The sequence below is a fragment of the Trichococcus flocculiformis genome (assembly GCF_963662535.1).
GTDB classification, from domain to species: Bacteria; Bacillota; Bacilli; order Lactobacillales; family Aerococcaceae; genus Trichococcus; species Trichococcus flocculiformis.
Genome location: NZ_OY759718.1, coordinates 2,960,732 through 3,018,402 on the forward strand (window position 1 = coordinate 2,960,732; position 57,671 = coordinate 3,018,402).

The window sequence follows — 57,671 nt, forward strand, 5'->3', positions numbered from 1 at the left end:
CGCCAATTCATGCACGTCCTTACCGGCAAGCCGGATGACGGACATCGGCCATTTGACGATGCCAGCCTGAACCGAAGCGAATCGATCCATTTCAAATGGCTGTTCAACCGGCGCTTCCGCCATCGCGAAGGTGTGCCGTCCGCCCTGATAATGATCGTGCGATAGAATCGATCCACCGACGATCGGCAGGTCCGCATTCGATCCGACGAAATAGTGCGGGAATTGCGTGATGATCCCAAGCAACTTCTCGAAAGTATGCTTATCCAATTTCATCGGCTTGTGCTCCTCGGCCAAAAAGATGCAGTGCTCCTCATAGTAAGCATAGGGCGAATACTGCAGCCCCCACTTTTCACCGTTCAACGGCATGCGGACGATGCGGTGGTTGGCGCGGGCCGGATGGTCGATGCGCCCGGCATAGCCTTCGTTTTCCATGCAGAGTTGGCAAGCCGGATAAGCTGATGCGGGTACGTTTTTCGCCAAAGCGATCTGCTTGGGATCCTTCTCCGGTTTGGACAAGTTTATCGTAATCTCCAGCTCCCCGTAATCAGTACGGTGCTGAAACGCGATATTTTTGGCGATGCTGCGGGTTTTGATGTAATCATTGTTTTGGCTGAGCTCGTAAAAATAGTCAGTTGCCGCTTCCGGATTTTCTGCATAGACTGCCCAGAAATGCTTATTGATGACGGAAGGCATCGGCGTGATCAAAGACATGATCTGCGCCTCCAGCGTCTCCCTCGCGTATTGGTAGTCCGCGATTTTACCGTTTGCGACCGCCCAATCCACCAAGCGATCCAGCAGATCCAAGCGCTCCGGCAAAATTTGCGATGGCTCCAATTTTGTGTCCAAATCTTCCTTGCCGATCATGGCCAACAGCAGATTGCGCTGCGCAATCCTGTCCATCGCTTCCGTTTCGCCGTTTGCGATGCCCGTTTCCACGAAATCGACAACAGCTTGATCGATCATGTACGCTGTCTCATTTATCGTCATACCAACCGCTCCTTATAACCGTTTTGCGCCGTCGCTGATTTCGGCGATGTAGAATTCTGCCGGATAACCGATCGCTGCTTCATAGGTTTTACCGACATTTTCGATAAAGGTCGGAATCGCATCTTTTTCGACGATGGCGATTGCGCAGCCACCGAATCCCGCTCCGGTCATGCGCGCTCCCAAGACACCCGGTTGATCCCATGCAGCTTGAACCAAGGTATCCAGTTCGATGCCGGTCACTTCATAATCATCCCGTAAAGAAATATGCGACTGGTTCATCAATTGGCCGAATGCCTCCAATTCGCCTGCCTGCAAGGCCGATTTGGCTTTCAAGGTGCGTTGGTTTTCTGTTACCGCATGACGTGCACGGCGGTACAAAACATCGCTCTCCAGAACTGCTTTCGCATTTTCGAAGGTTTCTTCATCGAGTTCGCCCAAGCTGCCGACCGAGACGACTGTCTGCAGCTTCGCCAAGGCTTCTTCGCATTCGCTGCGGCGTTCGTTGTACTTGGAGTCGACCAATTCGCGACGTTTTTTCGTGTTCATGATGACGATTGCGTGATTGCCCAATTCTACAGGAACCATTTCATATTCAAGCGTATTGCAGTCCAGCAAAATTGCTTTGTTTTCCTCGCCCATGCCGACAGCGAACTGATCCATGATGCCGCTGTTCACACCGATGAACTCGTTCTCCACGCGTTTGCCGGTTTTGATGAGGTCCAAACGATCCACGTTCAAATCGAACAGGTTATCCAGAACGACACCCATCAATAGCTCGAGGGATGCAGATGAAGACAGACCCGAGCCGTTCGGGATATTTCCGAAGATGACCATATCCATGCCTTCCGGGATGGCGTGACCGGCTTCCTTCAGGTAGCGCAGCATGCCTTTCGGGTAGTTTGCCCAGCTATCAGCTTTTTTGTGATCAAGATCGGCCAAATCGAAGCTGATGACGCCGGCTTCCGGGAAATTTTCTGAGTAAAGACGGACCTGCTTCAGATCATTTTTTGCCGCAATCGCGTAAGTTCCCAGTGTGATTGCGCAAGGAAAGACATTCCCGCCATTGTAATCCGTATGCTCACCGATCAGATTGATCCGTCCCGGTGCGAAAAATGCTGTGTAATCCTTTTTGCCGAATAATTCCTCAAATTTTTGCTTCAACCCTGTCAATTCCATCTTCATCCGCTCCTTCTTGTTTTTGATAAATTTTTACTTGTTATTTTTACTAAATATTAACTAAATGAATTATAACCCCACAACAAAGAAGTGTCAAGCGATTTTGGAGCGCTTTCATTTTTAGGCGCTCGATCTTAAAGAGATGTTGCGAATCTGTTCAGGAGCACATTGGCTACGTCGAATTTAAGAAACCATGAATAACTACCGGTTATCCATGATTTTGGCATCGCGGCACACCAAAAAGATGGATATAAAATTTTTATTCATCTTTTGGACTCCCGCACGGACCCTAAACATGAATATCGAATCTTTATCCATCATTTCCACATTAACAAACCCAACGCCAAAAATTAAAGCCGCCTCGCAATGGAGACGGCCAATTTTTCTTATCGCAAACCCATATATGTGTTGTAAAAACTCACGAACAACAGCAATAGAACCAGCACCTGGAAAATAACAGAGACCGTTTTATTCGACAATTTCTGATTCAGAGCGGTCCCAACATATCCGCCAGCCACTGACGCGACTCCAGCGACGATCATGAAAGTCACGGAATAGTTCCCCAGTTCACCCGCCAGCACGACGCTTCCCAGTTTCGAAATCTGCGAAAAGAAAACAGTCGCAATCGAATAGCTGATCGCTTCCTTGATCGTGAAGGAGAACAGCAATACCATCAATGTCACATTCAGCGGGCCCCCGCCGATGCCGAGAAAGACAGAGAACCCACCCAAAAACAAGCCGACAGCAAAAATCAGCAAGGGTTGTTTCACCTGGTAATGCCGGATTTTATCCTTCCTTCTTTCGTAATACAGGATCAATATGAGCGTGATTGCCAATAAAACTGCTTGGATAGCCTTCACGTAGCCTTCTTTGGTGCTGTTGATCAGCGTCATGAAAGCCGTTTGACCCAAATATCCCCCCACAAGCGATCCGATGGAGACGAGCGAAACGATTTTGATGTCGAACGGGAAGCCATTGCGGTAAAGTTTTCCGATTGTCACGATACCCATGATGAAGATGGCTACCGATGCGTAGAAGCCGATTTCGACCGCGTTGTGGTAGCCGATGACATCCAGCAATTGTTTGATGATCACGCCCCCGCCCAACCCGGCCAATGCTCCCGTCACTGAAGCGATAAACATAACCACCGCATATAATAAATAGATCATTTTTCCACACTCCTCATTAAAGATAGAGGCTGGAGCATCCGCCCCAACCTCTTAAGTCTTTATGCTTCTTTCCAATCCAAGTCTTCGCCATTGGTCGCAATCACTTGCTTGTACCATACGAAGGAATCTTTTTTGATGCGTTGCTTAGTACCGTTTCCTTCATCATCCAGATCCACATAAATGAAGCCGTAACGCTTGCTCATCTCCCCGGTGCTGGCCGAAATCAGATCTATCGGTCCCCAGGAAGTGTAGCCTAAGACTGGCACCCCATCCAGATCGATAGCTTTCTTCATTTCGCTTATGTGCTGGTGTAGATAATCGATGCGGTAATGATCATGGACTTTCCCGTCAACGATCGTATCGGCGGCGCCCAGTCCGTTCTCGACGATCATAAGCGGCAGCTGGTAACGGTCGTACAAGTAGTTCAAGGCGTAGCGCAAGCCTTTCGGATCGATACCCCAGCCCCATGCAGAGCGTTCGATATGCGGATTTTTGTAGCCCGTCTCCACACCGTTTAAGCCCCTCAGGATACCGGTTGTATTCTTACCGCAGACATGCGTCATATAATAGCTGAAGGAAACGAAGTCAACTGTGCCTTCCTTGAGAATTTCTGCATCTCCCTGAAGCACCGGCAGTGTGATGTTCTGGCGCTCCAGCTCCTTCAGCTTGTAGTTCGGATAATAACCCCGGCACTGCACATCCGGATAGAACATCATCTTGTGCATGAAATCCTCGTTCCCTTGGATATCATCCGGATGACAGCTGTTCGGGTAAGAAAAATGGCCGGCATACATCATGCCGATTTTATTTTTCGGGTCGATGGCACGGCCTGCTTTCACGGCCAAAGCACTGGCGATGAACTGGTGATAGGCCGCTGTCATTTTGACCGCTTCGTCCGCTGAACTGATTCCGCCGGCGTTCCAAGGCATCGTCGACATCACATTGATTTCATTGAAGGTCAGCCAATAGGTGACCCTGCCTTTGAAGTGTTCGAACACCGTTTCGGCATAGCGCAGGTAAAAATCGACCACCTTGCGGTTTTCCCAAGAACCGTATTTCTGCAGGCCCATCGGATTCTCAAAATGGGAAATAGTCACTAACGGCTCGATGCCGTTCTCCAGGCAAAGATCGATGAGCTTATCGTAAAAAGCCAAGCCCTTCGCATTCGGTTCCGTTTCGTCCCCTTGCGGGAAGATGCGGGACCAGGCGATTGAGAAGCGATAGCACTTGAAACCCATTTCGGCGAAAAGCGCGATGTCCTCTTCGAAACGGTGGTAATGGTCGATGGCTTCATGCGTCGGATAGTAACGATCCGGTTCGATCACCGCAGTGATATCCCGCTTCAGGGTCGGGCTTCCCGCCGTCATCATATCGGCTGTACTCAAGCCCTTGCCGTCCTCCAAGTACGCTCCTTCGATCTGGTTGGCGGCTGTTGCGCCGCCCCATAAAAAATTATCTGGAAATCCCATTTTTTTGCACTCCATTCTTATTTTTTCAGTGTGAGAAACGCTGCTCCTGCAGTAACCGTTGCATCGTCTTCCTGAACAAATTCAGGATATTCCGCTGCGTTCGTCACGACGATCGGCGTGGTGGTGTCATAGCCTGCCGCTTTTATCTCTTCCGTATCGAAGCTAAGCAGCAATGTTCCTTTCGTTACATGTTGATCTTTTGCTACATGGGCTTCGAAGTGTTTTCCTCCCAACTCCACAGTGTCCATCCCGACGTGGATGAGGATTTCTGCCCCAGCATCCGTGCGGAGTCCGATAGCATGTTTCGTATCCAGCAGCACCGTCACGGTTGCGTCAGCCGGTGCGTACACCTTGCCTTCGCTCGGGATGATTGCGGCTCCTGAACCCATCATACCGGAAGCGAACACTTCATCGGCAACATCGGACAACTTGATTACGGTACCGGACAGCGGCGCTGTGATCGTTTCATCACCCGAAAGTGCAGGCTCGATTCCTGTTTCAACAGCCGGTACGTCTTCCTCGAGTCCCCAGACGTATTGGACAAGGAAGGACACAACAAAAGCAATCACACATCCTATTACTGCATAGTAGAAATTTGCCAGGCCTTCCGGTCCGATGAAGGCCGGTAATGCCAACAGACCTGGTGCGACTTGAGCAAATCTGCGTACTCCGAAAATACCGATGAACAGACCGGCTGCACCGCCACCGATCATTGCAGAAATCAGAGGACGTTTGTAGCGTAGGTTGATCCCGTACAAAGCTGGCTCCGTGATGCCGAGCACGGCCGTCAGCCACACAGAGGAAGCCAAACGCTTGACATCGGCATCCTTCGTTTTGAAAGCTACAGCCAGAGAGGCGCCGCCCTGAGCGATATTCGACACAGTCATCCCTGGTCCGGCAACGGTATCATATCCGGAAGATGCCAACATATTGATCCCGATTGGAATCAATCCGTAGTGCATGCCCGTCATGACCATCAATGGTGTGAAGGCTCCAACCAGCATTGGAACAAGCCAGCTTGCATAGGTGTCCAAGTATGCGATCAGGATACCGACGCCTTCGCCCAGATAATTCCCCAACGGCCCCAGCACAACCAACGTAGCCAGTCCTACGATCAGCATCGTGAACAACGGCGCCAACACCAATCGCAGACTCCTCGGAATCACCCGATCCACAAAAGGTTCTACATAGGACATAAACCAGATTGCTAGGATGATCGGCACGACCGAGTTCCCGTAAGTACTCAATCTGACGGGCATTCCGAATACAGCAATGCTGGTTCCGGCTTCCCTGGCGCCAGCCACCATTCCAGTGAAATTCGGATGCAACAAAATCCCACCAATGGCCATGGCTAGATATGGAGTGACATTGAATTTGCGCGCAGCCGATGCCGCCAGAATAATCGGCAAGAAGTAGAAACCGGCATCGCCCATAAAGTTAAGGATTACATACGTCTGCGAGTCTGGAGCCACCATCCCTGCCAACACAAGGATTGAAAGCAAAGCCTTCAGCATCCCCGCTCCTGCCAGCACTGGAACAATCGGCACAAAAATACCCGAAATCGTATCCAGTACCTTAGCGATTACGCTGCGGTTTTCTTCACCTGCCGATGCTGGCTGTACTCCGTCAAAGTCCAGCTTTTCATTTTTCATGACTGCTTGATAGATGAACTTGACATCATTACCGACGACAACCTGATATTGCCCGCCTTTTTGGATAACGCCGATGACCCCTTCCATCTTCTTCAATCTCTCAGTATCTGCTTTTGCCTCATCCGCCAGATTGAAACGCAGTCTTGTCACACAGTGCGTCAACCCAGTGATGTTATCTTTTCCGCCCACTTTTTCCACGATTGCTTTTGCCAATTGTGAATAATCCATTTTCGTTCCTCCTCCTGAATCTTCTTTACGGCAATATCGTAACGCTTTCAATACCTTGGAACAATCATCAGAGATCGTTTATGCACAGTGTTCCGGAAACAGCTGATTTAAGCCCTTTCTTTTTGGAATGGTGTTCCAAGAAGAAAGGGCCCGACACAAAAACACCTCCAATTTCCGGTGACTTTCCTGGAAATTGGAGGTGTTTCGGTTAGTTGGAATCCTTATTCTTCTCTCCGCCCGAAAGCAGCGGATTATAGGACTTTCTTCGTTTTTCGTACTCTTTGGTGTATTTGATTTTGTCCGCCAGATGCTTTTCATAATTCCGGCTGAAGACATTTGCGTAGAGGACATCCAGAAGGAACAGGACGGATGGGTACAAGGAGAAGTTGCCGATATTATGCACAAGGCTCTCATGGGTGGAAAGGTATAAGGTCACCGTCGCTAGCTCGCTCAAACTGTTACCGCCGTAGGATGTCAGTGCAATCGACTGCAGCTTACGTTCCTTAAGCTTATGGGCAATCCGGATCAGCGTCTCGGTTTCACCGGAATAGGAGATGAAGAGGAAGACACTGTTCGGCTTGGCATAGCAGGCTTGATAGAACATCACGTCCATGCGCGAGTCGATGAGCACATTTTTTCCGATTTTGACCATCTTTTCCTGGAAAGCCCGCGCTAAATCGGATGGTGCCCCCGCTGAACAGATGTAGATGTCATCAGCCTTCACCAATAAGACTTCCGCCAGCGCAAGCGCATCGTGGCCCAGCAATGAAAAAGTATCTTCGATCGTTTCGATGTACAGATTTTTCAGTTTGCCGCTGATTTTCGTGTTCCGGTCCTTCATGTCGAACGGATAGTTGATGTCGATTTTCCCGAAGGCGGAGGAGAGGTAGTCCAATTCATGCAGATAGGCGGTCCTGAAATCAAGGAATCCCTCAAATCCGATTTTTTGGCAGAGGCGAACAACCGAGGAAGGTGAAACGAAAAGCAGTTGCGCGATTTGGCGCAGACTCTTTTCAACCCACTCGCTGTCCTCATCGAGAAAATAATCGGCGATGATGGTATCCACTTTGGAAAAATCATTCTGCTCTTTCAGACGTTCTGTGATCAGCATAAACATTGGCCCCCCATTCGGTACAGATTTTGCCGCTTCATTAGCTTCGGCTTCTCTCCGATTATACATCAAATTGGAGCCGCTGCCTTGCAAGATTATATGGATTTCAAAGAAGTCTGTTGCTTGATTTCTTGAATGGATAAATGAATGCTGTAATTTCCGTATTTGAGGAGGTCATTAAGAAAAAGGTTCAGTTGATTTTGGGATTTCACTTTAATTTTTAAATGGTAGCAACCTTCCCCGGACACTCGGTGGACTTCCCGGACTTCATTTTGCTCCTGAACAAAATGTATAAATTCTTTATGATTCGCTGTTTTCATATATATAATGACAAAAGCAGTAAAGGAAAATCCTAATTTCAACTCATCTATCACTAAAGAATACGACTGAATCACGCCATTATCTTCGAGTTTTTTGATGCGATTTCCCACCGCTTGTCCGGTCATATGGATCTGATTGCCCAAGTCTTTCCACTGAATGCGGGCATTTTCGGACAGCAATTGCAGGATTTGATAATCAATGTGATCAAGTTCCATAGTACATTCCTTTCATCATGAAATCGTTTGGACAGGAAGTCTTTCGTCGAAGCATCGAAAGATTTCAGGATATTGGGTATCATCATACTAGTAAGAAAAAATACTTTCACGGGGTGAATAGAATGAGTACAGCTTTAATTATCGTAGATATCCAGAATGATTATTTCCCAAATGGCAAAATGGAGCTAAGCAAGCCGGAGTTAGCCGCTGCCAACGCTGCGAAGGTCCTGGATTGGTTCAGAAAAAATACCACAGATTCCATTTTTCACGTGCAGCATATCGCAAGCGATCCAGCTTTGGGGTTCTTTCTGCCTGATACAACAGGGGCTGAAATACACGAAACGGTCTTGCCCTTGGAGAACGAAACTGTCGTCATCAAGAGTTTTGCCAACAGCTTTTTGAAAACCGATTTGGAAAGCAAGCTAAGAGAAAACGGCGTAACAAAGGTAGTTGTTGTAGGCATGATGACCCATATGTGCATTGATGCGACCGCCAGAGCTGCCGTTGACCTAGGTTTTGAAGCTGTTTTGATTGAAGATGCCTGCGCGACCAGAGATCTATCCTATGGAAACAAAACTGTGCCTGCGGAACAAGTTCACTACGCCTTTGTCAGCGCACTGAACGGCATGTATGCCAATGTCACCTCAACCGATGCCTTCCTGCAAAAAAACAATTAATCAGCCCATTATTAAGAGGAGATTGTGCAAATTACAATCTCCTCTTAATTTTTGTGTGCTGTATCTATTCCATGGTGACTTTTCCTACTTTCAGCAAGTGCACGTCATTCTCCATACAGTAGAGCCTGATCAAAGTGGTTGCAAAAAAACAGCTGTATAACGCCATTTGACTTCCGGCTAAGCGAAACACGATAATGTACAGGATGGCCCCAAGGATGGACGCCATCGCATACACCTCTTTGCGGAATATATAAGGAATCTCCCGAGCGAACACATCCCTGATAAGTCCGCCACCGGTTCCGGTCAATACCGCCAACGTCACCACCACGTACCACTGTTGAAAGCCCAGCCGCACAGCTACCTCCGCTCCGATAGCAGTAAATGCCCCAAGACCGATCGCATCAAAAAATTGCAGTTTCTTCGCCAATTTGTTGATGTGCGTATAGAAAAGAATGACAAAGCCGGCGGAAAGCAAGCTGATGAGTGCATAGAGCGGGTTTTCCAATGATGCCGGCAAAGGGCGATCAATCAGCAGATCCCTGACGATCCCGCCGCCTACCGAAGTCGTGATCGCAAATATCCCGATCCCGTAATAATCAAGATCCTTCTCGATCGCGGTCAATGCCCCTGACATCGCAAAGGCGATCGTTCCGATTATTTCAACTATAGAAATGAATTCCATTCAATGTGTCCCCCCTGATGATAGTTCTCTGAAAATATTAGGTTTTGCAAAAAGTATAACGCAAAAGAATGCAAAGTCGCCATAAACTTTGCATTCTTTTTCATTCTTTTTTAGCCTGTTTGCACAAACCTATTTATTCTGTAGCTTCCATATACCCTTGCGCCCAAAAATATTGAACATCAGAGAACTAATTTTTCATCAGATTGTGCTGGTGTCGATCACGAAACGGTATCTGACGTCGGAAGCCAAGACGCGTTCATAAGCCTCGTCGATCTGGTCGGCTGAAATGACTTCGATATTCGGAACGATGCTGTGTTCGGCGCAGAAGTCCAGCATTTCCTGGGTTTCGCGGATGCCGCCGATCATGGAACCTGCAAAGGAACGGCGATGTCCGATCAAGGACATCACATTCACTGACAGCGGTTCTCCTGGAGCCCCGACGTTCACCAGCGTGCCGTCGAGTTTCAACAAGCCCAGGTAAGCGTCCAGATTGATCACGGCACTCACCGTATTGATGATCAAATCAAAGCTGCCGGCCAATTCCTTGAATGTTTCCGGATCCTTGGTGGCGTAATAATGCTGCGCCCCGAACTTCAGTCCGTCTTCTTTTTTGCTCAACGTTTGCGAAAGGACGGTGACTTCAGCCCCCATCGCATGCGCGATTTTGACGCCCATGTGCCCCAATCCGCCCAGTCCGATCACGGCGACTTTCTTGCCGGGGCCGGCCTGCCAACGGTTCAATGGTGAGTAGGTTGTGATGCCGGCGCACAACAGCGGCGCTGCGGCGTCCAGACCGATGTTGTCCGGAATGCGCACAACAAAATCTTCGGTCACGACGATATGCGTCGAGTAGCCGCCCTGTGTCGGTTCGCCGTATTTATCGACTCCGGCATAAGTCGGGACATTGCCTTTCAGGCAGTACTGCTCTTCCCCGCGCAAACAATTTTCGCATTCTCCGCAGGAATCAACCATGCAGCCGACACCAACGCGATCCCCAATTTTATATTTCGTTACGCCAGGACCGACTGCGGTGACCAATCCCGCGATTTCATGCCCAGGAACGAGCGGATAGTGCACATGTCCCCACTCACCATGGGCTGTATGGATATCCGAATGGCAGATACCCGCAAACTTGATTTCGATCAGAACGTCCTGTTCATCCAATTCCCGTCTCTTGATTTCAGCAAATCGGAACGGTTTGTCCGGACCGTCGACTGCTCTTGCTCTCGCTAGTACCATCTATTTTTCCTCCATTATGCTTTTTTATTCAAAAGCAGCATTCTCGCTCTTGTAGAAAGAGCATACTCCTTAAAGTTAAGGTTAAGTCAAGCGATAACGATGGAAAACCGGAATTCCTTCGATCAATTTCCTGGATTTTATCCCACGGCCTATTTTTTGTTTCTTATTGTTAACATTATTTCTATTATCAACATGACTAGGTTATACTTAATATTAAAACAATCTGGAAATGGGAGGAATCAACTTGCAAATGAAAGCCTACTTAGCTCTTCCGCTTGTATTGTTGCTTATGGCCTGTTCGAATGGCGCAGAAGAAACGCCTGAAACCGAAGTCACGCAATCATCAGTCAGCGAAAGTTCAGAAGTCATCAGCACGGAAGTGATCGACGACGAAACGGCCTTTTTGGAACAACTCGCGGATTTTGATTCGGAGCATGAACCATTCATTGTAGCCTATTATGATTCCCTCGACGACATTAAAGAAAAAGTATCCGACGAAACGAATACTTTTGTCGACCCGAAACTTTCCGAAAGGGAACTACAAATCAAATTGGTTTTCAAAGGCGATGATGATTATTACCGCGTGGTATTGGAACAAAAATAGCCAAAGTAATTTAAAGCAAGCAGCCGGCGCTAAGGAGTCGCCTGCTGCTTGCTTTGTTTTTACAAGATTCCTTTTCCGCATTCCCGGGAAGGGCTTTTTTCTTTGAACCGGCTGAAATTCGACAGCAGCAGTACAGATCCCAAAACAATCGCAATGCCCAACCATTCAAAAAGCCCGAATGAGGTGCCGAAAACCAGCACCGAAAGTACCGCCGCCAGCAACGGCTCCAATGCGGTCATGACGCTCGCCAAGGAGGCTTCTATGTATTTCACGCTTTCCAGATACGCCAGGAAGGCGACAGCCGTGCCGAAGAGGATGATCGCACCGGTCAGCAGCATGCTTTGCGCTGTCACCGCGAATCCGGGGGCCCAAAAAGGGTGGATGAACTGGAACAGCACGCCACCGATGAACATACCCCAACCCACGACCACGGGGGATCCGTATTTTTTCAGAATCAGGCGCGGTTGCAGGGTGTAAAAGGCCACGCCGATAGCAGACCCGATGCCGAGTGCCAGGCCAAGCGGCGAAACCGCGATTTGGCTGAAATCCCCTTTGGTCACGATCAGCAGCACGCCTGCAAAAGTCGCCAGAACCAATCCGCCTTCAGCCGGATTGAAGCGTTTCTCTTTCTTTACCAGCATATATAAATAGACAAAAATTGGTGCCGTAAACTGAAGAATGGCAGCCAATGATGCGCTACTCATCTCGATTGCTTTGAAAAACAAATACTGGCAGGCGACCATACCGAACACCGCGAACAACAGAAGGCGGATGATGTCCCTTTTTTGACGAAAAATCACGAAAATACCCTCCCGCTTCACGGCATGGCTATAGAAAAGGATCAGGATTCCCGCCATCAGGAGGCGCGTGCTTACCAGCCATTCGGACGAGACCGTATAGTCGGCGAACAGCAGTTGCGCCAAAATTCCGGAGATCCCCCACAGGCTGCCTCCGCCCGCCGCCAATAAAATTCCTTTTAATTTGTTGCTCATATTGCCCGCTCCCATTTCTGTGATTATCTTTTGTATGGATTCATTATAGTCGGCTGATCTGACTGGTTCTATCAATTGCCTATTTATTTTTATCAGATTCGTGTAAATTCTATTGCCGGATTTGCTAGAGGAAGATCGAAATTGTTATGATAATATCAGAAAAGCTGCAGAACCGAACGAAGAAGGAGCGATCCAGATGAACGATTTTACTGATCCCATTACAGACAACAACCGCATCGTTGCAAGCAAAGTCGATGGCAAAACGATGCCGATCCATTTCAGAAATCACTTGGAAGAGGACGTCCTTTTCCCTTCCAACGACTTCAATCTGACACTGCTTCGCCAGCATTTTCAGCATCTGCGCCACGATACGATTCCGCTGCATTGGCACAAGGAACTGCAGGCTGTCTGGGTCCATGAAGGCACGTTGGCATTCACGGTGAACGAGGAGACGTTTCCGTTATCGGACGATACACTCCTGCTCATCAACCGCGGGCAACTGCACCGATCCCGGACAATCGCAGGCGATGCAGCCGCCATCTGCATCAATTTCGAGCCGGATTTTTTCCATCCAAAAGTGCTTCAGGACTACATTCTGCCGCTGTTGGAAAAAGAGGCCTTCAGCTATCGGCTGCTGGCTTTGTCTCCGGAAATGACGGCCCGGCTGCACCGGATCCTGGCGGCAAGCGACCGATCCATCCCCTACTTTTCCATCATCAACCTGCTTTCGGACTGCCTGGAGGAAATCATGCAGTCGTCCAGTGGGTCCGGCAAAACGGCCGATTTTGAGGATCAAAATTTATTCCACAGACTGCTAGCATATGTAGAAGCACATTACCAAAGTCCGATCACCGTTGCTGATCTGGCCAACCATGCCTTAATCAACAAAAACCGCTGCACGGCACTGTTCCAGAAGTACACTCAGACATCCCCGATGAAATACGTCGCCAAGCATCGGCTCTTTCTGGCCAAAAACCTGATCATCGGCACCGACCTCTCGATCAGCGAAATCAGCGAAGCGGTCGGCTACAACCAGACCAGCTACTTCGTGGAGCAATTCCGGCGCAGCTACGGGCTGCCGCCTTTGAAATACCGGAAGCAGTTCGGGGACAGCAGTAAAGTGTGATGGGTGTTCGGCGGCGTCGGTCATTCGGCACTGTTTTTTCTTCGTAAAGCCGAGATGACGCATGTTTGTTGGCTGATTGTACTGCGCGGTTGCTCCGAAAGCCGACAGCTTGGGCTAGCGTCGACTGTTCTGCATGCCCATCCCCACTGAAACGCGAGACAAAACACTTATGTCGACTGAACGGACGCTGACGCTGCTCCGAAAGCCGACTGAGGCAGCACACCCAACCGGAAGAAGCCGCCCTTGGCCAAGGGCGGCTTCTTCCGCATTCTATAGTTGCTTATTTCCGCTGGCTTTCCACAAAATCCCGCAGCACGACGACATGATTGATCTCCGGATCCCGCGCAGCGTAGACCAGCGTGACGTCGGTCTCTGTCAGCTGTTTCAGGATCTCGGCTACAGCAGCAGCGGTCGGCGGGTTCGTCAATAGTTCCTCTTCATACCGTTCCTTGAAGGCGGCGAATTTATCGGGATCGTGGGCGAACCATTTGCGCAAATCCGGCGAAGGCGCGCTGTCCTTCAGCCATGCATCCAACTGCGCGGCCTCCTTCTTGACTCCACGCGGCCACAACCGATCAACCAAGATCCTGAAGCCATCTGTTTCCTCAGGAGATTCGTAGATACGCTTCATCTTCAGTTCCATGTCCATTCCTCCTTTTGAGTGAATCAAAAATATGTCGTTCCTTGAATCTCATTCCGAATATGCTTAGCATTTCTTCTTACTGATCAGCTTGTACCTGAAACCATTCACTTTGAAATCTGTTCCGGGCTGCGCTTTTTTCGCTTCTTGGAAAAGAACGGAATCTTTGCTGACTTGGTGTTTATCTAAGTTGCTGTTCGGTGATTGGACAACCCTGTAACTGTACGTTTCCTTATCCTCATAGTCATACACAGAAATCTTCCAGTCCAACCATTCTGATTTTTTGGGAGGCTCTTTGCTCTTTTGAGGTGCTGCTTCTTTCGGTGATTTTTCATTTTTCTTTTTGTTATTGTTCTTCTTTTTTGTTGCACCCATCCAGTTTCTTTCCACAAAGGATAGATTACTTTGGGAGGCATACTCTCTATCTAGCTGGAAATGCTTGCAATATTTCCAATAGTTATAGCCGATCTCCGGAACAAAGACAGGCTGCTTCTTGCAGGATCGATCACTCCGGTCGTAAAATGCGCAGGTACCGCAAGAAACTCTCTCTGAATGACCAATTTTTTCGATATTAGGAAAATGGGCATATTTAGCCGGTGCCCCGCGAGAAATATGATTCATCCGTTCGACTCCTCCACAAAAATGATTATAAGTTGCCAAATATGCCGAAAAGTCTGCTTGGCATATCTCCGGTCGGTCCCTCTACATTTCGTCCCCCAACAACATTAGCGTTCCAGTCATGTTTTCCAGGGTAATCCTCTCGTTCTGAAGCTGTCCTTGCAGCTTTTCGATGCTGCGTTCAAGCTGCTGCACTTCCAATAATTTTTCGAGTATGTCACTCTGGAACTGTTCCTTTCCGAGCTGTCTTGCATCCTCCAGTTGTTGTTTTTGCTGCTTGTACTGATGATAGAGCATGGCCTCGGATTGGCTTTTTGGGCCGCCTGCCGCTTCCATTCTTTCGCAGCGCCCGAATTGTTCTTTTGTCATCGTCATCATCTTTCCCTCCAGATTGTTTTTTTGAAAACAAAAAACCCTTCTTTAAACAAGAAGAGTCGGGAATGTCGCTTTGCTCTTCTTATCTCTCAGATTGCTCTGCAGGATTTAGCACCGTGCCATTGCGCTCGCGCATTGGTCGGTTGCTGAGATGTCATCGGGCCAGTCCCTCGATCTCTCTTGATAAAGAAGTTATTTAATTTTCAAATATATTATGTCATACCCTTGCGCAAAATTCAACTAATCGCGAATCCATATATTTTATTTTTTAACTACATCTGTTCTACACACTTCCTTAGTATACTGAAGAAGGATCAAGCGATCCCGCGTTGCTGATCGTTTCTTTTGTCCGATCAACAAGACTGAAACAGCCGCATAAACTATAGTCAGTATACATAGGAAGGAAGAACTTATTCATGAAGAAAAAATATTTGATGATTGGCCTGATTTCTTTTACTGCCTTGACAACCTTTGCTGTCGCAACTCCCGTAGATGCAGCGATGATGGATACGGTGACATATGAAAATCACGGTCAGTATGTACGTAGCCATGCCACTCATCTCCGTCACCACACGGAAGACGACCATCACATGAACGGCATCAGTATGCATGCAAGAAACTGGGACGGACATATCCGTTATTCCACTGGAGAACTGGATCTATCCTTAGACCAATAATTTCGGTACATGGACAACAGATTATAGTTGATGGCATCTTTTTGACCATATAGCTAAATAAGGCGGCATCAAAACCAGAAAGGATTATTCTGGTTTTGATGCCGCCCTATTTATTTATGTATGGGACTTGATTTTACGCTCAGAAATAACCCTTTAAAACAGTTATGGCGGGCATTCACGCTACCAACTCGCTCTGATTGTTCGATTCTTCCACATTATCGGACAACCGGCAAGACAATCTCACTCCGCTTGTCCGATTCCTCCGCATTATCGGACAACCAGCAAATCAAACTTACTCCACTTGTTCGATTCTTCCACATTATCGGACAACCGGCAAGACAATCTCACTCCGCTTGTCCGATTCCTCCGCATTATCGGACAACCAGCAAATCAAACTTACTCCGCTTGTCCGATTCCTCCGCATTATCGGACAACCAGCAAGACTAACTCACTACACTTGTCCGATTCTTCCACATTATCGGACAACCACCACAGATCAAGCGTACTTCAACGCAATCTCTTCCACGAATTTGGTCACGTCCTTGAAGGCGTCACAGCAATCCTCCAATGATTCATAGATTTTCCCCAGAATAACGATGCTGACGGCATCCGCATTGCTCTGATAGAGGTCGCGCATGGAGTGGATGTAGAGCAGATCGCCTTCCTTCTCACAGGCGTTGATCCGGTCGATGACTACGTGGATCTCTTTTTGTGACTTTTTGTAGGTTTTCAGTAGCCGCACCGCCGTTAGCAATTCTTCTGCGGATTTTTCGACCAGATCCAGGAATTGATTGATTTCCGGGGTGATGTTTTGTGGTTGATAAATCTCAATATGGATCATGACATCCTCAATCATGTCAATGGCATGGTCCAGACTGGTTACCAGCGCAATCACATCCTGCCTGTCGAAAGGCGGCAACAGATCGTTGTACATATAGCGCATCAGCCTGTATTTCGCGAGGTCGGCATTGTGTTCAATTTCATGTATCTCGTCTAATTTTTGGCTGAGATCAGCGACCGGATAATCCTCCAGCACCAGCTTCAGGAATTCCGCCGATTCGACGCCCCATTCGGCAAGCTTTATGAACTCATCGAAATAATCCAACTTTTCCGTCTTCTTTTTGAACATAACCGGAACCCCCTAAAATATCCGAATGAACAGTTTGGCCATCAAATAACCGACAAGCCCGCAGCCTGGAAACGTCAATACCCACGTAAAAACCATTTCCTTGACCGTCAACCAGTTTATGCTCGACAAATGCCTGCCTGCGCCCACTCCCATGATAGCCGTTGTCTTCGTGTGGGTCGTGCTCACCGGCAACCCAAACAGGGAAGCCGTCAAGAGGCTCAAGGCCCCGGCAAAATCAGCGCTGAATCCTTGATAGGTCTCCAGCTTCACCATATTGATCCCTACCGTCTTGATGATTTTCCCGCCACCAATTGCCGTTCCCAAGGCCATGACGGTGGAACACAACAGCATCAGCCAGACCGGGATAATGAAATCGGTCGCGGCATTCCCTTGCGCCAAAGCGATGCCCAACAGAAAAATCCCGATGAATTTCTGGCCGTCCTGGGCCCCATGCATGAAGGCCATCGCTGCCGCACCGGCGATTTGGCTGTTGCGGAAGAATATGGTCGTGCTTTGCCGCTCGATGTCTTTGAACAGCGCGCCGACAAGCTTCACGACCAGAAAGCCCAGAGACAACCCAAGAACGGTGGAAAGCAGCAATCCATACAGAACCTTAATCCATTCCGCACCATTGATTCCATCGATACCGCCTTGCAACGCAATCGCAGCCCCAGACACCCCAGCAATCAAGGCATGGCTTTCACTTGTCGGAATGCCAAAATACCAAGCGGCAGTGGCCCATACCACAATCGCAAAGAGCACCGCACACAGCGCCACGACCGCATCTTCCGTATTTCCGCCAAAATCAACCATCTTCGCCATCGTCTGGGCAACTTTCGCATTGACTGCAGTCATCGCAAAGACACCAAAAAAATTGAACACTGCCGCCATCAAGATGGCATTGCGCGGGGTCATACTTCGTGTCGAAACGCAGGTGGCGATGGCGTTCGGCGCATCCGTCCACCCGTTCACCAAAACCACGCCCAACGTCAAGACCACCGTCACCGCAATAGCCGGGCTCGTCAGCGGCAACTGAATGAATGCACCAAATGAAATCGCCATAAAGGACCACCGCCTTTCCGGACCGCACTGAAGTAAGTGACCTTACATCGGAATCCCCACTTCGATATGCTGGAAGGAATCCACATCAAACAATCCTTTATCCGTCAGTTTCAGCCGCGGAATGACCGGCAGGCACAGGAACGAAAGAATCATGAAAATGTTCTGTCCTTCCTCCGCCAGCGTAGCCAACTGCCCGTGCAACTGATGCAATTCCTTGATCACTTCTTCATACGGTTTTTCCGACATAATACCTCCGACCCGCAGCGGGACTGAAGCCCATACTTTGCCGCCATCCACGATAACGAGTCCGCCTTGCATCCGTTCCGCTTCCTCGATCGCCAGCAGCATGTCTTCATCGTTGGTTCCGGCCACGACCAGATTATGCGAATCATGGGCTACTGTCGAAGCGATTGCGCCCCGTTTCAGACCTAAACCACTGACGATGCCAGCACCGATGCTGCCGGTTTGGTGATGGCGCTCGCACACAACCATCTTCAGTTGATCATTTTGCGGATCCGCAACAAAAAATCCGTCTTCCGTCTGCACATCCCTTGCGTTTTTCTGTGTAATGATGCTTCCCGGCACAATGCCGATAACCCAAGCTTTTTGGCCTTCCAAGAGTGGAATCTGCAAGTCGACTTTTGTTACTTTCTTTAAATGAAGCGATGATCGTACAGCTTGCGGGACAACAGCATGGACATTTCTCAGCTCATCCAAATTCAGCACGCGCCCGTCTTTGATGATCGTTTCCGGGCTCAGCCTCTCTAAACTGTCCGTAATCAAGATGTCCGCAACATAACCTGGTGCGATGGCGCCTTTGTCCTGGATACCGTGACACACCGCATTGTTGAGCGTAGCCATCTGGATCGCGATCAGCGGATCTAAGCCTTGTTGGATCGCAAGCTGGGCGGCATAATTGATGGTTCCCTCTTCGGCTAACTCGTCTAGATGCTTATCATCCGTACAGAATGAAAAACGACGGCTGTTCCTTTCGTTGATGGCCGGCAACAACGCCAGCAAATCTTTCGCGGCTGAACCTTCGCGCACCAATACGTGTATGCCACGGCGTACGCGTGCCATTGCTTCTTCCGCCGTCACCGCCTCGTGGTCATTGCGGATTACGGCTGTGCTGTACACATTCAGCGCAGTATCAGTCAAACCGGCCGCATGTCCATCGACCATCATCCCAGCTTCTGTCGTCATGCGGATTTTTTCCAGCATGTCCGGGTCTGCATCCAAGACAGCTGGATAATCCATCACTTCCGCCAGGCCAATGACGGTCGGATGGGTCAAATAAGGGCGGAGATCATCCGCAGTCAGCGTCGCGCCGTTCTGCTCGAAGGGCGTTGCCGGCACACACGAAGGCAGCTTCATCAGAATATCCATGTCGGCATTGGCGGCGTCCTCGAGCATAAAGTCGATTCCGATTGTCCCTGCGACGTTCGCAATTTCATGAGGATCGGTCACAACGGTCGTAATACCGTGTTTGATGAGCGCCCGTGAAAATTGCGACGGTGTCACCATCGTCGATTCAATATGAATATGCCCATCGATAAAACCCGGCAGAATGAACTTGCCTGTAGCATCCACCACTTGCTTTCCGTTCGGGTAGGTACCGATGCCGACGATACGACCGTCCCGGATCGCGACGTCAGCCTCAAAGGTCTCAAGCGAAAACACATCCACTACGGTTCCATTTTGAATGATAAGATCCGCTTCCTCCAGTTGTTGCGCCGCTTGGATCAACCTTTTCAATCCATCTCCCATACAAATTCCCCCTGGTTCCATTTCGCTCTCTTGATCAGCGAATCTCTTGTTTTTTCTTATATTATACACGATTCTCGTGGGGGCCGATAAGCATCTTAATCGCGGCATGATTTTCATGATGCATAATACTTAGGTGATCGGTTTTACCTATCAATGCTGTTCGTTTTTAACTATTTGCTTCTTACATACGCTGGTGATAAGATTTCCTCATGCCTTCGAGCGACAAAAAGTAAGGAATGTCGGTTTACGGTCCACCATCACCAGCAATAACCATGTGGGGCGTTTTTTCGGTCGAATGACCGGCAACTATTCAAAAAAAACAACAGGAGTGAATATAATGAAGAAACTATTATCAAAAATCTTATTCGTGGGTACAGCCGGCTTGGCTTTGGCGGCTTGCGGCGCAACAACAACCGACTCAAGTTCGGACAGTGCCTCTACAGCATCCAGCACTGCCGCAACAGCAAATGTCTTGAAGACGATCGAAGAAAACAAACAATTGCGCATCGGCGTGGAAGGCACTTACCCTCCGTTCAGCTATCATGATACAGAAACCGGAGACTTAGTCGGTTTCGAAGTGGAAATCGCAGAAGTCATTGCGGAAGATTTAGGTGTGGAACCTGTCTTTGTCGAAACGAAATGGGATTCCCTGATTGCCGGATTGGACGTCAATAAATACGATATCGTCATCAACAACGTCGGCGTGACCGAAGAACGACAAGCGGTCTACGACTTCACCGATGCTTATTTCGAGTCCTATGGCCAATTGGCGGTCAGTGCAGACTCCGACATTCAAACTTTGGATGACTACAGCGGCAAAAAATCAGCCCAATCCACTACAAGCAATTACGCACAGAACGCCCGCGACCTTGGTGCTGAAATCGTCCCTGTCGACGGCTTCAATCAAGCAGTCGAATTGATCACTTCAGGCCGTGCAGACGGAACGATCAATGATTACATCACTTTCTTGACTTACTTTGAAGAATATCCAGACTCCACTTTGCGTCTGATTGATGAAAAACTGCCTACAAACGATAAAGTCGGCATCATCCTGCAAAAGGAAAACACAGATTTCCAGACTAAACTGAATGAAATCATCGCAGCCCGCACAGAAGACGGCACTTTTAAAGCAATCTTCGAAAAATACCTAGGCGAAGACATCAGCGTCGGCGCGAACAACTAAGAAAAGCTGAACGGGCTCGTTCCGTCTCACATATACGAAATCGTACCGATTGCGCAGATTAGAGCTCAATCGGTACGATTTATCTGATTTATGGATGGTTAATCCTTGAAGCTAACCATCATCGTTGGATGCGTGTTACAATTTGGTATCTCGTGAACCACTTGCGGTGATGCGCTTTTGGACATTGAATAGTTTTTTAATTTTTAATATAAAAAGGAACGGTGAGTAAATTTTGCAGCATACATTATCCATAATCGAAAACGCCCTATGGCCAATTCTGGAAGCAGGGTTTACCGTCACCATCCCCTTGGCGCTGATTTCCTTTGCCTTGTCCCTTGTACTGGCGGTTCTTACTGCAGTCATGCGGATTTCGAAAAGCAAGATATTAAAAGGGCTGGCTTGGTTCTACGTTTGGGTATTCCGCGGCACCCCGCTTTTGATCCAATTGTTCATCGTCTTCTTCGGTTTGCCGAAGCTGAACATCACCTTGGATGCGTGGACCGCCGCTATCCTGACTTTTGCCTTAAACAGCGGCGCCTATTCGGCCGAATCCATCCGCGGCGCGATCCTGTCCATCCCGAGAGGGCAATGGGAAGCGGCTGACTCCTTGGGAATGACGCACGGACAGGTCCTGAAAAGGATCATCTTCCCGCAGACCGTCCGGATTGCCTTACCGGCTGTCATGAACGACTTCATTTCTCTGGTGAAATCGACTTCGCTGGCATCCAGCATCACGATCATTGAAATGACGATGGTCGGGCAGCAATTCGCTTCCGTTACCTATGAACCACTGATTCTGTATATGGAAGTGGCTGTGATCTACCTCCTTATCAGTACCGTGTTGACTTGGATCCAGGGCAAATTGGAAATCAGAACTTCCAAATATCTGAAAAAGGCGTGACGACATGATCGAAATCAAACATATCCAAAAATCCTACGGTGACTTTCATGCCCTCAAGGATATCTCATTAACTTTCAAAACTGGCGAAACGACCGTCATCGTCGGGCCATCCGGTTCAGGCAAGTCAACGCTGTTGCGTACCTTGAATTTGCTGGAAGTGCCAGAAAGCGGCATTCTGAAAAACGGCAATCTCGAGGTCGATTTCAGCTCCAAAATATCGAAAGAAACGATGATGGAGATCCGCAAAGAAACGGCGATGGTATTCCAGAGTTTCAACCTCTTCCCGCATCTGTCGGTATTGGAAAATGTCATCGAAGGCCCGATTACGGTTCTGAAACTCTCGAAAACAGAAGCAACAGCTAGAGCCAAAAACTTGTTGACCAAAGTGGGATTGGCCGACAAACTGGATCATTACCCGGACCAACTGTCGGGCGGTCAACAACAACGAGTCGCCATCGCGCGCTCCTTGGCTATGGAACCGGATTTCGTCCTGTTCGATGAACCCACTTCCGCCCTTGATCCCGAGTTGGAAGCGGAAGTGCTGCGCGTCTTGAAGGAGCTCGCTTCCGAAAAGCTATCCATGATCATCGTGACGCACAACCTTGACTTCGCCCGGGAAGCAGCGGACCGCATGCTCTTCCTGGAGGACGGCAAAGTCGGCTTCGACGGCCCGACCAAGGACTTCTTCGCAAGCACAACCGATCCAAGGATCGCCCGCTTCATCAACAGCATCACGATTTAAAAAGATAGACGAGACCAAAGCTTGGATGCTCTGGTATCGTCTATCTTTTTTGAGGCACTGGATACTATTGTACGCAATATTATGTTTTATTCTCGAGTTCGATGATGGTCATGATGGCATAATTCGTCATATCCATCACCGTATCCCTCCTGAATTCCATTGTTCTGTCGGCTGACTTCCCTAGGGTCATCGACTCCATAAATCGATTATATTCCTAAATTTACTTTTTTAGCATGTGCCGATAGTGCACTTTGCGTGACTGAGTGTTGTCGAGTATAATTATTCATAAGAGGTGAGAAACATGCTAATTACAAAGTCCAGACTGCAAGGAAGTTCCGTAGTTGTCACCCTGCCGCTTCACAATGGCGAAAAATTAGAACCCAATAAAGAATATGTCGTAATCTATTCACCAGATGGGACAATCACATTGGTTCCAAAAATTGATGATCCCTTTGTTTTGTCCGAAGCTGGAGCTTTTTACGAAAAAGATGAGTGGAATAATTTATCTCCTGAAGGGAGAGAACTATTCTGATGAACGCTTCCGATAGGTACATCCCCAAGAAAGGCGATATCGTCTGGGTAAATTTTGACCCATCTTCAGGAAATGAAATCAAGAAACGTCGGCCGGGACTGGTTGTCTCAAGATACGAATTTAATCGTTCCACCTTGTTTGCGGTTATTTGCCCCATCACTTCGACAATAAAAAACATTCCTACTCGATATACGTTGCCGAAAGAAATGGTTGTCACAGGTCAAATCGTCATTTCCCAACTCAAATCTTTGAATTTTCATGCCAGAAAAATTGAATTCGCTGACAGATTGCCTGTTCAGGACATAGCTAACGTCGATCAGATAATCGAGTATATATTTTAAAATCCGCAATCAAACAAATGATTGCGAATTTTCATCATGTATTCTTTTATTTTTTTAAAATCAGTTGGTTTGGCTGTATTGCCAGACGGTTACTGTATACGTGGTGTTTCAGATTTAGTCATTTTTGTATGAACAGCAATAGTCCACATATTTCTCGACAATCATCTTGAAGGATGAGTTTGCCGGAACAACATAGCTTTGGCCTTTGCTGTAAAGCGTGTATTCCGCTTCACCCGGCAACATAACCGACATATCGCCACCCAGGACTTCCATTATTTCCTCTGCATCAGTGTTGAATTCGTACTCGCCTGCCAACATGAAGCCAAGTGTCTTTTTCTCTCCGCTTTCGAACAAAACCGTTCTGCTGGTCACTTTCCCATCAAAATACACATTTGCTTCCTTGATCACTGTAACATTTTTGAATTCCATCCTGTTTCCTCCATTAGCCTGTTTATTTTATGGTTTGCTTGCACGTATAGCCTATTTTCTTAGTATTTTCTCCATGCCTTGCCTTTTGCCAATTCGTCGATCAACTTATCCAGATAACGGATCTTTTGCATAAGTTTGTCTTCGATCTCTTCGACGCGGTATCCGCAAATGACACCTGTGATAAGCGAAACTTTAGGGTTCAACTGGGGTGCCTGTGCAAAAAAAGTTTCGAAATCAACTTTGTTTTCCAACTGTTGCTGCAGAGTTGCCTCATCATATCCGGTCAGCCAGAAAATGATTTCATCGACTTCTTCTTTCGTGCGGCCCTTTTTCTCGGCTTTCTTGATATACAACGGATAAACGCTGGCAAACGACATTCCAAATATTTTCGTATTTTTCATACTGACCCCTTTCTGAAACTTCCTGAATCTATTTTCCATACTTATGATGTTTATTATGCCACAAATCGCAAAAAAATGTAAAAACTCGATTCATTAGCCTCCATCATCTTTTTCCTCTAGCATTTCCATGAATTCCTCGCCGGTCATGGTTTCTTTTTCGAGCAGGTAGTTTGCAAGCTCATGCATTTTCGGTACGTTCTCCCGGATGATTTCTTTGGCTTTTTCGTGGGCGAATGTGATGATGCGCAGAACCTCATCATCGATTTTCGCAGAGGTTTCATTCGATACGAGTGAGGTTACATCCGTTCCCAGATAAGGATTATTGATCGTTTCCAAAGCCATCATGTCGAATTTTTCACTCATCCCGTATCGTGTGACCATCGCTCTCGCAATCGCTGTTGCGGCCTCTATGTCATTTTCCGCCCCGGAGGTGACCGTATTCAAGATGACCTCCTCGGCAGAGCGTCCGCCCATGTAGGTGACGATTTTATTCAGGAATTTTTCCCGGCTCATCAGTATTTGGTCTGTCTCTTCCGACTGCATCGTGTATCCGAGCACACCGGATGTCCTTGGGATGATGCTGATTTTATTGACTGGTGCGGAATCTGTCTGTTTTGCTGCAACAATCGCATGGCCGATTTCATGGTAGGCAATCGCCAATTTTTCTTCTTTCGAGAGGATCGCATTTTTCCGTTGGTAGCCGGCCAGAATGATTTCCAAAGCATACTCCAAATCGGATTGAGTGATCTCGCTGCGTCCTTCCTTTACGGCATGGAGAGCGCCTTCATTTATCAAATTGGCAAGGTCAGCCCCGGAGCTGCCGGGTGTATACTTTGCGATTCCTTTCAAATCAACATCCTCCGTCATTTTGACTGTTTTTGCATGCACCCTCAGAATCGCCTCTCTGCCGGCAATATCCGGCAGTTCGAGTGGAATGCGCCTGTCAAAACGCCCTGGCCTCAACAGCGCTTTGTCAAGAACTTCAGGTTTGTTCGTTGCCGCCAGGATCACCACGCCTTTTTCCGAGGAAAAACCGTCCATTTCATTCAACAATTGGTTGAGCGTTTGGTCCCGCTCATCATTTCCGGTGATTCCAGACAGGTTACGGCTCTTGCCGATCGTATCGATTTCATCAACGAAGACGATGCAGGGGGCTTTTGCCTGGGCTTGATTGAACAGATCCCGCACCCTGGCTGCTCCGACACCGACAAATATCTCCATAAATTCTGACCCCGATATCGAAAAGAACGGAACTTTGGCTTCTCCCGCGACAGCTTTCGCAAGCAGCGTTTTGCCGGTTCCCGGAGGTCCGACAAGCAGAATCCCTTTCGACATCTACGCCCCGATTTCCCGGTATTTTTGGGGATTGTGCAGAAAATCGATCACTTCCCAAAGTGCTTCTTTCGCTTCATCCTGGCCTGCTACGTCCGCAAATGTTTTTCCTGTTTCAGATGCAGCATAAACCATGACATTGCTTTTGCCGAATTTCATTTCGCTGCCGCCGAGCCCTCCGACTCTTCCCTGCAGCCTGCGCATCATAAAGTTCCAGAACGCATACAACAACACCATGGGCAGAATCCAAATCAGGAAGAAATTCAACAGTGGGGATTCTTCCGGGATAATTTCCTGGGTAAACTTCGCATTCGTGGCCAGTAGTCTCTCAGTTAGCGCCGGATCTTCCATTCGACCAGTTATGAAGACAGCTTCCTCGCCTTCATCATTCAGTGCCGTGAATTCGATGCGGCTATCCTCCACCAGCACCGATTCCACACTCCCTTCCTCAATCATGGCAACAAACGTCTTGTAGTCCACTTCTTCACCCTTTGACTTCATTATACCGCCAAATGATATGAAGGCGGTATCAATTCGCTATCCAGGATATTCCAGCCAATTTCGAAAGAGCGTCGTATCGATTTTCTTTTTCTTGACACAGATCAAGTATCTTTTGGCGGATCAGCATTATAATGAAAGCATCAGAACTCAGAAAGAAGGATCTCAGATGTCCAATCAACCCACATTTACAGAAGTGAAGGAAGCTCTCTTTCCAACATTGGAACAATACGTGCCGATTGTAGCCCGTGTACATGGAAAAAATCACCCGGAATTCCATGATGTTCACCAGCTATTCAACGCGATCCTCGAAAAGACCCTAACAGCCGACACAAAAAAACCAGACCTGAACGAGGAATTCATAAAATTGCGCGCGGTTTCGAATAACTACACAGTTCCGGATGATGTGTGCGAAAGTTATGAAGCGGTCTATCAGATGTTGGCGAAAGTGGATCAAGCTTACCAAGCTTCATTATCGCCAAGAAGTTCCCGCTCTATCTGAGCACTTACCGGGACACCTTACAGCAAAAAACTGATGTCGACTTTATGTCAGCATCAGTTTTTTGAATTTTTCATGATCAAGCACGGTTGGCCGCGCTATCCACGCCTCTTATTTCTATTTTTTCCATGTACGCGGTGCAAAAAGGATCAAAATCGGAAAAATTTCCAACCGCCCCGCAAGCATCGTGAAAGACAACAAAATCTTTGAGTAATCATGCAATTTGCTGTAGCTGTATGCCGGTCCGACTGCTCCCAAAGCAGGACCGATATTATTGAACGTTGCCGCTACTGCACTGAAAGCCGACAAAAAGTCCGGCGCATCCAGACTGATGAGCATGAACACTGCTGCAAAGACTACCGAGTAGATGATCAGATAATTAGCTACACCGTGCTTCGTATTTGTCCCCAAAGGCTTTTGATCATATTGAACAACCACGATCCGATTCGGCTGCGCGACACGTTTGATTTCCGCAACCAGAATCTTAACATAGACAACGACACGCGAAATCTTCAATCCTCCAGCCGTAGAACCCGCACATGCCCCAAAAAACATCAGCAACAAAATCACCATCTGGGAAAATAACGGCCAGGAACCAAAGTCTGCTGTCGTAAATCCGGTTGTCGTAATGACAGAAGATACCGTGAAAAAAACATCCCTGATCAATTTCGAAATTGAATCATAGTACCCTATCAGATTGATACAAATCAGCCCCACAGCACCCAGCACAATCAAGAAATACCACTTCAACTCTTCACTCTTGAATACTTGCTTGATATTTCCTACCAGCAATAAATAAATCATATTGAAGTTTATCCCGAAGGCAAGCATACCTATACCGATTACCCACTCAACGTAGGCACTCTCATAAGGCGTGATACTGCCATTTTTGATGCCGAAACCTCCCGTACCAGCTACACCAAAAGCATGAAGCAGAGAATCAAACAGATCCATCCCGCCAATCCAGAGCAGGATAGTGACGATGGCTGTCATGGAAAGGTAAATCAGATACAAAATCCGAGCCGAAGAAGACAATTTCGACACAAGTTTGCCGAAAGTAGGACCGGGTGTTTCGGCTTTCATGATATTAACGGATTGGGAATCGATTTGCGGCAAGACCGCCAAGGCAAAAACCAAAATCCCCATTCCTCCGACCAAGTGGGTAAAACTTCGCCAGAATAAGCTGGAATGGGATAAGGATTCCACATCATCCAAAATACTCGCACCTGTTGTTGTGAATCCGCTGCTCGTCTCGAAAAATGCATCCACAAAAGAAGGGATATCCGAATTAATGACAAAAGGCAGACTGCCGAAAAAGGAGAACAAAATCCAGGAAATCGCGACGATGACGAAGCCTTCCCGGGCAGTCATCCGTTTATTCTCAGGCTTTTTCAAGCTTAATAGTTGCCCGAGTATCGCCAAAAAAATCATCACGGACAAAAAACTGAAAAGATAGTTCCAAGATTCCCGATAAAGCAAGCTCACCGCAAGAGGGAAAATCATCAATGCGGCTTCAATCTGCAACAGACGTGCCACAACATAACGAACGATCGATACATTCATTCCGCATTCCCCTTCCTAATAAACGATGTCGTCGATATCATCATAATTTTTTTCTTTCGTGACAACGATAACGTGATCATTCGGCTTAATGACATCTTGTCCGGAGGGGATGATCAGTTTTTTATTGCGGATAATATATGCGATCAGCAGATTGGGTTTTGTATTCAATCTTACTAACGGGATATGGATGATCCGGCTCGTTTCTTTCACTTTGAACTGGATCGCTTCCACTTCATTGTCCGCCAGACGATACAAAGCTTCGACATCGGACACCGAGGAATTTCCCAGACTACGAACAAAGCGTAAAATCGTATTGGCAATCACACGTTTTGGCGTAATAATCGTTTCCATTCCTAGTGAATCAAATATTTTCAGCAATAATTCCCGATTCACTTTGGTGATCACTTTTTCCACATTTTGTTGGATAGCATATAATGAAGCGATAATATTTTCTTCATCTACCCCAATCAAAGAAATGAAGGCGTTGTACGTTTCGATACCTTCTTGTTGAAGAACATCTTGGTCCGTCCCGTCACCCAGTATTACTTCAACATTTGGATAGGCTGCGCTCAGCTCCTCAGCGGTCTGCCGGCTCTGTTCGATGACTTTGATATCCATCCGGTATTCTTTCAGGAAATCAAGCAAGTAATAGGTCAGCCTTCCTCCACCGATCACGAGAGCGGAGTTTATTTTTGTTTTTTGGGGACAGACCGTTCTATAAAATTTACGGATTGTTGCCCTGTTTCCTATGATATAGGCATGGTCCCCAACAAGTAGCCTGTCCTGACCAGAGGGAATCAGTGTTTCATTCTTCCGGCGGATAGCACACACCAGTACGTCACCGAATTTTTTCCTGAAATCGGCTAGCGATAAGTCTGCAAGGGAAACAGTCGACCCAATTTCGATTTCGATCAACTCAACGCGGTTATCCGCAAAAGATTGGATGCTCAGTACTGTTGGGAACTTGATGATACGCGCAATGCTCCGCGCCGACTCCAATTCGGGATTGATCATCAGATTGATGCCCAAGCTTTCACGGACATAGTCAAAATGCCCAGAATATTCCGGGTTGCGTACGCGTGCAATCGTATACTTTGCCCCGAGTTTTTTCGCCAGGATGCTGGCCATGATATTCACTTCATCTTGTGCTGTCACTGCAATAAAAATGTCGCAGTCAGCGACACCTGCTTCCTGTTGGATATCATAGCTGGCACCATTTCCGACTATGCCTGAGATATCATACGTGCTGATCAGCTTATCCAAACGCATTTCCATTTTTTCGATCAAAATAATATCATTTTCTTGTGTAGCCAATTCTGAACAGAGCACGGAACCAACCTTCCCGCCACCGGCAATCACGATTTTCATTCAAAACGTCCTTTCGTTTCTGACTTCTCTTCCATTATGACATAACGAGTGTATCTTCGCACATTTCGTGTGGATACACAAGATACTAATAGATGAATCTGGATAAGTATCCAACATTTTGGCATTTAGTTCATAAGAAAAATCGGATAGATTTAGCTGAAGTGCACAAATTGCCTATGGTTGCTTGGACGTTATGAATGAATGGAATAATGCGTGATTTGTATATGCTCCGATTGAGGGGCACATGCAGATCACGCATTATTATTTCTTACAGTTTCCAGCAAGCCCTCACACTGGTTAGCCACGCGCTCCATATCCAGAAGCTTGAATGTCCGGATGATGTCCGTCAGCTTTTGGGCATCTTCCTGCTGCTGCATGATACCAATCAATTCCTTGAAGAACAGCAACATGACATGTTCGTACATCCTGTTGTCCGATACGGAAACGGTCTTTTCTAAATCATCATAGTAGAACAAGCTCTTCTCCAGATTATTTTTCTCCAGCTGCAACACCAGTATATTTGAAATGAGGGAGAACAGTTCGTTTTTATACCGTTTCATCTGATTGAACTCTGTCATCTTCTCCTTGGCTCTAGCGTACACAGCATCCACTGCGTCCTCCGGAAAGAAATCCAAGGCATTGGTGAACAAGACCAATTCATAATAATGCCATGTCTCGCAATCGAAAAGGTAGTCTTTTATGACCGCCAACTCTTTATGCGGGAATGGCAGCTCGCTGAGGTTACACCTCAGCAGATGGATAATGCTCGCATGGTGCAAATATTTGATTTGGGAAGTTTCATCAAAATGATTTCGGGACGCTTCCTCTAAAGCCGCCAACCTTGGTATATCCTTTGCGTAGTAGGCTTCAGAATAAGCGCTGATCATCATAGCATCCGTATTCGCTTTGTTTCCATCATACAGGAAATGGAATTCCTCCAAAGACAGATTTAAATTCTCAAGGATCTGAAGAAATTTCTCGGCAGTCGTATCGCTGTGACCTTTTTCAAATCGCGATATGGCAGGCCTGCTCAGTATACCTTTGTAAACTTCTTTCGATTTCAGATTCTTGTTCTTCCGAATGTCACCTAGTACTTCTCCGATTTGCATCAACACCCCACCTTTTTGTTCCGTATTATTAACATTTTTGCTATTAACAGTATAACTAGTTTACACTAAATATGTACACAGAAAAATTAAGAAGACATTTCATGGAATAATTATCCAGCTGGAGGTAATTCATCTTGAACTTTTCGAAATACTCTGATTTTATTGTTCACATTTTTTTGACTCTGTTGCTAGTGTACGATTTCTTTCCTGATTCGTTCCTGTCTAATTTAATTCCTCTGCAGCTGAATATATGGATTTTCTCAGGTTTATTCATTATCTCTATATTCTCCAAACGTTCACATCATTCCGACGATAAAGTCACTACCAAAGGACAGATACTATCCTTAATGTATTTTATCTCAGTAATCCTCACGCTGACGTATTTAGGTGGTGAATCTGCCTCGGGTTTGGAAATGGACGACATTAGAGTTTGGATAATATTAGCTGTGTCTATCGGGGAAATTATTTCTAAAACGCGCAAAAAACATTTTCAGAATAAAGGTGGCTCATAATGATAGATTTCATGAATTTAAAAATTAGCTTCGGGAAAAAAATAATTGTGAAAGAAATGAATGATCAATTCTCTGAAAATAAAATAATCGGTCTCGTTGCACCCAATGGAACGGGGAAAACAACGTTGCTACGAACGTTGGCAGGAATAAAGAAACCTGCTGATGGATACGTGAAAATCAATGGACTGGATTTTTACAGCGAACGCGAAGAATATCTCAAACAAATTTTCTTTTTGGAAAACAGTGACCAGTTATATGCAAATCTGACCGCTCAAGATCATTTTAACTTTACGAAATGCGCTTGGCATTCTTCTGTAGATCCCAATGCTATCATTCGTATGTTAAAAATGGATAGCTATAAAAACATCCCGATACGGAAGCTTTCACTGGGTATGAAACAGCATGTTCTCATAGGCATGTATGCGATTAGTGATGCACCGATTCTTTTGCTGGATGAACCAATGAACGGACTTGATCCGACTAGTCTAAGAATAGTAAACAATTTGCTGCGCTCCCTAAAGGAAAACGGCAAAACCATTATTTTTTCCTCACATGATCTGACAAATGTCCATACAATTTGTGATGAAGTCCTGTTCCTGCATGCGCAAAAGGTTATTATAGTTGAGAACACCCGAGACATAAAACAAAGCTATGATGAACTGTATCTTTCCGAGGATGTGATTCTGCCATGAAAACAATATTTTTCGAATGCAAAAAACTCTTTGCCGAGAAAGCAAATTATTTCGGCTTCATCTTATTGACCTTCATTTTCACCATCCCGCTTTTTTTGTTTACCACAGCTCAAGAAAACCGATATGAGAATGAGTTGCAATACTTGCGGGCTAATTTAGAATACGGTGAACAAGCACAAAAACAAATGGAATTAGAGCCTGCTGCAGCGCATATCCTGCCTGATACCATTGAGCGCAATGAACTGTTGAGCGCTTATATTGACGCTCTCATTTCAGGAACCGATGAAGAAAGAATCAAGGCCGAATACGCGTACGAAAAAAAGCTGCTTCAAAACATGGAGTCGGGAATCCTAAACGGACTCTCTATCATTGAACAGCAGAAGGCAGTCCTGGTTCTTGAAAATTTAGTGAAAAACGATATAACCAAAGTAGATGACAGCTTTCAGGCTTCTGCTCCCGCATTAAATTACGTCGCACGTATTTTTAGCGGCACTGTTTCCAGTTCTTTGATTTTCTCAATTTGCGCGCTTTTGTTCGCAACTATCTATTCCTTTGAGAAAAGAAAAAATCACATTAATTTCTTTAATGTTGTCCCCAGCAGTTTAGGGAGTAGTTTCCTAGCCAAAGTTTCAACAGCTACTGCATTCGTCACGTTATCGTTGGTAACTCCACTGATTATCGCCTTTTCGATCAGTGCTTCTCAGAACGGGATAGGAGATTTCCGCTACCCCATTGCTTATTCCCAAAATGGCGTCGACGTTTCTTTCATGTCAGTAACTGCATTCAACAGCAGATCCTTGCTGTTATTCTTGTTGTTTATCCTTTTCCTGTCGTCCCTCAGCTTCTTTATCTCACTATTCACAGGGAGTCTGCTCATGAATGCAGGTATCCTATTGTCGTCCATTCTACTGGTTGAGTCTCCTTTGCTGCAGAGTGATCCTTTAATAAATGTTGTTCACCTGCTCCCGTTCTCGTATGCAGATCCCTATAAAGTGCTGATCTTCAGCGATTACAATAGTCCGATAATCAATCCTTCCTTGAACTTTCAGAACGGTGTAATCTGCCTTCTCATTTCCTCACTGCTATTCTTTAGCGTATCCTTTGTGATCATTGTGACACAAAAAAAGTTTTGAGGACTGAATTATACGAAAACATCCCAAATCGGAATCATATTCGGTATAATACAGGAGTACACGGCAGGCAACGATGCCCAGAATCCGATATTTAAGGGAGACAAAATGAGAAATATAAAAATGACGATTGAGTATGATGGCGGCAGATACTTGGGATGGCAAAGGCTCGGGGATTCGGACAAAACCATTCAAGGTAAAATAGAGAATATCCTGTCGGCAATGACAGGAGAAGAAATCGAAATCATCGGCTCGGGTCGGACTGATGCCGGCACCCACGCACGGGGGCAAGTCGCCAATTTCAAAACGACATCCAATATGGATTTGACAGCGATGCGGGACCATCTGATCCGTTATCTTCCGCGCGATATTGTCGTCAAAGAGCTGGAGGAGGTTCCGGAAAGGTTCCATGCCCGTTACCACGCAGCCGGAAAGACATACAGCTACCATGTCTGGAACAATGTCGTGCCTTCCGCATTTGAGCGCCACTACAGCTACCATTACCCTGGACAGCTTGATATCGACAGGATGAACGAGGCTTGCCAAAAACTTGTCGGGAAGCATGACTTCCTCGGTTTCTCTTCACTCAAGAAATCGAAAAAATCGACGGTCAGGACCATCAACGACATCACAATCCAGCAAGAAGGCAATCTGCTGCACTTTTCGTTCACAGGGGAAGGCTTCCTCTACAACATGGTCCGGATCATGATGGGGACGATCCTGGAAATCGGGGCCGGGACGATGGAACCCGAATACATTGATGCCATCTTCAAGAGCGGAATCCGCAGTGAGGCCGGGATGACCGTCCCTTCCCACGGACTGTTCCTGGATGAAGTTTACTACGATTGACGATAGTCCCAAGCAAGATATACAAAATAGCCGAATACGCTGCGGTTCTTCGCAAGTATTCGACTATTTTTCATTGATTGCCACAAACACTGCTCGCTCAACTTGCCATACAGCCTATAAAAACACTGCTCTTCTACTTTTTCTTGTGAAATATTTAATAAGGAATAAAATAAAATTCGGATTAAGGAAGTGTCCACATGCGCATTAATAAATATATAAGTGAAGCAGGCAAAGCCTCCAGACGAGGCGCCGACAAGCTGATTACTGAGGGGCGTGTAACGATCAATGGGAAGCGGGCAACGATCGGTAGCCAAGTGGAGGCGGGGGATGATGTCCGCGTAGACGGCAATCAGCTCTTCGTAGCCAGCAACTATGTCTACATTGCCTTGAACAAACCGGTCGGCATCACGAGCACGACCGAAAAAGGCGTCAAGGGGAATATTGTCGATTTGGTCAACCATTCCCCCCGCGTTTTTCATATTGGCCGACTCGATAAAGATTCCGAGGGCTTGATCCTGCTCACGAATGACGGCGATATCGTCAATGAAATCTTGCGTTCCGAGAACCAGCATGAGAAGGAATATATTGTTTCCGTAGACCGCCCGATCACTACTGAATTCTTGAAGCAGATGTCAGAAGGGGTCAAAATATTGGATACGGTTACCCTGCCTTGTAAAGTGGAGCAACTATCAAAATATGATTTTAAAATCATCCTGACCCAAGGACTCAACCGTCAAATCCGCCGCATGTGTGAGGAATTGGGATACAACGTCTACCGATTGCAAAGAATGCGCATCATGAATATTGAATTGGGCAAACTTCCTCCCGGACAATGGCGCTACCTGTCAAAGAAGGAACAGGCTGCGTTATTCAGGGAATTAAACTACGACCCTAAAGAATGGTAGGACTAGGACCAAACGATCAGAAGCGATCCCGAAATGACAGTGCCTTCTCAGGGACTGTTCCTGGATGAAATTTATTAAGATTGACGAGGTCGATTGCATGATAGAGCCCCCCTGAAAATGGTGAACTTAACCATTTTCAGGGGGCTCTTTATTGTCGCAAGCGTAGGCTCGTAATATTAGGAGATAGGGCACGATAAAATGGCCATCCGCTACCCTTGACGCCTACTCTCAGAACGGAAGATGAATTCTTCATCCTTGATATCCACATCAATTACGGAATGATTTGTTACCCGTTCTTGAATGATTGAACTGGCAAGTGGTGTTAGTAATTTTTGGTTAATCAGTCGTTGCAACGGACGTGCACCGAAGGATGGATTATAACCACTTCCAATCAGCCACTTAGATGCTGCATCAGACAAGTGGATTTGAATGCCTTGTTTAATCAGCCGCTCATTGATCAAACGTATTTCCTTCTGAAGAATATGTTGCATGTCTTCCACAGTCAAAGGTGAAAACAAAATAATGTCATCGATGCGGTTGAGGAATTCAGGTTTAAATTGACGTCGTAACAGACGTTTCATTTTCTCTTCAGTGCTGTCTGTAATGACGCCCGAAGATCCCACTTCTTCTAAGAGAATATCCGACCCTAAGTTACTCGTCATAATGATCACCGTATTTTTAAAGTCGATGTGGTTTCCCCTGGCATCGGTCAACGTTCCTTCATCCAGCACTTGTAACAATAAATTGAAAATATCACTATGCGCTTTTTCAATTTCATCCAGCAATATGATCGAATAGGGATGATGTCTGACGGCTTCAGTTAATTGGCCCCCTTCATCATGGCCAATATACCCAGGAGGAGAACCTATCAATCTTGAAATCGTATGCTTTTCCATGTATTCCGACATATCGAGGCGCACAAGGTAATCTTCTGAATCAAAGAGCTGTTCTGCTAAGGATTTTGCGAGTTCCGTTTTCCCAACGCCAGTCGGTCCTAAAAACAAAAAAGAACCAACTGGCCGTTTTGGGTTTTGGACACCGGCACGGGAGCGTAGGATTGCAGAAGCTACTCTTTGAACTGCCTTTGGTTGCCCGATTACTCTTTTTTGTAAGTTTTTTTCCAGTTCAAGCAATTTCTCGCGTTCACCTTCAACAATTCGGGCAAGCGGAATCCCCGTTAAGCGCCCTACTACTGAAGCAATATCGTTTTCAGATACGATTTCGGACATCAACCGCTTTTCAATCGGAATTTCAGTATGAAAGGTCAGCTCTGCTTTTCTTAAATCGGCTTCTGCCTTGGGAATGTCTACATTTTTTAACTGCGTTACTAGCCTTACCTTATAATGACGTTCTGCCTCTCTTAATTCGTGGCGTAAGTTTTCTAAATCCATGCGTTTTTCTCTTAATGCATCTGAAAATTGCAACTCTTTTTCCAATTGTTGGGCGATGTCATTCGATTTTTCATATAATGATTCAAGTTCCTCTTCTAGCTGAGTTATTGCTGATGGGTTACTTTCAGCTGCGCCATCTCGTATCAGTTTATCCAGTTCAACCTCCAAAGACAAGATTTTATCCTTGGTTGAGGATAAAGAATGTGGAATCGAATTTTTCTTCATTCGGATGACCGCGCATGCTTCATCCACTAAATCAATCGCTTTATCTGGAAGATTCCGGTCGGTTATATAGCGTTTCGACAGGTTTACGGAAGCCTGAATGGCCTCTTCAGAGACCGTGACACCATGATAGTTCTCGAATCTTTCTTTAAGGCCCGTCACGATAGCGATCGTTTCCTCAATTGAAGGTTCATTGACGCGGATCCGTTGAAAACGTCGCTCTAGTGCTTTGTCTTTTTCAAAATAGAGCCGATATTCATCCTGAGTGGTCGCGCCAATGCAATACAATTCGCCCCTAGCTAACATTGGTTTCAACATATTTCCGGCATCAATCGCCCCTTCTGATTTACCCGCGCCTATAATATTATGGATTTCATCGATAAATAAAATAATGGCTCCCTCTGATTGCTTGATTTCGTTTAAAACCGCTTTCAAGCGTTCTTCAAACTCTCCGCGATACATCGCTCCCGCAATAAGCGAACTCATGTCTAAATTATAGATTGTTTTATCCAATAGATTTGCAGGCACCTCTTTTTGGACAATCCGATGCGCCAATCCTTCAACGATCGCTGTTTTGCCTACACCAGAAGGTCCAATTAAAATAGGATTATTCTTGTTTTTCCGGGAAAGAATACGGATTATATCGGTTATTTCATTTTCACGACCGATGATCGGATCAATCTTATTATCAATCACGGCTTGATTAAGGTTAATGGCATATTGCGTTAATGCTTCGTACATTTCTTCATTACTTTCATGTGCCACCGTCGACCCTTTTCTCAACTGCTGAATATGTTCTTCCAGTTTGTATTCCGGGACGCCATTTATCATTAAGAATCTCGTGAAAGAATTGCCTTTTTGGCGATACAGCGCTAATAAAAAGACTTCTGTCGAGATATACTTATCTTGATTAGCGAGTGCAATCTCTTTCGCATGACTGAATAACTTACTTAGGCGCGGACTCATCTCTTTGCCATATTCCACATCCGTCCCTGTTAAAACCGATATTTTATCAATTTCATCCTCAATCAGTTGTTGAAAAGCATCAATTGGAGTGGATAGGTCCCTGTATACTTGGCAAGCAAAGTGATCCGGACGTAAAAAGATCTGCCAAACATGTGGAATATCTATTTGAGGGTGCTTTCGTTGTATCGCTAGTGATTGCGCTTCTTGCACAGTTTCTTGCATGGCTGTGGTTAATTGTTCGATCATCCTTATGCCTCCTCTCTACCGATATGATGAACATTAAAGATAAATAAAGAAGGTCAGAAGACCTTCTTTATTATTGAGGTTCTATAGGAATAAGGAATAAGGATCTTCCAAATAAGCAATGATCTTATCTAAAAACTCGGCTGCCGGGTCCCCATCAATAATTTGATGGTCAAACGTCAAACTTAGCGGGAGTTTTAATTTTTCAACGACTTCGCCTGCTTCTAAAGCGAGTTCTTTCCCTATTGCTCCGACACCCAAAATTCCAATTTCCGGTGTATTAAGGATTGGCGTAAAGTATTCAATATTTCGCCCACCTAAATTTGTGATAGTGAAGGTTGAACCACTATACAGATTGCTTGGTAAATTACCTTGTCGCGCTTGTGTACTCACTTCAGCAATGGACTTACCTAAGTCGGTCAGTGTCATTTGGTGCGCATTTTTGATGACAGGAACCACTAAGCCATCGTCTACAGAGGTTGCCATGCCAATATGCACTTCATCCAATTGCTCATATTTTCCGTCATAATACCATGCATTCATTGCCGGGGTTTCACGTAGAGCGAGAATCGTAGCTTTCGTAACCAGTGTGTTCCAACTGATTTGACCACCATCAAGCGAACGGTTCACATTTTTCTTGATTGTCTCTCTCATCTCATTTAATCGGGTTACATCTGCTTTGCGGTGTTCCGTTACTTGAGCAGTTGTCTGCAGACTTCTTACCAGACGTTGGGCAATCGTCTTACGCATTCCGGTTAATCCAGCACCAATCTCTTCTTTGGCCAGTGCGCCCATTGGTTGCGACGCCGGCATTGCCACTGTTGGGGTATAGCGTTCGACGTCACGCCGCGTAATTCTGCCGTTACCGCCTGTTCCATTCAACTGACTGACATCAATACCCTTTTCTTTTGCCATTCGACGTGCAATGGGGGTGATAAAGATCCTATCCTTCTCTTTCCCACCAGAAGACGAAGCTTGCAGCGTTTCTTTTGAAGTGGAAGTGGTATCCGCAACAGTAGTTTTCGCTTCTGCTTCACTAACAGCCTCTTCATCGCCATTCGTCGAAGGGGCACTGTCGATTGCTTCTCCCTCTTCACCTATATATGCCATCGGTTTTTTGCAAGGAACAGTATCCCCCACTTTCGCCATAAGCTCTAAAATAATGCCGTCTGCCGGCGACTCCACGTCACTTGATAATTTCTCTGAGCTGATTGTTGCTATACTATCACCTTGCTTGACGGTGTCGCCTACCGCGACAAGCCATTCATCGACTGTTCCTTCCGTCATCGTTAATCCTAATTTGGGCATTACAATTTCTTTGGCCATCTAATTTACACCTCCTTATGCTTTTAAGTCGTCTAATAGTTCTGCAGCTTTTTCAAGGACGCGCTCTGCATTAGGGATATACAGTTTTTCTAAGTTCGGTGCAAACGGAACCGGTGTATTTGGTGCCGTTACACACTTTATGGGACCATCCAAGTAATCAAAGGCTTTATCGGATACAACGGAAGCAATATCTGTTGCTGTATTGTTGTGGGGATTGCTTTCATCAATGACAATAAGCCTACCTGTCTTTTTGACAGAATTTATGACTGTTTCCTGATCCCATGGCGCCACCGTCCGCAAGTCAATGATCTCCACTGAAATATTGTCCTTTTCAAGAACTACTGCGACCTCTTCTGCCACAAATAGCATTTTGCCGATTGTTACGATCGTTAAGTCTGTCCCTTCTCGTTTGACAGCTGCTTTCCCAATAGGAATCGTATAATATTCTTCTGGCACTTCGCCTTTCATGCCATAGAGTGACTTATCTTCCGAGAATATGACGAGGTTATCATCCTCAATTGATGCAAGAAGTAAGCCTTTCGCATCATATGGTGTTGCGGGAACGACGACTTTCACTCCTGGGATAGATCCGAAAATCCCATAATAGGTACCTGAGTGTTGCGCTGCCGCGCTGACTCCCGCTCCGTGCATAGTCCTGACTGTCATGGGCACTTTGGCTTTCCCACCAAACATATAGCGCATCTTTGAGCCTTGTCCCAGAATGGCATCGAAACAGAACCCAATAAAGTCGTTGAACATCAACTCTGGTACTGGACGTAAACCTGTCACAGCCATCCCGACCGCAGCACTCATGTACCCCATTTCGGAGATGGGTGTATCAATGACCCGTTTACTGCCATACTTAGGCCCTAACCCTTTCGTTACCCCCATTACGCCTCCCCAGGCATCTTCATTTTTTTCTTCAAGATGGGCTACTTGCGCTCCTCCTGAAATATCTTCCCCTAATATCAGTACACGGTCGTCTTTTTCCATTGCTTGATCCAGCGCTTCGTTAACCGCTTTCATAAATGTGATTTCTCTAGTCATAATAAAGGCTCCTTCCAAATGTTTTATTGAGCGAATACGTCTTCTAATAATGATTCTGGTTTAGGTATTGGACTCTCTTGGGCATATTTGATCGAATCATCCACATCTTTTTTTGATTGCGCGGCAATGTTATCCAATTCTTCTTCTGTCATCAAGTCATTTTCAATCGCATATTCCCTAAAAATTTTGATCGGGTCTCTATCCGCCAACTCTTTTTCAGTTCCTTCTTTCGCTTTATAAAGTTGTTCATCACCTTCGAAGTGCCCAAAGTTACGATAGGTTACACATTCTACAAGTGTTGGACCTTCGCCTTTGCGCGCACGCTCAATCGCTTCACCGACAACATCATATACTGCGACCACATTCTTACCATCTACTCGAACGCCCGGCATATTATAAGCCGCTGCCCGTTCAGCAATCGTTTCTGTCCCGGATGAATACCATTGTGGGGTTGATTCAGCGAAAAAGTTGTTTTCATTGACGAACACAACCGGCAATTTCCAAATACTTGCCATGTTCATTGCCTCATGTGCAACACCTTCGTTGGCTGCGCCATCCCCAAAGAAACAAACAGCAACTTTATCGGTTCCCAAATAGACATTGCGCATGGCTGCTCCTACGGCTAAGCCGAATCCACCGCCAACCATACCATTTGCCCCCAGAATCCCCTTATCCAGATCTGCAATATGCATGGAGCCCCCTTTTCCTTTGCCTAGGCCGGTTGCTTTTCCGAATATTTCCGCCATCATGCCGTTTAAGTCTCCACCCTTAGCAATACAGTGGCCATGTCCTCTGTGCGTGCTTGTAATATAATCTTCATCGCTTAAATGCGCACATACCCCTGTCGCAACGGCTTCTTCCCCCGCATACAAATGAACAAATCCCGGAATTTGACCTTGCGCAAAAAAGCGCCTTGCTTCTTCTTCGAAGTTGCGAATATCTTCCATTTTTTTGAGTATCGTCTTTGATTTTTCTTTCGTTAATCCGGCTACAGTCGTTCCGACAGAAGTTTTAATTTCCAGGTCAATTTTACTTTTTTCTTTGGTGCGTGTAGGTGAAAATACTTGCTCTTGTCTTTTCATTTCTGGATCTTGTACCATAATGATTTCCTCCTATAAATTAAATTAGTAAACTTTGAACTACGTCCCCTGTCAATTCAGATAAGGTTGGATGGGCATAAATCAAGCCCTTCAACTCATTCAACGTGCCTTCCGCCGTTTTGAGCGCGAGAAGAGAATGAATCATCTCCGTGGCATCGCTTCCAACTATAACCACACCAAGAATGTCTTGATACTTTGATTCACTGATTATTTTAATGAATCCGTCTGTTTCTCCCGAGGCGATCGCTCTACCGTTAATTGAGAACGGTAGTTGGTTCACAATTACGTCATACCCTGCCGCTTTGGCTTCCGCAACACTCATCCCGAATGAAGCCACTTCTGGGTCAGTATAGACACAGCGCAGAACCGCTAAAGGATCAACAGGCACTTCCCTTTGCCCTGTGATGGCTCTTACCGCCTTCCTTCCTTCGGCGCTGGCAGCGTGCGCTAATTGATACCCGCCGATGACATCCCCAATTGCATAAATATGCGGCGCACTTGTTTGATAATATTCGTTGACTGCGATGAATTTCTTGTTAGCCGTGAGTTTGAGATTTCCAGCTTCCGCCAATGCAATATTGGCACGGCGCCCCGTCGCTACTAAAAGTTGATCGTACGCATACTTTCCTGTTGTTGTGTGAACATGTCCTTCCGTAACTTCCTGAACATCCGCTTTCACTTCAACGTTAATCTTCATTTTTTTCAGTTTTTTCTTGATGATGTCCCGGGCGTCAGGATCCTCTGTCATCAAAATATCCGGTGCCACTTCGATTATCGTCACATCGGTTCCTAACGGCTTCATCGCAAAAGCCAATTCAACAGCTATCACACCCCCACCGATGATAACCAGCCTTTCGGGTATCTCTTCCATTGAGAAAAATGAATCTGTCGTCAGGTAGTCTACCTTTTCCAACCCTTTAATGGGCGGTATAAACGGCGTGCTTCCAGTGGCTAATATGACATCAGCACCGGTGATTTCTTGATTGTTTAACCGAAACGTCGTGCCACTGATAAATTCCGCTTCCCCCTCCAGATATTGAATATGGTTGCTTTTGAATAGTTGTTGGATGCCACCTTGCAGCTTTGCTACGACACTATTTTTACGCTCCAATAATTTCAAAAAATCGATGGCTTCTACACCAGCCTTAATTCCGAATGCGTTCGCCCTCTCAATCGTTTGTAACCAATGGCTATGTTGCAAATAACTCTTTGAAGGAATGCATCCTACATTTAAACAAGCACCTCCGATCTTATTACGTTCAACCACCGCAACACTTTTACCACGTTGGGCAGCTTCCTCAGCAGCCACATATCCGCCTGGCCCTGAACCAATGATTAGGACGTCATAATTTGTCAAATGTCTCTCCCCTTTCTTTTACATCGTGAAATAACAGACGATATTTTGCAATCTAAAAGAAACGCTACAATCACAGTGTAAGCGTTTCCTAAACTGTAGTCAACCCATTCTCTAGTCAAAATTCGTTTTATCATCATTATCTTAAAAACATATTGTGATATATAATGCAATGTTTTGAAAATTCGGTGTTTAATCCGCTTCAAACATTTCCCAATTTCGTAATTTAATTTAATTTAACATAGCGATACCTAGAGGCCGATTGCTGAATCAAAACAGCTGTCCCAGATATTAAGGCGCAGATGTCCTTGTGTGTACTGAAGCATCAAACCAACAATATCTTCCCGTGCACTTAGCAATGAACACCTAACGCCTTCATCCATAAAGGCTTCATTGATCATGAAAAAGAAAAATCATAGTGATTGTCATCACATTGACCCCCTCTGTCCAATATTTGGATGAAGCTTTTTTTGCTTCAGCGCCGTCCTGCAATAAATTATCCACATGTTCCTTACACAACTTTTCATTATTAATCTTCAGCCGTTCTGAACGAAAATAAGGACATTCCTATCCGTTATGTCATAGCAAAGTTTTTGAAAGCGCTATATATTTAACCCAAACGGTAAAGGAGGAGTCTATATGAAATCTTTAAAGAAAATCAGTATGACCAATCAGATCATGATTGCGATGGTATTAGGTATTGCGGCCGGCTTAATTTTCGGTCCGGCGATTGCGCCAATTGCCGTAATCGGGCAAATCTTCCTGCGGCTGATTCAGATGGCTGTGGTGGTTATGATTATGGGTGCTGTGATTGAAGCGGTCGGAACTCTCGACCCGCAGATATTAGGTAAACTCGGAGGGAAGATGGCTGGCTGGTTTCTCGGCGGGACCGCGATAGCGGCAACCTTAGGATTGGCATTGGGTTATCTGATTCAACCGGGCGCCGGGGTTGATATGCAAATTGACACATCTGCTGAAGTTGCGACAGCGACTGGCAGTGTCACCGACGTTATTCTGGCGTTTTTCCCGTCGAATATTGTTCAGTCCATGAGTACAGGGAACATGATTCAAGTCATTATCTTTGCTTTATTATTCGGCTTATCGATCAGCCTGTTGAGTACGCGTCGGGATTTGACAGCGCTGAAAGCAGCGATTTCACAATTCAATGAGGTCATTCTCCAATTAGTTACTACTGTGATGCACTTGGCGCCTTTAGGAATTTTTGCCTTGCTGGCTAATGTCACCGGCGTAATCGGCCTGACCGTGATTTTACCGCTGGCGAAATTCCTCTTAGCGATGGCGATCGGTTCTGTAATATTCTTAGTGTTATGGATTTTCCTTACCAGTATGATTACCAAAGTGAATCCCGCCCATATTGTTAAGGGCTTGTCGCGCATGACCATTATGGCCTTTACGACGACCTCGTCAGCCATTACGCTTCCGGTTAAGATGGAAGATCAGGAGAATAAACTTGGCGTCAGCCGCCGCATTTCCCAACTGGTCGGTCCCTTGGGCATGGCAATGAACAGTAATGGCTTGTCGCTCTTTCTCGCCATCGCAGCTATCACATTGGCGCAGTTTTACGGCCTGGAGTTCACTTTAGCGAATGCGATCCAAACTGTCACCTTATCAACCTTGGCCACTTTAGGCACCGTAGCGGTTCCCGGCGGCGGGTTGGTGGCCTTGACGATCGTTATCCCGGCACTCGGCCTGCCCCCGGAAAGCATCGGCCTGTTGGCAGGTATCGATTGGTTCTCCGGCATGTTCCGCACAGTACTCAATGTTGATGCCGACGCCACCATTGCGATGATTCTTGCTCACGGAGAAGGCGAATTGGACCACCAAGTCATCAAAGAACTCAATGCGAACCAAGTAACAGATGTTTCCTGAAAAAATTAAAGGCTCATGAGCCACGCAAAAAGCCAAAATGACAAAAGTCGCTTTGGCTTTTTGTGTGTAGCGTATGAATTAGTTAGGAGTTCACATTGCCGATAACCGGAAAATAAGAGTGGCTAACTTATACTCGAAATTTTGGCATATAATTTATTCTTGGGAACATTTTTCTGGTATTATATTCTTATGACATTTTAATGGAGGAAAATCAAACATGTTGGAATTTAAACAAAATATACGGGGTAATGTGGCCCTTGGTGTAAACCCGCTTGGATGCAAGCAGGAAGTATTGAATGAAATCGACTATGTAAAAAACAAAGGAACTTTTGCAGGTCCGAAAAAGGTATTGATCATTGGTGCGTCATCAAGCTACGGTTTAGCCACCCGGATCAGCCTGGCTTTCGGTGCGGGAGCGGATACGATTGGCGTTTCTTTCGAAAAAGGACCGAAAAATGAACGGAACCTCGGCACAGCCGGCTGGTACAACAATATCGCTTTTCGTGAAGCAGCTGAAAAAGAAGGCCTGATCGCCAAAAATTTTGTGCAGGACGCCTTCAGCCACGAAAGCAAGCAAGAAGTCATCGCATACATCAAGAACGAGTTCGGCGGCAAAGTGGACCTGGTCGTTTATAGCCTGGCAAGCGGCAGAAGAACCGATCCCGATACCGGAGAGACGTACACTTCCGCAATCAAAGCCCTTGGGGAGCCAGTGGTTGGCCCTAATATCAATATGCAAAATCAGGATTTCTACATCGAAACGCTGGAACCTGCAACAGAGGAAGAAATCGCCGGTACCGTAAAAGTCATGGGTGGCGAAGACTGGCAGCTATGGATGGAAGCACTGAAGGAAGCAGATGTATTGGCTGAAGGGGTTCTGACGACCAATTATTCTTATTTGGGAACAGAGCTGAACCGTCCTTACTACGGTGGCGGAACCCTTGGTCTTGCCAAAGCAGATTGTGATGAGAAGGCGCAGACCATCAATGCGTTATTAGCTGACATCAACGGCAAAGCCCAGATTGTGGTGGCTACTGCCGTGACCACGAAAGCAAGCTCAGTCATTCCCTTCTTCCCTGTTTATTGCATCGGTCTTTACAAAGTCATGACCGAAAAAGGAACCCACGAAACACCTATCATGCATATCGACCGCATTTATCGCGATATGGTTTATGGTACCAAGGCTGAGTATGATGAAGCTGGCCGCCTGAGACCGGATAGCTGGGAACTTGACATCGACACGCAAGCTAAAACAAAGGCACTGATCCAGCAATTGAACGAAGAAAATTTCAATACCGACATGGCAGCTTACGACCTCCTCTACAAAGAGTTCTCGAACTTGAGCGGCTTTATGGTGGACGGCTATGTCGAGCAAGACGTTACGATCGAAGAATTGAAGGCATTGGAATATTAAATCGTACCGGTGACACCAATCACCTTTTATCCGCAATAATAAATGAAAAGTCTTGGCTCTGAGAGTCAGGACTTTTCTGCTTCTACGGTTGACAACACAAGCGTTTCTCTTCCATCCGGTTGCCGTTTCCATCTAAATATTGGTCGACAATCAAAATAGTGTTATAATGATAGACAATGATACACCAAATTTGAATTAACCTTTATTGACCAGACACAGCTATTGCCTCTGCAAAAGAAAGAAGGAAAATGGATATGTTCAGAATAAAAAATTTCGAAGATAACAATGATGTGAAAATTGTCGAAGAGATGGGCGCATTTAAGGTCGTGGAATACTTGAAAGATTTGAGTGTCGATCACCTGACAGCTCAAGCTGCCTACTATGCTTCTGAAATGAACGTCAGAAGAAGACAGCTGGTCTGCGATGTCAGCCTTTCCGACATCACTGTTCAATCAGGAGCCATGCAGTGGATGGTCGGGAATGTCAGTGCTACAACCGGGCTTAAAGGCGTGGGCGATTTTTTGGGAAAAGCGCTTCGAGGGAAAGTCACGAATGAATCCGCAATTAAGCCTGAATACACCGGAACCGGAAAACTGGTATTGGAACCGACCTATAAGCATATTTTGCTGATTGATGTCGATGACTGGAATGGCTCAATTGTAATCGAAGACGGATTATTTTTGGCTTGCGATTCGGAATTGAACCACAAAGCAGTTATGAAGTCCAACCTCTCTTCTGCTGCGATGGGCGGAGAAGGTCTTTTTAACCTAGGTCTTTCTGGCGGCGGGATTGTCGCACTTGAATCGTACGTACCAAGAGAAGAACTGATAGAAATAGAGTTGGAAAATGATGAATTGAAGATTGATGGGAATATGGCGATCGCTTGGTCCGGCAGCCTTGAATTTACAGTGGAACGATCTGGCAAGACACTTATGGGTTCAGCCGCATCCGGCGAAGGTTTGGTCAATGTCTATCGTGGAACAGGCAAAGTTTTGATGGCGCCCGTTCTCCGGTAAAAAAACATGACCTATCGATCGCTTGTTTCATTTTTGATACCAAGCGATGCCATTCACTTAAGCAAGTTGACAACTGTAAGAAAAGCTGAACGGGTTCGTTCAGCCCTGAAAGAAATTTAGGAAATCTGTCCGCCTGAGCATCGAAGAGCGCAATAGGGCAGATTTATCTAATTTCCGAAGGGCTAACCCGTAAAGCTGGACATCATTTTAGATGCATGAAACATTTTGCGAACTTGTGAAACACCTACGGTGATGCACTTTTGAGTAAAAAAAATTTTATAAATTCCTATCCCATAAAAAAAGCGAGGATGCCTGATGCATTATCGCTTTTTTTTGACTGCGGGGCCAAATTGTTGAATGTTCCTCAGATATTCGACAATTTCGATCCAGCAGGATGTCAAATTGTCGAAAGTTTCTCGGCATTCGACAATATCGGTCCAATCTGGTGTCAAACTGTCGAATCTACCTCACCTATTCGACAGTTTTGGCCACCACGCTGAGCATTATTCCTCCTGCCTCTTATTTGTCACTAGCCTTCAGTTACTGACATTTAGTTAGTCACTGTGCTTTTTTAACCATTCAACGGCCACAGTCGCAAAAGAACCCGCTCCGATCGGAAGAGCCGCTTCATCAAATAACACACCCGGATTATGGTGCGAGAAGTTATTTCCTTCAACTTTACAATTAAGCATGATATAGGTTGTCGGCAAATGCCTGGACACAACAGCCATATCTTCAGAAGCCATGATCCTCAAATCCGGATAGCCTTTAAAGGCAGGATTCCCGGTTTCCAAAATTTCCGCAATTTCTTCGGTCAAGTCAGGATCATTGTATAAAGATGGCACACTCGCAAATATTTCAAAGTCTATTTTTGCCCTTGTCGTTTTCTTTATTCCCGCCAGAATATCCGTTATTCTCCCTTTTACATACTCCCGCACTTCATCATCGTAGGTGCGTAATGTTCCTTGCATCTCTACAACTTCAGGAATGATGTTGCTGTTCGATCCTCCCGAGAACATTCCGAATGTTAAGGTAGCTACAGACAACGGACTCACTTCTCTTGAGATTAGTTCACCAAACTCTTGATAAATGATCACGCCTGCATTGATAGGGTCTATGGAAGTATGTGGATACGCTCCGTGGGCACCCTTTCCCGTAATTGTGATCTTAAAATTGTCACAAGAGGTGCTTGTATGTCCCTTATAATACTCAAAACTTCCGACACCTTGATTTAATCCCGTATGCATAGCAAACGCCACATCCGGCTTGGGATTTTCTAAAATGCCGGCTTCAATCATATCTTTCGCTCCAGCAAATATCTCCTCGCCTGGTTGGAACATAAGCTTGACCCTACCGTGAATGTCCGCTTTATTTTCAAGCAATATTTGTGCAGCAGTCACCAGCATAGCGGTGTGCAAATCATGTCCGCACGTGTGCGCCATATTGTTCGTCGCTTTGTACTCCAGCTCATTCATTTCCTTCATCGGAAGGGCATCCATGTCAGCACGAAGAACAATCGTTTTGCCAGGTTTCTCCCCTTCTATGACGGCACTCAGCCCCATCTTCCCCACTTCTTTGACTTCCAACCCGATCTCTTCCAATCTGTTCCTGACGTAGGCTCTTGTATTGGGCAACTCCATGCCTATTTCTGGGTTTTGGTGAAGTGTCCTTCTGTCCTTTACAAGTTGCTCTTCCAGCGCATAGGCTCTTTCATAGTATTTATTCATGCTTCCTGCCCCTTTCTAATGCTTGACGAGATTCTTTTTCTTTGCAATTTTATTTGCGATCATCGGTGTCAGAACACTTGTGATTACCACTGCCATCGCGATTTGAGATACGACCAAGGGTACAATCGGTTCAAGTTCAGGGTAGGCTTGTGCAATAACACTTGGGGCCGCTAAAGACACGCCGGCTACAGAGGTCAACGCAATCGCGGATAGTCCATTCGCTTTCAACAGCTTCGTTTCCGTAAAATATAAAGTCGGCAAGAGGATGATATAAAATAGGACGCTTAAGATAATCCCCGCCAGCCCAGCTTTTGCCGCCTGAAACAGATTGATGCTGTCTCCTAAAACCCATCCAAAAAAGGGCATGATGATGCCGATAGCCGGCAAGCAAAAATCTCTGAATTCATGATCCAAATTCCCGATGATCATCCCCGCCAACAGAGGAATCACAACTGAGATAATCGGCGTCCAGACTATATCAGTACCGCTTGATAAGGAATAAACCAACAGAGGGACAGCAGGCACACAAAACACACCCGCTAAACCAAATGCCAATGCATCGTCTTTTTCTGACAAGTCTTTAACCAGAGCCATATACAACGCTGGATTTGTACTGGTAAGAACGACAATGATCGCCAAAGACGAAAGTCCGAGAATCGTTCCCCCACCCAAATACTTGATCATCAGGAATCCCAAGACATACGCTATCATAAATTTGATCACCAGTAACATGCCTTGTTTTTTCATTATTTGAGCCAAGCTTTTAACATCCAAACCCATAGCTGAGACAAAACATAAAAATCCTACAATATAGTTGGTTCCCTGAGCGGAGAAAAAAGCTTGGCTAATCGATCCTACATAAAGCCCTTCCGGAAAAGCCGTGTTCAACAGCGCACTTAAAAACATCGGGATCAATAAAGTTCCTCCGGGAACTCTTCTCATAAGTTTTAGCATGACCCTTACTCCTTTGCCTGGCATATTTTTTGCTGTGCTTGAAAGTGTTCACTTTTGTTCCTGGAAATCTGTTCAACTTCATTTGGTTCTGATCGTTGTATATGCTTACTTAAATTGTAGCATATCTCCTTTCATTCCTCATTTTTTCCATGCTTGCGTTCATTCAAAAAAAGGATCGGAACAAAGTGTTTTTGATACACTTTGTTTCGATCCTCTTGCTTATCTGCCTGGATTGATTCCAAGCGAAATGCGGCCGTAGCGGGTGATGCGATCCAGCACCCAGGCCGGACTCCAGACGATTTTGATTTTGACCTCTGTGATGAACCCCAGCGGATCCAGCTGCTCATGGACCCCCTTCAAAATATGCTCCGAGCAAGAACAGCCGGCGCCCGTGAATGTTAGGCGGATGTTGCAAACCCCTTCATCATCTAAATCGATGCCATAAATCAATCCGAGATTGACGATATCAAGACCGATTTCGGTATCCATAACGTTCATCAGTTTTTCTTCCAGTTCTTCCTTATACTGGCTCGCCAGACCCGTATACATGATGCCCTTTTCCACTATTCGGCACCCTCCTTTATTTTTCCTCAAATGGGTTGCGGTTGAAGAAGTCGGTTACGGCACCTTTCGATGCAGAGGATACGATGTGTGCGTATTTGCCCAGGACACCGCGCGACTTCAAAGGCGGCAACACCATTTTTTCGCGTCGTTTAGCCAATTCTTCATCAGATACTTTCATCGTCAACTCACGCGTATCCTGATCGATGATGACCGTATCATCCGTTTCCAATAACGCGATCGGTCCACCGTCTTGTGCCTCCGGTGCGATATGTCCCACCACGAAACCGTGGGAACCGCCGGAAAAACGACCATCGGTAATCAGACATACTTTGATGCCTTTTCCTGAAATGATGCTTGATAAGGAGAGCATTTCCGGCATTCCCGGTCCACCCTTCGGCCCGACAAAGCGGACAACCACCACATCGCCGTCCACGATTTCTCCGTTCAGGGTCGCTTCGATGGCTGCTTCTTCGGTGTTGAACACCTTCGCAGGTCCTTCATGGCGTCGTTGCTTCAGTCCGGAAACTTTTACAACAGCGCCATCCGGGGCAAGATTGCCTTTCAGGACAATCAGCGGACCATCTTTGCGTTTCGGATTCTCAAGCGACATGATCACGTCCTGGCCTTCTGCCAAAGGTGCCACATTTTCAAGATTTTCCGCCAGTGTCTTTCCGGTTACGGTCAAACAATCGCCGTGTAGCAAACCGTTGTCAAGCAGGTATTTTTGAACGGCAGGCACCCCGCCGACATTGTATAGATCTTGGAAGACATATTTTCCCGAAGGTTTCAGGTCAGCCAAATGCGGTACCCGTTTTTGGATTTCATTGAAGTCTTCGATCGCAAAGTCCACCTCAGCGGCATGGGCGATCGCCAACAGATGCAAAATGGCGTTCGTCGATCCACCCAATGCCATCGTGATCACTACGGCATTTTCCAGAGCTTTGCGCGTGATGATGTCGCGCGGTCGGATATTTTTTTCGATCAAGCCGATGATGGCTTCGCCTGCTTCGAAAACATCCTTCAATTTATCACCGGTTGCTGCAGGATTTGACGATGATCCCGGCAAACTCAGCCCCATCGTTTCGATTGCCGATGCCATCGTGTTGGCTGTATACATCCCTCCGCAAGCCCCTGGTCCAGGACAGGCGTTGCATTCGATTGCCCGAACTTCTTCTTCCGTCATTTCACCGTTGTTCCACTTTCCGATGGCTTCAAAAACGGATACGAGATCGATGTCGTTGCCATCTTCATCTTGCCCCGGTGCGATTGTACCCCCATAAACAAAAATGGATGGAATATTCGCATTTGCCATCGCGATGACAGAGCCCGGCATATTCTTGTCACAGCCACCGATACTGATGAATGCGTCCAGATTCTGGCCGCCCACCGCAACTTCGATCGAATCGGCAATCAGATCGCGCGAAGGCAATGAATAGTTCATACCCGGCGTACCCATGGCGATACCATCTGAAACGGTCACTGTCGTAAACTGGATCGGCCAACCGCGTTGCTTCTTGATGCCGTCTTTTGCGATTGCAGCCAAGTCGTTCAAATGTATATTGCAAGGCGTGTTCTCAGCCCAAGTGCTGATTACCCCTACCATCGGCTTTTTAAAGTCTTCGTCATGCATGCCTGTCGCACGCAACATCGCACGGTTCGGCGATTTCACGACTCCATCATAAACGAAGCTGTTGATGCGTAAATCTTTTTTGTTCTTTTCGTTTTCCATTCCAAAATCCCTCCCGTATTTTCATGCACAAACACTTACTACTAATCAGATTTTAACATTTCTGCCCACAAAAAACTATCAGGGGCCCTCCCTAAATCAGGACATGGCGGAAAACGCTCCATGTTTACGCGGCAAAAGTTGCGTACTCAATTAATGATTTCGCCTTTATTATCGGCCAATTTTTCTTGCCACCGACGAAGGTCCTCAGGCGTCTGTCGCAACCACTCCGTTGCTTCGCCGACAATCTTTAAAGGTGCTTGCGAACGGTAGGAACGGGTCAGATTCCCTGGAAATTTCTTGTCTGTAACATTTGGGTCATTTTCGAAATCCCCTGTCGGCTCCACAATATAAATCCGTTCCGATCCATCACCTTTCGCCAATGCGGCCGCAAGTCCCGCCCCACTGATCACAGCCGTGAAATAAATGTGGTTCATTTTAAGTCCGGATTTGTAATTCGATTCTCCTTTTGCTGTCAGCAGCTCGCCGACCTGCAGATCTGCTCTTGTCCCATGAAAAAAAGGACCTGGATCAGAAGGCGTATCCTTATACGAATGCGATAATGCAACATACTTTTTTGCCTTGTCCGGATCGGATAACGCCTCATAGCATTTTGCGATGTTCACATACAACGATGGAAAAGCGCTCTTAACCGCAACATCGTTCAGTTTCAACGCAAACTGCAAAGATGTTTCGAACCATTTTAATTTGTCTGAACTATTTTTTTGATGTCGGGCTACATAATAAGCTGCAATGAATTTTTCAAAGTCGTCTGTTGCTTCACTCCAGGCTTTCAGAAATAGTAAGCTTGCCTCTTCAGGTTTGCCGCTGTCTTCCATGCCCATCCCCCTAAGGAGAAGTTGAATGATTTTGTTATTGGGATTGAATTGATTATCCATCTTGATTCACCTCTTCATTATTGACTTCATAGGGTTTTGCGATTAACTAAATCAATTTCTGTATTATAATAACCACCGATACTATTGTAAAAAATTAATCTTACTTGTTGTAATAGCTATCACAGTAACGCTCAATATATTTTATAGCATTCTCTGTCCCATTTTCTTCAGATAAAGCACTTTTTATATTTTGAGCCTTTTGCTTTACTTCAGCTTTTTCTACTTCTTTAAATCTACTGATTAGTTCTTCAGTTGTAACTTCACTTTCTTTTATTGGTTTTAAAGCATACCCTAACTTATATAGTCTATTTGCCCAAAACGGCTGATCCACTGCAAAAGGGATAATTATTTGTGGCTTGCCACTTTTTAATGCCGCTGCCATCGTTCCAACTCCACCATGATGTATTATTCCTTTAGCTAAAGGAAATAACAACGTATGTGGAGCTGCTTTTATTGTTAAAATCTCTTTTTCCCTTTCAAAAGCAATTCCACTATTACCTGCTATAATAATTGCACGATTATCGGTTTCTTTTAATGCCTTAACTAATTTTTCCTTGAATAGATCTGGTGACTTGAGGGGCATACTGCTAAATGAGATCACAAATGGTTCTTTTCCCAAATTAATAAACTCCAGTATTTTTTCCTCAAGCACTTCATTTCCTGTATCAAGATAGAAAAATCCTGGTAGATACACTTTATCTCCCCAACTTTTCACATTTTTAAATAAATACGGACTAATGGGATAGATTATAGGTATTTCTCTGCCATCAATTTTAAATGTGTACTCACCACTTTTTCTCTTCGGTAAGTTTAATGTTTTCTCTCTAAAATCATTTACTTCTTTAATACTAGCAATTTCTGCCTTATCCATTATTTTATATGTTAATTTATTAATAACTTTACCTAAGTTTCTGGTAGGTGATATTGCTAGATTAGGAAACTCTTCAATTGGATACATTATTGGAACTGGCGGCATGCTTATACAAGGGATGCCTAAAGACTTTGCTATATCAGGCGCTCCAAAAGCTTTAGGATGATAAATAATTACATCTGCTCCTTGTGCACTCTTATAAAAATCATCTAATGTTTTCCTATATGCTGGATTCACCACATCTCTTAAATAATGCTTAGTCTTTATTGGATGTTTGCTGGCATCATTAAATACCATTTTCCCTTCTTCAGTCTCAAGCATAGCCATCAAATCACTTGTAGCCTCTTCAAACTCAACACCATTTCCTTCAATAAAAGATTGAAAACTTTTCCCAGTACATATTACCGCACTATGCCCTTTTAATATTGCGGCTTTTGCTAAGGCAACATAAGGCTGCACGTCCCCTCTTGAACCCAGTGTAAATATGGCTATTCTCATAAAAATTCCTCCTTATATGCAGACTTTTTCAACACTTTCGCCCATCCCTTATATTTCTTCATAATATCATCCAATTCAACTTTTCCATTTAATTTCAATCTATTGGATATCCCCGCGCTTTTCGCTATATCTTCTGTAGATGCTTTTTTGTATTCAAATCTTGCAAAATATTCAATGCCTGCATTAATTATATCCATCTACTTTTGTGATTCTAACTGATAAAATTTATTATTCATACTTCCTCCCATTGACCAAATCGGTTAGTCTATTAATATAAGTATAGATTGTTGACTATTTTTTTCAAGGTAGCCCGAAATATAAAAAAAGCAGAAATCAGATAGATGGTGGAACAGGCGAGGGAAAGGGCGATTGAAGAAGGCCTAGAGGAGAAAGTCGCGTTTCAAATAGCGGATGCGCTGGAACTGCCCTTTGAAGAATCCACTTTCGATGCTGTAATTGGGGAATCCGTACTGGCCTTCATTGAGGATAAGTCACGTGCCTTAAGTGAGCTAGTGCGGGTGACGAAATCGCAGGGCTATGTCGGATTCAATGAATGCTCTTGGATCAAGACGCCCCCGTCTAGTTTGGCCAAGTATATCTTCGACGTGTTGGGAGCTGTTTTCTTGACTCCGAATGAATGGCATGGCATATGGAAAAGAACGGGGTTGAAAGAAGTTACAATGAAGAGCTATAAGGTGCGGGCTTTGGAACAGTGGGGCTACGAATTCAGGGGGCTGCAACTCAGGGAGTATTTTGGTGCCTGGTACAAATTTGTGAGATTGCTGTTCACAAGCCCGGAGTGCAGGCGATGGGCCAGGAAGACACTTAGTATGCCCCGCAATATTTTCGCTGCATTTAAATATTTTGGTTATGGAATTTATGTCGGAAAGAAGTTAATGGCCAACGTAGAAGACCCAAATATCTAGGTGAACAATTATTTCGTGTTCACGGTTGTTCTATTAGAAAAAAATAAAGTGAAAATTCCTAGAGAATGTACGGACACATTACATTTTCTAGGGCCTTTTTTTATGTTCTCGGAGTAGCGCCACCCCGCTCTTGTTCCTTCCGACGTGAGTAGTTGACCAATTATCATAAAAGCACTCTTTTTTATTGTTTCTATATCAGCAAAATATATTTAAAACTATCTATTTATCCCTGAATAGTTCATACCAATACAAAAATGATCTGTTACTCAAAACTTTACCGAAATTTGTATTTTTTATGACTACTGCTATAAATCGATGACTGGGATAACAATCATTAAATAGCCAAGAGGCTGGGACAAACGTCCCAGCCTCTCTGATATATACGAATGTTTGCTTCGCAGGCGTGCTCCAAAAGGCAGCCCCGAACCACTTCACGAATAATGCTCTGAATACTCAAAATATCTCTGCATTCATTTAATCTCATACTTAATAACTTGATTTTATTTTCATAATTATGTACATGACCAGTCTTTCTATAGTGGCAAATCCTTCTTGGTAAAAATGACATTAGAGGCTGCATACAAGACGAAGGTAATGCCTCCTAAAGCCACCAATCCCCAACCAAAATCTCCACCTGTTAGAATTGCTTCAGTATCAAATAGAGTCGTTATAGTCAGATACTCGAGATTTTCTGATGTATCCATCAATTGTTGTACCATGGTAATAATAAAGAATGTAAATGGAATTCCGCCACCAATAGCTAAAGCTAAACCTGTACGGTTGAATAGCGTTGATGCAAAAAAGGAAATCGAACTAAGAGCCAATATCAACAACAAAAGTCCGACACTTAACCAAATATACGCTTCAGCATCAAATTCCAACGCTTCATCGACCGCTTTGGCAGAGCTGACCATGCCATTATTAGCCATTGTAATGATTTGTTGCTCGGTTAAATCCGTTGCTAGCATCGCCGCTTCTAGTGCCACTGGATCTTTAATCAAGGCAATCTTATCCGCAACTTGATCAGTCTCCATATTCAAAGCTTTCGCTGAAGACTCAATCACTAATTGCATTAAGATATCGGCATTATCTTCGGATACCATGACAGTCGGTTGTGTAGCCGGTTGTGCAGTCGCTTCTGTACCCTCTTCATTTGGTGTTTTTTCCTCTTTAACGGCGACTTCAGTTTCCTGTTCAAGTGAAACTATTTCATTATTGATAAATTGTTGGTATTCATTCACTGACAAGCCTGTTACTTTCGCACCAGCAACAAGGGCATCGTTACTCAACAGAAGCAGGGTGGGTTCAGCGGCCAATTCCTCCGCTGTGATTTCAATATCTTCGTCTTCCATGTCTTCATCATCTTTGTAGATATCCCAGCGTTCATCGGTGATGACTGCTGCGGCTTCCTCATAGGAGCGGTCATTGATGACACTCTCAAGATAGATCGTATAGGCTTCGGTATCCATATTTCTGACTGCAGCTGCTTCCCGCATGGCATGATCGTTTTCCAAAATTAGATACATATGCTCGGATATATAGCCCTCATCTTGATTCAATGCCTCAGCGGCTGCCCGCACATCATCGGTAATGGTATAGCCGGTGACGTTTTGATACTTAAGTTGGGCTGCAACCAGCCCGGTGGATCCAATGATTCCATACATCAAAACAATGGAAAGGACCAAAAAGATCGATTTAGTAAAAATAACACTGGACCGTTTAATCGGAGTGGATAAGGTATAGGCCATTGAGCCAGAATCCACTTCATTAACCACCAGGTTGTTTGCGGTGAACACGACGTAGACAATTCCCAGGATAACGGCAATCAGTTTATAGAAGTTTTCCAGACTTCCCAATAAGCTTGTCATCGTTGATAAGATATTAGAAAATCTTGTCCCTTCAGCAGCAGATGCGATTGCCGCGAAGCCTTCTGCATCAAAAGTTACCGTAAAGGCCGATAGGATCATCGCTGCAACGAAAGTAATAATAACCCAGAGCTTCCAATTGGCTTGAATACTTTGCTTAAAAATTGGTTTTGAGAACATCTTATTTTTCCCCCTTGAACACTTGCGTGACATAATCTTCGAATGTGACTTTAATTTCCTTGAAATACACTAAGTTAAATTTCTTTAAATCTTGGATCAAACGATTAATATCTTGATCATGAATCATGATGTTTAATTGCAGGTCGTCCACCTTAACCCGATGTAGGTCATAACCGAGACTGCGGAAGTGCTCGAAATCTTCAATCGATTTAAACTCCATTTTATAAGTTTTCATCTTGTTATAGCGGATGTCCTTCATATCAATCACATCAATGATCATCCCATCACGAATGATTGCGACGCGGTCACAGACCTCTTCCACTTCTTGGAAAATATGACTGGACATAAAAATGGTTTTCCCTTTGGCTTTTTCCTCTTTCAATAGCTCGATAAAGATATCCCGCATCAAAGGATCCAGTCCTGTCGTTGGCTCGTCCATTATCAAAATATCGGCATCAGAGGCAAAAGCTGAGACGATAGCGGTTTTCTGCTTCATTCCTTTGCTCATGGCTCGGACATTCGCTTTCGCGTCTAATTGGAGCTGGTCAATAACATTCTCTGCATATTCCCAATCACCTCGACCTGATAAA

Annotated in this window: 54 protein-coding genes, 1 pseudogene and 1 riboswitch (2 of these 56 running past the window's edge); of the genes and pseudogenes, 18 read left to right on the top strand and 37 right to left on the bottom strand. The window is 45.6% G+C overall.

The features are described from left to right. The 7 genes from galT to ACKPCD_RS14080 all read right to left on the bottom strand — a co-directional run. Positions 1-987, bottom strand: partial view of a UDP-glucose--hexose-1-phosphate uridylyltransferase gene (gene galT, locus ACKPCD_RS14050; RefSeq protein ID WP_321433581.1) — the 5' portion only. 519 nt of this gene lie to the left of the window's left edge; the window shows 987 of its 1,506 coding nt (coding positions 1-987); the start codon lies at positions 985-987; its stop codon lies beyond the left edge, outside the window. A 12-nt stretch (positions 988-999) separates the two neighbouring features. Further along, on the bottom strand, positions 1,000-2,163 hold the full coding sequence (locus tag ACKPCD_RS14055) for a galactokinase (protein ID WP_119092210.1): 1,164 nt from the start codon (positions 2,161-2,163) through the stop codon (positions 1,000-1,002). Between the two features lie 386 nt (positions 2,164-2,549). Then, positions 2,550-3,332 (bottom strand): sulfite exporter TauE/SafE family protein, encoded by a 783-nt coding sequence (locus ACKPCD_RS14060; protein WP_321433582.1) that lies wholly within the window; start codon positions 3,330-3,332, stop codon positions 2,550-2,552. A 59-nt stretch (positions 3,333-3,391) separates the two neighbouring features. Beyond that, complete coding sequence (locus tag ACKPCD_RS14065) at positions 3,392-4,801, bottom strand: glycoside hydrolase family 1 protein (protein ID WP_321433583.1); 1,410 nt, start codon at positions 4,799-4,801, stop codon at positions 3,392-3,394. A gap of 17 nt (positions 4,802-4,818) precedes the next feature. Next, positions 4,819-6,681 carry a beta-glucoside-specific PTS transporter subunit IIABC gene (locus ACKPCD_RS14070; protein WP_321433584.1) on the bottom strand — a complete coding sequence of 621 codons (1,863 nt, stop codon included), beginning with the start codon at positions 6,679-6,681 and terminating at the stop codon, positions 4,819-4,821. A gap of 208 nt (positions 6,682-6,889) precedes the next feature. After that, complete coding sequence (locus tag ACKPCD_RS14075) at positions 6,890-7,792, bottom strand: MurR/RpiR family transcriptional regulator (RefSeq protein WP_321433585.1); 903 nt, start codon at positions 7,790-7,792, stop codon at positions 6,890-6,892. Between the two features lie 95 nt (positions 7,793-7,887). Further along, the gene (locus ACKPCD_RS14080) at positions 7,888-8,328 is read right to left on the bottom strand and encodes an Lrp/AsnC family transcriptional regulator (protein ID WP_321433586.1); all 441 of its coding nucleotides are present in this window, start codon (positions 8,326-8,328) and stop codon (positions 7,888-7,890) included. 122 nt (positions 8,329-8,450) lie between these two features. On the opposite strand from ACKPCD_RS14080, the gene ACKPCD_RS14085 reads away from it, so the two are divergent. After that, the gene (locus tag ACKPCD_RS14085; RefSeq protein ID WP_321433587.1) at positions 8,451-9,005 is read left to right on the top strand and encodes a cysteine hydrolase family protein; all 555 of its coding nucleotides are present in this window, start codon (positions 8,451-8,453) and stop codon (positions 9,003-9,005) included. 64 nt (positions 9,006-9,069) lie between these two features. On the opposite strand, the gene ACKPCD_RS14090 is transcribed toward ACKPCD_RS14085, so the two are convergent. Together ACKPCD_RS14090 and ACKPCD_RS14095 are read right to left on the bottom strand one after the other, a co-directional pair. After that, positions 9,070-9,687, bottom strand: a complete 618-nt coding sequence (locus tag ACKPCD_RS14090; RefSeq protein ID WP_321433588.1) for a trimeric intracellular cation channel family protein — start codon at positions 9,685-9,687, stop codon at positions 9,070-9,072. Between the two features lie 198 nt (positions 9,688-9,885). After that, a complete protein-coding gene (locus ACKPCD_RS14095; RefSeq protein WP_276647262.1) occupies positions 9,886-10,926 on the bottom strand; it encodes an NAD(P)-dependent alcohol dehydrogenase in 1,041 nt (346 codons plus the stop codon). A 244-nt stretch (positions 10,927-11,170) separates the two neighbouring features. Between ACKPCD_RS14095 and ACKPCD_RS14100 the strand changes: the two genes are divergently transcribed. Further along, positions 11,171-11,530: a hypothetical protein gene (locus tag ACKPCD_RS14100; protein WP_321433589.1), complete on the top strand. Its 360-nt coding sequence runs from the start codon at positions 11,171-11,173 to the stop codon at positions 11,528-11,530. 59 nt (positions 11,531-11,589) lie between these two features. On the opposite strand, the gene ACKPCD_RS14105 is transcribed toward ACKPCD_RS14100, so the two are convergent. Next, positions 11,590-12,522 carry a DMT family transporter gene (locus ACKPCD_RS14105; protein WP_321433590.1) on the bottom strand — a complete coding sequence of 311 codons (933 nt, stop codon included), beginning with the start codon at positions 12,520-12,522 and terminating at the stop codon, positions 11,590-11,592. A gap of 196 nt (positions 12,523-12,718) precedes the next feature. Here ACKPCD_RS14105 and ACKPCD_RS14110 point away from each other — a divergent pair, with 196 nt between their 5' ends. Beyond that, positions 12,719-13,648 (top strand): AraC family transcriptional regulator, encoded by a 930-nt coding sequence (locus ACKPCD_RS14110; protein ID WP_321433591.1) that lies wholly within the window; start codon positions 12,719-12,721, stop codon positions 13,646-13,648. A gap of 280 nt (positions 13,649-13,928) precedes the next feature. On the opposite strand, the gene ACKPCD_RS14115 is transcribed toward ACKPCD_RS14110, so the two are convergent. The 3 genes from ACKPCD_RS14115 to ACKPCD_RS14125 all read right to left on the bottom strand — a co-directional run bounded on the left by ACKPCD_RS14115 (position 13,929) and on the right by ACKPCD_RS14125 (position 15,281). Next, positions 13,929-14,291, bottom strand: coding sequence for a DUF488 domain-containing protein (locus ACKPCD_RS14115; protein WP_321433592.1), 363 nt, complete (start codon positions 14,289-14,291; stop codon positions 13,929-13,931). A gap of 63 nt (positions 14,292-14,354) precedes the next feature. Next, complete coding sequence (locus ACKPCD_RS14120) at positions 14,355-14,909, bottom strand: hypothetical protein (RefSeq protein ID WP_321433593.1); 555 nt, start codon at positions 14,907-14,909, stop codon at positions 14,355-14,357. A gap of 81 nt (positions 14,910-14,990) precedes the next feature. Beyond that, complete coding sequence (locus ACKPCD_RS14125) at positions 14,991-15,281, bottom strand: hypothetical protein (protein WP_321433594.1); 291 nt, start codon at positions 15,279-15,281, stop codon at positions 14,991-14,993. A 79-nt stretch (positions 15,282-15,360) separates the two neighbouring features. After that, a riboswitch (SAM riboswitch) is annotated at positions 15,361-15,471 on the bottom strand. Positions 15,472-15,697: 226 nt separating this feature from the next. Here ACKPCD_RS14125 and ACKPCD_RS14130 point away from each other — a divergent pair. Further along, positions 15,698-15,958, top strand: a complete 261-nt coding sequence (locus tag ACKPCD_RS14130; RefSeq protein WP_321433595.1) for a hypothetical protein — start codon at positions 15,698-15,700, stop codon at positions 15,956-15,958. Positions 15,959-16,454: 496 nt separating this feature from the next. Here the strand turns inward: ACKPCD_RS14130 and ACKPCD_RS14135 are convergent, their stop codons facing one another. Genes ACKPCD_RS14135 through ade form a run of 3 tightly spaced genes read right to left on the bottom strand, consistent with a single transcriptional unit; the run spans position 16,455 to position 20,033 of the window. Then, positions 16,455-17,087, bottom strand: a complete 633-nt coding sequence (locus tag ACKPCD_RS14135) for a DUF47 domain-containing protein (RefSeq protein WP_321433596.1) — start codon at positions 17,085-17,087, stop codon at positions 16,455-16,457. A 12-nt stretch (positions 17,088-17,099) separates the two neighbouring features. Next, positions 17,100-18,149 (bottom strand): inorganic phosphate transporter, encoded by a 1,050-nt coding sequence (locus tag ACKPCD_RS14140; RefSeq protein ID WP_321433597.1) that lies wholly within the window; start codon positions 18,147-18,149, stop codon positions 17,100-17,102. 42 nt (positions 18,150-18,191) lie between these two features. Next, positions 18,192-20,033 (bottom strand): adenine deaminase, encoded by a 1,842-nt coding sequence (gene ade, locus ACKPCD_RS14145; protein WP_321433598.1) that lies wholly within the window; start codon positions 20,031-20,033, stop codon positions 18,192-18,194. Positions 20,034-20,253: 220 nt separating this feature from the next. Here ade and ACKPCD_RS14150 point away from each other — a divergent pair, with 220 nt between their 5' ends. The 5 genes from ACKPCD_RS14150 (at position 20,254) to ACKPCD_RS14170 (ending at position 23,615) form a co-directional block, all read left to right on the top strand. After that, a complete protein-coding gene (locus ACKPCD_RS14150) occupies positions 20,254-21,099 on the top strand; it encodes a transporter substrate-binding domain-containing protein (RefSeq protein WP_288927502.1) in 846 nt (281 codons plus the stop codon). Between the two features lie 232 nt (positions 21,100-21,331). Further along, positions 21,332-22,000, top strand: coding sequence for an amino acid ABC transporter permease (locus tag ACKPCD_RS14155; protein WP_321433599.1), 669 nt, complete (start codon positions 21,332-21,334; stop codon positions 21,998-22,000). Positions 22,001-22,004: 4 nt separating this feature from the next. Continuing rightward, positions 22,005-22,742, top strand: a complete 738-nt coding sequence (locus tag ACKPCD_RS14160; RefSeq protein WP_321433600.1) for an amino acid ABC transporter ATP-binding protein — start codon at positions 22,005-22,007, stop codon at positions 22,740-22,742. A 301-nt stretch (positions 22,743-23,043) separates the two neighbouring features. Beyond that, positions 23,044-23,274 carry a type II toxin-antitoxin system PemI/MazE family antitoxin gene (gene mazE / locus ACKPCD_RS14165; RefSeq protein ID WP_068562292.1) on the top strand — a complete coding sequence of 77 codons (231 nt, stop codon included), beginning with the start codon at positions 23,044-23,046 and terminating at the stop codon, positions 23,272-23,274. After that, positions 23,274-23,615, top strand: coding sequence for a type II toxin-antitoxin system PemK/MazF family toxin (locus ACKPCD_RS14170; RefSeq protein WP_276648888.1), 342 nt, complete (start codon positions 23,274-23,276; stop codon positions 23,613-23,615). Before mazE ends, ACKPCD_RS14170 begins: the two co-directional genes overlap by 1 nt. Before the next feature lie 114 nt (positions 23,616-23,729). Here ACKPCD_RS14170 and ppnP read toward each other — a convergent pair whose 3' ends face one another. The 4 genes and pseudogenes from ppnP to ACKPCD_RS14190 all read right to left on the bottom strand — a co-directional run bounded on the left by ppnP (position 23,730) and on the right by ACKPCD_RS14190 (position 26,311). Next, on the bottom strand, positions 23,730-24,044 hold the full coding sequence (gene ppnP, locus ACKPCD_RS14175; protein ID WP_068562294.1) for a pyrimidine/purine nucleoside phosphorylase: 315 nt from the start codon (positions 24,042-24,044) through the stop codon (positions 23,730-23,732). Positions 24,045-24,095: 51 nt separating this feature from the next. Beyond that, a pseudogene (locus ACKPCD_RS14180) lies at positions 24,096-24,445 on the bottom strand (DUF2200 domain-containing protein). A 93-nt stretch (positions 24,446-24,538) separates the two neighbouring features. Beyond that, positions 24,539-25,780, bottom strand: coding sequence for an ATP-dependent zinc metalloprotease FtsH (ftsH, locus tag ACKPCD_RS14185; protein WP_321433602.1), 1,242 nt, complete (start codon positions 25,778-25,780; stop codon positions 24,539-24,541). Next, positions 25,781-26,311 carry an ATP-dependent metallopeptidase FtsH/Yme1/Tma family protein gene (locus ACKPCD_RS14190; RefSeq protein WP_321434581.1) on the bottom strand — a complete coding sequence of 177 codons (531 nt, stop codon included), beginning with the start codon at positions 26,309-26,311 and terminating at the stop codon, positions 25,781-25,783. A gap of 133 nt (positions 26,312-26,444) precedes the next feature. Here ACKPCD_RS14190 and ACKPCD_RS14195 point away from each other — a divergent pair, with 133 nt between their 5' ends. After that, on the top strand, positions 26,445-26,777 hold the full coding sequence (locus ACKPCD_RS14195; RefSeq protein ID WP_321379187.1) for an iron-sulfur cluster repair di-iron protein, ric: 333 nt from the start codon (positions 26,445-26,447) through the stop codon (positions 26,775-26,777). A 114-nt stretch (positions 26,778-26,891) separates the two neighbouring features. On the opposite strand, the gene ACKPCD_RS14200 is transcribed toward ACKPCD_RS14195, so the two are convergent. From ACKPCD_RS14200 to ACKPCD_RS14210, 3 genes are all read right to left on the bottom strand, one after another. Then, positions 26,892-28,337 (bottom strand): TrkH family potassium uptake protein, encoded by a 1,446-nt coding sequence (locus tag ACKPCD_RS14200; protein ID WP_321433603.1) that lies wholly within the window; start codon positions 28,335-28,337, stop codon positions 26,892-26,894. A gap of 15 nt (positions 28,338-28,352) precedes the next feature. Then, a complete protein-coding gene (gene trkA, locus ACKPCD_RS14205) occupies positions 28,353-29,705 on the bottom strand; it encodes a Trk system potassium transporter TrkA (RefSeq protein WP_321433604.1) in 1,353 nt (450 codons plus the stop codon). Between the two features lie 251 nt (positions 29,706-29,956). Then, positions 29,957-30,814, bottom strand: a complete 858-nt coding sequence (locus ACKPCD_RS14210) for a helix-turn-helix domain-containing protein (protein WP_276648875.1) — start codon at positions 30,812-30,814, stop codon at positions 29,957-29,959. Between the two features lie 511 nt (positions 30,815-31,325). On the opposite strand from ACKPCD_RS14210, the gene ACKPCD_RS14215 reads away from it, so the two are divergent. From ACKPCD_RS14215 to rluF, 4 genes are all read left to right on the top strand, one after another. Beyond that, positions 31,326-32,018, top strand: coding sequence for an ABC transporter ATP-binding protein (locus tag ACKPCD_RS14215; RefSeq protein WP_276648872.1), 693 nt, complete (start codon positions 31,326-31,328; stop codon positions 32,016-32,018). After that, positions 32,015-33,151 (top strand): hypothetical protein, encoded by a 1,137-nt coding sequence (locus ACKPCD_RS14220; protein ID WP_321433605.1) that lies wholly within the window; start codon positions 32,015-32,017, stop codon positions 33,149-33,151. The genes ACKPCD_RS14215 and ACKPCD_RS14220 overlap by 4 nt, the downstream gene beginning before the upstream one ends. A 105-nt stretch (positions 33,152-33,256) precedes the next feature. Continuing rightward, positions 33,257-33,997 carry a tRNA pseudouridine(38-40) synthase TruA gene (gene truA, locus ACKPCD_RS14225; protein ID WP_321433606.1) on the top strand — a complete coding sequence of 247 codons (741 nt, stop codon included), beginning with the start codon at positions 33,257-33,259 and terminating at the stop codon, positions 33,995-33,997. Between the two features lie 197 nt (positions 33,998-34,194). Then, the gene (gene rluF, locus ACKPCD_RS14230; protein WP_321433607.1) at positions 34,195-34,902 is read left to right on the top strand and encodes a 23S rRNA pseudouridine(2604) synthase RluF; all 708 of its coding nucleotides are present in this window, start codon (positions 34,195-34,197) and stop codon (positions 34,900-34,902) included. A gap of 209 nt (positions 34,903-35,111) precedes the next feature. On the opposite strand, the gene ACKPCD_RS14235 is transcribed toward rluF, so the two are convergent. The 5 genes from ACKPCD_RS14235 to lpdA all read right to left on the bottom strand — a co-directional run bounded on the left by ACKPCD_RS14235 (position 35,112) and on the right by lpdA (position 42,554). Continuing rightward, positions 35,112-37,727: an ATP-dependent Clp protease ATP-binding subunit gene (locus ACKPCD_RS14235; RefSeq protein ID WP_321433608.1), complete on the bottom strand. Its 2,616-nt coding sequence runs from the start codon at positions 37,725-37,727 to the stop codon at positions 35,112-35,114. Positions 37,728-37,808: 81 nt separating this feature from the next. Beyond that, the gene (locus ACKPCD_RS14240) at positions 37,809-39,050 is read right to left on the bottom strand and encodes a dihydrolipoamide acetyltransferase family protein (RefSeq protein ID WP_321433609.1); all 1,242 of its coding nucleotides are present in this window, start codon (positions 39,048-39,050) and stop codon (positions 37,809-37,811) included. 15 nt (positions 39,051-39,065) lie between these two features. Continuing rightward, positions 39,066-40,097, bottom strand: coding sequence for an alpha-ketoacid dehydrogenase subunit beta (locus ACKPCD_RS14245; RefSeq protein ID WP_321433610.1), 1,032 nt, complete (start codon positions 40,095-40,097; stop codon positions 39,066-39,068). 23 nt (positions 40,098-40,120) lie between these two features. Then, on the bottom strand, positions 40,121-41,044 hold the full coding sequence (locus tag ACKPCD_RS14250) for a thiamine pyrophosphate-dependent dehydrogenase E1 component subunit alpha (RefSeq protein ID WP_321434582.1): 924 nt from the start codon (positions 41,042-41,044) through the stop codon (positions 40,121-40,123). A 172-nt stretch (positions 41,045-41,216) separates the two neighbouring features. Continuing rightward, complete coding sequence (gene lpdA / locus ACKPCD_RS14255) at positions 41,217-42,554, bottom strand: dihydrolipoyl dehydrogenase (protein ID WP_321433611.1); 1,338 nt, start codon at positions 42,552-42,554, stop codon at positions 41,217-41,219. A gap of 636 nt (positions 42,555-43,190) precedes the next feature. On the opposite strand from lpdA, the gene ACKPCD_RS14260 reads away from it, so the two are divergent. From ACKPCD_RS14260 to ACKPCD_RS14270, 3 genes are all read left to right on the top strand, one after another. Continuing rightward, on the top strand, positions 43,191-44,441 hold the full coding sequence (locus ACKPCD_RS14260) for a dicarboxylate/amino acid:cation symporter (RefSeq protein ID WP_321433612.1): 1,251 nt from the start codon (positions 43,191-43,193) through the stop codon (positions 44,439-44,441). Positions 44,442-44,658: 217 nt separating this feature from the next. After that, positions 44,659-45,855 (top strand): enoyl-ACP reductase FabV, encoded by a 1,197-nt coding sequence (fabV, locus tag ACKPCD_RS14265; RefSeq protein ID WP_321433613.1) that lies wholly within the window; start codon positions 44,659-44,661, stop codon positions 45,853-45,855. Between the two features lie 254 nt (positions 45,856-46,109). Beyond that, a complete protein-coding gene (locus ACKPCD_RS14270) occupies positions 46,110-46,871 on the top strand; it encodes an AIM24 family protein (protein ID WP_321433614.1) in 762 nt (253 codons plus the stop codon). A gap of 554 nt (positions 46,872-47,425) precedes the next feature. Here the strand turns inward: ACKPCD_RS14270 and ACKPCD_RS14275 are convergent. The 7 genes from ACKPCD_RS14275 to ACKPCD_RS14305 all read right to left on the bottom strand — a co-directional run bounded on the left by ACKPCD_RS14275 (position 47,426) and on the right by ACKPCD_RS14305 (position 54,307). After that, positions 47,426-48,598, bottom strand: coding sequence for a M20 metallopeptidase family protein (locus tag ACKPCD_RS14275; protein WP_321433615.1), 1,173 nt, complete (start codon positions 48,596-48,598; stop codon positions 47,426-47,428). A 15-nt stretch (positions 48,599-48,613) separates the two neighbouring features. Next, the gene (locus tag ACKPCD_RS14280; RefSeq protein ID WP_083546498.1) at positions 48,614-49,576 is read right to left on the bottom strand and encodes a 2-keto-3-deoxygluconate permease; all 963 of its coding nucleotides are present in this window, start codon (positions 49,574-49,576) and stop codon (positions 48,614-48,616) included. Positions 49,577-49,771: 195 nt separating this feature from the next. After that, on the bottom strand, positions 49,772-50,116 hold the full coding sequence (locus tag ACKPCD_RS14285; RefSeq protein ID WP_232309288.1) for a metal-sulfur cluster assembly factor: 345 nt from the start codon (positions 50,114-50,116) through the stop codon (positions 49,772-49,774). Positions 50,117-50,132: 16 nt separating this feature from the next. Next, a complete protein-coding gene (gene ilvD / locus ACKPCD_RS14290) occupies positions 50,133-51,845 on the bottom strand; it encodes a dihydroxy-acid dehydratase (RefSeq protein WP_321433616.1) in 1,713 nt (570 codons plus the stop codon). Between the two features lie 146 nt (positions 51,846-51,991). Beyond that, positions 51,992-52,468 carry an NAD(+)--rifampin ADP-ribosyltransferase gene (arr, locus tag ACKPCD_RS14295; RefSeq protein ID WP_407702694.1) on the bottom strand — a complete coding sequence of 159 codons (477 nt, stop codon included), beginning with the start codon at positions 52,466-52,468 and terminating at the stop codon, positions 51,992-51,994. 373 nt (positions 52,469-52,841) lie between these two features. Beyond that, a complete protein-coding gene (locus ACKPCD_RS14300; protein WP_321433618.1) occupies positions 52,842-54,110 on the bottom strand; it encodes a glycosyltransferase in 1,269 nt (422 codons plus the stop codon). Then, entirely contained in the window at positions 54,107-54,307 is a 201-nt protein-coding gene (locus ACKPCD_RS14305; protein WP_321433619.1) for a hypothetical protein, read from the bottom strand. Before ACKPCD_RS14305 ends, ACKPCD_RS14300 begins: the two co-directional genes overlap by 4 nt. Before the next feature lie 144 nt (positions 54,308-54,451). Between ACKPCD_RS14305 and ACKPCD_RS14310 the strand changes: the two genes are divergently transcribed. After that, positions 54,452-55,036 (top strand): methyltransferase domain-containing protein, encoded by a 585-nt coding sequence (locus ACKPCD_RS14310; RefSeq protein ID WP_321433620.1) that lies wholly within the window; start codon positions 54,452-54,454, stop codon positions 55,034-55,036. A 533-nt stretch (positions 55,037-55,569) separates the two neighbouring features. On the opposite strand, the gene ACKPCD_RS14315 is transcribed toward ACKPCD_RS14310, so the two are convergent. Next, entirely contained in the window at positions 55,570-57,081 is a 1,512-nt protein-coding gene (locus ACKPCD_RS14315) for an ABC transporter permease subunit (RefSeq protein ID WP_321433621.1), read from the bottom strand. Between the two features lies 1 nt (position 57,082). Beyond that, positions 57,083-57,671: the 3' portion of an ABC transporter ATP-binding protein gene (locus ACKPCD_RS14320; RefSeq protein ID WP_321433622.1), read on the bottom strand. 305 nt of this gene lie beyond the right edge of the window; only the last 589 of its 894 coding nucleotides appear in the window; the start codon falls outside the window, past its right edge; it ends in the stop codon at positions 57,083-57,085.

Bases quoted from the DNA above. Each gene is read 5' to 3' on its own strand.
- ACKPCD_RS14055 (WP_119092210.1), bottom strand. From the start codon at position 2,163: ATGGAATTGACAGGGTTGAAGCAAAAATTTGAGGAATTATTCGGCAAA.
- ACKPCD_RS14060 (WP_321433582.1), bottom strand. From the start codon at position 3,332: ATGATCTATTTATTATATGCGGTGGTTATGTTTATCGCTTCAGTGACG.
- ACKPCD_RS14065 (WP_321433583.1), bottom strand. From the start codon at position 4,801: ATGGGATTTCCAGATAATTTTTTATGGGGCGGCGCAACAGCCGCCAAC.
- ACKPCD_RS14070 (WP_321433584.1), bottom strand. From the start codon at position 6,681: ATGGATTATTCACAATTGGCAAAAGCAATCGTGGAAAAAGTGGGCGGA.
- ACKPCD_RS14075 (WP_321433585.1), bottom strand. From the start codon at position 7,792: ATGCTGATCACAGAACGTCTGAAAGAGCAGAATGATTTTTCCAAAGTG.
- ACKPCD_RS14080 (WP_321433586.1), bottom strand. From the start codon at position 8,328: ATGGAACTTGATCACATTGATTATCAAATCCTGCAATTGCTGTCCGAA.
- ACKPCD_RS14085 (WP_321433587.1), top strand. From the start codon at position 8,451: ATGAGTACAGCTTTAATTATCGTAGATATCCAGAATGATTATTTCCCA.
- ACKPCD_RS14090 (WP_321433588.1), bottom strand. From the start codon at position 9,687: ATGGAATTCATTTCTATAGTTGAAATAATCGGAACGATCGCCTTTGCG.
- ACKPCD_RS14095 (WP_276647262.1), bottom strand. From the start codon at position 10,926: ATGGTACTAGCGAGAGCAAGAGCAGTCGACGGTCCGGACAAACCGTTC.
- ACKPCD_RS14105 (WP_321433590.1), bottom strand. From the start codon at position 12,522: ATGAGCAACAAATTAAAAGGAATTTTATTGGCGGCGGGCGGAGGCAGC.
- ACKPCD_RS14110 (WP_321433591.1), top strand. From the start codon at position 12,719: ATGAACGATTTTACTGATCCCATTACAGACAACAACCGCATCGTTGCA.
- ACKPCD_RS14115 (WP_321433592.1), bottom strand. From the start codon at position 14,291: ATGGAACTGAAGATGAAGCGTATCTACGAATCTCCTGAGGAAACAGAT.
- ACKPCD_RS14120 (WP_321433593.1), bottom strand. From the start codon at position 14,909: ATGAATCATATTTCTCGCGGGGCACCGGCTAAATATGCCCATTTTCCT.
- ACKPCD_RS14125 (WP_321433594.1), bottom strand. From the start codon at position 15,281: ATGACGATGACAAAAGAACAATTCGGGCGCTGCGAAAGAATGGAAGCG.
- ACKPCD_RS14130 (WP_321433595.1), top strand. From the start codon at position 15,698: ATGAAGAAAAAATATTTGATGATTGGCCTGATTTCTTTTACTGCCTTG.
- ACKPCD_RS14135 (WP_321433596.1), bottom strand. From the start codon at position 17,087: ATGTTCAAAAAGAAGACGGAAAAGTTGGATTATTTCGATGAGTTCATA.
- ACKPCD_RS14140 (WP_321433597.1), bottom strand. From the start codon at position 18,149: ATGGCGATTTCATTTGGTGCATTCATTCAGTTGCCGCTGACGAGCCCG.
- ade (WP_321433598.1), bottom strand. From the start codon at position 20,033: ATGAAAATCATGCCGCGATTAAGATGCTTATCGGCCCCCACGAGAATC.
- ACKPCD_RS14150 (WP_288927502.1), top strand. From the start codon at position 20,254: ATGAAGAAACTATTATCAAAAATCTTATTCGTGGGTACAGCCGGCTTG.
- ACKPCD_RS14160 (WP_321433600.1), top strand. From the start codon at position 22,005: ATGATCGAAATCAAACATATCCAAAAATCCTACGGTGACTTTCATGCC.
- mazE (WP_068562292.1), top strand. From the start codon at position 23,044: ATGCTAATTACAAAGTCCAGACTGCAAGGAAGTTCCGTAGTTGTCACC.
- ACKPCD_RS14170 (WP_276648888.1), top strand. From the start codon at position 23,274: ATGAACGCTTCCGATAGGTACATCCCCAAGAAAGGCGATATCGTCTGG.
- ppnP (WP_068562294.1), bottom strand. From the start codon at position 24,044: ATGGAATTCAAAAATGTTACAGTGATCAAGGAAGCAAATGTGTATTTT.
- ftsH (WP_321433602.1), bottom strand. From the start codon at position 25,780: ATGTCGAAAGGGATTCTGCTTGTCGGACCTCCGGGAACCGGCAAAACG.
- ACKPCD_RS14195 (WP_321379187.1), top strand. From the start codon at position 26,445: ATGTCCAATCAACCCACATTTACAGAAGTGAAGGAAGCTCTCTTTCCA.
- ACKPCD_RS14200 (WP_321433603.1), bottom strand. From the start codon at position 28,337: ATGAATGTATCGATCGTTCGTTATGTTGTGGCACGTCTGTTGCAGATT.
- trkA (WP_321433604.1), bottom strand. From the start codon at position 29,705: ATGAAAATCGTGATTGCCGGTGGCGGGAAGGTTGGTTCCGTGCTCTGT.
- ACKPCD_RS14210 (WP_276648875.1), bottom strand. From the start codon at position 30,814: ATGCAAATCGGAGAAGTACTAGGTGACATTCGGAAGAACAAGAATCTG.
- ACKPCD_RS14215 (WP_276648872.1), top strand. From the start codon at position 31,326: ATGATAGATTTCATGAATTTAAAAATTAGCTTCGGGAAAAAAATAATT.
- ACKPCD_RS14220 (WP_321433605.1), top strand. From the start codon at position 32,015: ATGAAAACAATATTTTTCGAATGCAAAAAACTCTTTGCCGAGAAAGCA.
- truA (WP_321433606.1), top strand. From the start codon at position 33,257: ATGAGAAATATAAAAATGACGATTGAGTATGATGGCGGCAGATACTTG.
- rluF (WP_321433607.1), top strand. From the start codon at position 34,195: ATGCGCATTAATAAATATATAAGTGAAGCAGGCAAAGCCTCCAGACGA.
- ACKPCD_RS14235 (WP_321433608.1), bottom strand. From the start codon at position 37,727: ATGATCGAACAATTAACCACAGCCATGCAAGAAACTGTGCAAGAAGCG.
- ACKPCD_RS14240 (WP_321433609.1), bottom strand. From the start codon at position 39,050: ATGGCCAAAGAAATTGTAATGCCCAAATTAGGATTAACGATGACGGAA.
- ACKPCD_RS14245 (WP_321433610.1), bottom strand. From the start codon at position 40,097: ATGACTAGAGAAATCACATTTATGAAAGCGGTTAACGAAGCGCTGGAT.
- ACKPCD_RS14250 (WP_321434582.1), bottom strand. From the start codon at position 41,044: ATGGAAGATATTCGCAACTTCGAAGAAGAAGCAAGGCGCTTTTTTGCG.
- ACKPCD_RS14260 (WP_321433612.1), top strand. From the start codon at position 43,191: ATGAAATCTTTAAAGAAAATCAGTATGACCAATCAGATCATGATTGCG.
- fabV (WP_321433613.1), top strand. From the start codon at position 44,659: ATGTTGGAATTTAAACAAAATATACGGGGTAATGTGGCCCTTGGTGTA.
- ACKPCD_RS14270 (WP_321433614.1), top strand. From the start codon at position 46,110: ATGTTCAGAATAAAAAATTTCGAAGATAACAATGATGTGAAAATTGTC.
- ACKPCD_RS14275 (WP_321433615.1), bottom strand. From the start codon at position 48,598: ATGAATAAATACTATGAAAGAGCCTATGCGCTGGAAGAGCAACTTGTA.
- ACKPCD_RS14280 (WP_083546498.1), bottom strand. From the start codon at position 49,576: ATGCCAGGCAAAGGAGTAAGGGTCATGCTAAAACTTATGAGAAGAGTT.
- ilvD (WP_321433616.1), bottom strand. From the start codon at position 51,845: ATGGAAAACGAAAAGAACAAAAAAGATTTACGCATCAACAGCTTCGTT.
- ACKPCD_RS14300 (WP_321433618.1), bottom strand. From the start codon at position 54,110: ATGAGAATAGCCATATTTACACTGGGTTCAAGAGGGGACGTGCAGCCT.
- ACKPCD_RS14305 (WP_321433619.1), bottom strand. From the start codon at position 54,307: ATGGATATAATTAATGCAGGCATTGAATATTTTGCAAGATTTGAATAC.
- ACKPCD_RS14310 (WP_321433620.1), top strand. From the start codon at position 54,452: ATGGTGGAACAGGCGAGGGAAAGGGCGATTGAAGAAGGCCTAGAGGAG.
- ACKPCD_RS14315 (WP_321433621.1), bottom strand. From the start codon at position 57,081: ATGTTCTCAAAACCAATTTTTAAGCAAAGTATTCAAGCCAATTGGAAG.